Origin of the sequence: Streptomyces sp. NPDC090021 (assembly GCF_044748225.1) — a bacterium.
Classification (GTDB): Bacteria; Actinomycetota; Actinomycetes; order Streptomycetales; family Streptomycetaceae; genus Streptomyces.
Map to the genome: position 1 here is coordinate 165,825 of NZ_JBIVFO010000003.1, position 56,214 is coordinate 222,038.

Annotated in this window: 52 protein-coding genes and 3 pseudogenes (2 of these 55 running past the window's edge); 22 read left to right on the forward strand and 33 right to left on the reverse strand. The window is 71.3% G+C overall.

Annotated features, from left to right (window positions below; all coding sequences use genetic code 11):
* Positions 1–53 carry the beginning of a BlaI/MecI/CopY family transcriptional regulator gene (locus tag ACIPXC_RS03195; RefSeq protein WP_401612970.1) on the reverse strand. Its footprint begins 355 nt before the window's first position, so only the first 53 of its 408 coding nucleotides appear in the window; it begins with the start codon at positions 51–53; the stop codon falls past the left edge of the window.
* A 210-nt stretch (positions 54–263) separates the two neighbouring features.
* Here ACIPXC_RS03195 and ACIPXC_RS03200 point away from each other — a divergent pair, with 210 nt between their 5' ends.
* Both ACIPXC_RS03200 and ACIPXC_RS03205 read left to right on the forward strand, forming a co-directional pair.
* Complete coding sequence (locus ACIPXC_RS03200; RefSeq protein ID WP_401612972.1) at positions 264–491, forward strand: Sec-independent protein translocase TatA; 228 nt, start codon at positions 264–266, stop codon at positions 489–491.
* A 19-nt stretch (positions 492–510) separates the two neighbouring features.
* Positions 511–681, forward strand: coding sequence for a hypothetical protein (locus tag ACIPXC_RS03205; RefSeq protein ID WP_401612974.1), 171 nt, complete (start codon positions 511–513; stop codon positions 679–681).
* Positions 682–716: 35 nt separating this feature from the next.
* Here ACIPXC_RS03205 and ACIPXC_RS03210 read toward each other — a convergent pair whose 3' ends face one another.
* A complete protein-coding gene (locus tag ACIPXC_RS03210) occupies positions 717–1,610 on the reverse strand; it encodes a slipin family protein (protein WP_401613123.1) in 894 nt (297 codons plus the stop codon).
* Positions 1,611–2,016: 406 nt separating this feature from the next.
* On the opposite strand from ACIPXC_RS03210, the gene ACIPXC_RS03215 reads away from it, so the two are divergent.
* From ACIPXC_RS03215 to ACIPXC_RS03230, 4 genes are all read left to right on the forward strand, one after another.
* Positions 2,017–3,921, forward strand: coding sequence for a potassium channel family protein (locus tag ACIPXC_RS03215; RefSeq protein ID WP_401613125.1), 1,905 nt, complete (start codon positions 2,017–2,019; stop codon positions 3,919–3,921).
* A 170-nt stretch (positions 3,922–4,091) separates the two neighbouring features.
* Entirely contained in the window at positions 4,092–4,409 is a 318-nt protein-coding gene (locus ACIPXC_RS03220) for a hypothetical protein (RefSeq protein ID WP_401612976.1), read from the forward strand.
* Between the two features lie 417 nt (positions 4,410–4,826).
* Positions 4,827–6,077, forward strand: coding sequence for a molybdopterin-dependent oxidoreductase (locus tag ACIPXC_RS03225; RefSeq protein ID WP_401612978.1), 1,251 nt, complete (start codon positions 4,827–4,829; stop codon positions 6,075–6,077).
* Complete coding sequence (locus ACIPXC_RS03230; protein ID WP_401612980.1) at positions 6,074–6,607, forward strand: hypothetical protein; 534 nt, start codon at positions 6,074–6,076, stop codon at positions 6,605–6,607. The genes ACIPXC_RS03225 and ACIPXC_RS03230 overlap by 4 nt, the downstream gene beginning before the upstream one ends.
* On the opposite strand, the gene ACIPXC_RS03235 is transcribed toward ACIPXC_RS03230, so the two are convergent.
* Positions 6,577–7,233 (reverse strand): methyltransferase domain-containing protein, encoded by a 657-nt coding sequence (locus ACIPXC_RS03235; protein ID WP_401612982.1) that lies wholly within the window; start codon positions 7,231–7,233, stop codon positions 6,577–6,579. The genes ACIPXC_RS03230 and ACIPXC_RS03235 overlap by 31 nt on opposite strands.
* 295 nt (positions 7,234–7,528) lie before the next feature.
* Here ACIPXC_RS03235 and ACIPXC_RS03240 point away from each other — a divergent pair, with 295 nt between their 5' ends.
* Positions 7,529–8,530 carry a DUF389 domain-containing protein gene (locus tag ACIPXC_RS03240; RefSeq protein ID WP_401612984.1) on the forward strand — a complete coding sequence of 334 codons (1,002 nt, stop codon included), beginning with the start codon at positions 7,529–7,531 and terminating at the stop codon, positions 8,528–8,530.
* Between the two features lie 95 nt (positions 8,531–8,625).
* Here ACIPXC_RS03240 and ACIPXC_RS03245 read toward each other — a convergent pair whose 3' ends face one another.
* Positions 8,626–10,116, reverse strand: coding sequence for a SulP family inorganic anion transporter (locus tag ACIPXC_RS03245; protein WP_401613127.1), 1,491 nt, complete (start codon positions 10,114–10,116; stop codon positions 8,626–8,628).
* Between the two features lie 734 nt (positions 10,117–10,850).
* On the opposite strand from ACIPXC_RS03245, the gene ACIPXC_RS03250 reads away from it, so the two are divergent.
* Positions 10,851–11,414 (forward strand): DM13 domain-containing protein, encoded by a 564-nt coding sequence (locus ACIPXC_RS03250; protein WP_401612985.1) that lies wholly within the window; start codon positions 10,851–10,853, stop codon positions 11,412–11,414.
* A gap of 160 nt (positions 11,415–11,574) precedes the next feature.
* Positions 11,575–12,639, forward strand: coding sequence for a PucR family transcriptional regulator (locus ACIPXC_RS03255; protein ID WP_401612987.1), 1,065 nt, complete (start codon positions 11,575–11,577; stop codon positions 12,637–12,639).
* Between the two features lie 303 nt (positions 12,640–12,942).
* Here ACIPXC_RS03255 and ACIPXC_RS03260 read toward each other — a convergent pair whose 3' ends face one another.
* A complete protein-coding gene (locus tag ACIPXC_RS03260) occupies positions 12,943–13,539 on the reverse strand; it encodes a hypothetical protein (RefSeq protein WP_401612989.1) in 597 nt (198 codons plus the stop codon).
* Positions 13,526–14,800, reverse strand: a complete 1,275-nt coding sequence (locus ACIPXC_RS03265; RefSeq protein ID WP_401612991.1) for a cation:proton antiporter — start codon at positions 14,798–14,800, stop codon at positions 13,526–13,528. The genes ACIPXC_RS03260 and ACIPXC_RS03265 overlap by 14 nt, the downstream gene beginning before the upstream one ends.
* 325 nt (positions 14,801–15,125) lie before the next feature.
* On the opposite strand from ACIPXC_RS03265, the gene ACIPXC_RS03270 reads away from it, so the two are divergent.
* The gene (locus tag ACIPXC_RS03270) at positions 15,126–15,341 is read left to right on the forward strand and encodes a hypothetical protein (protein WP_401612993.1); all 216 of its coding nucleotides are present in this window, start codon (positions 15,126–15,128) and stop codon (positions 15,339–15,341) included.
* A 186-nt stretch (positions 15,342–15,527) separates the two neighbouring features.
* Here ACIPXC_RS03270 and ehuA read toward each other — a convergent pair whose 3' ends face one another.
* From ehuA to ectA, 8 genes are all read right to left on the reverse strand, one after another.
* Positions 15,528–16,289, reverse strand: coding sequence for an ectoine/hydroxyectoine ABC transporter ATP-binding protein EhuA (gene ehuA, locus ACIPXC_RS03275; RefSeq protein WP_401613129.1), 762 nt, complete (start codon positions 16,287–16,289; stop codon positions 15,528–15,530).
* 22 nt (positions 16,290–16,311) lie between these two features.
* Positions 16,312–16,947: an ectoine/hydroxyectoine ABC transporter permease subunit EhuD gene (gene ehuD, locus ACIPXC_RS03280; RefSeq protein WP_401613130.1), complete on the reverse strand. Its 636-nt coding sequence runs from the start codon at positions 16,945–16,947 to the stop codon at positions 16,312–16,314.
* Positions 16,947–17,630, reverse strand: a complete 684-nt coding sequence (gene ehuC, locus ACIPXC_RS03285) for an ectoine/hydroxyectoine ABC transporter permease subunit EhuC (RefSeq protein WP_401612995.1) — start codon at positions 17,628–17,630, stop codon at positions 16,947–16,949. The genes ehuD and ehuC overlap by 1 nt, the downstream gene beginning before the upstream one ends.
* Positions 17,631–17,640: 10 nt before the next feature.
* Positions 17,641–18,558, reverse strand: a complete 918-nt coding sequence (ehuB, locus tag ACIPXC_RS03290; RefSeq protein WP_401612997.1) for an ectoine/hydroxyectoine ABC transporter substrate-binding protein EhuB — start codon at positions 18,556–18,558, stop codon at positions 17,641–17,643.
* 99 nt (positions 18,559–18,657) lie between these two features.
* Positions 18,658–19,560 (reverse strand): ectoine hydroxylase, encoded by a 903-nt coding sequence (thpD, locus tag ACIPXC_RS03295; RefSeq protein WP_401612999.1) that lies wholly within the window; start codon positions 19,558–19,560, stop codon positions 18,658–18,660.
* A 106-nt stretch (positions 19,561–19,666) separates the two neighbouring features.
* Entirely contained in the window at positions 19,667–20,071 is a 405-nt protein-coding gene (locus tag ACIPXC_RS03300; protein ID WP_401613001.1) for an ectoine synthase, read from the reverse strand.
* Positions 20,072–20,117: 46 nt separating this feature from the next.
* Positions 20,118–21,386 (reverse strand): diaminobutyrate--2-oxoglutarate transaminase, encoded by a 1,269-nt coding sequence (ectB, locus tag ACIPXC_RS03305; RefSeq protein ID WP_401613003.1) that lies wholly within the window; start codon positions 21,384–21,386, stop codon positions 20,118–20,120.
* Positions 21,387–21,463: 77 nt separating this feature from the next.
* Positions 21,464–22,009 (reverse strand): diaminobutyrate acetyltransferase, encoded by a 546-nt coding sequence (ectA, locus tag ACIPXC_RS03310; protein ID WP_401613005.1) that lies wholly within the window; start codon positions 22,007–22,009, stop codon positions 21,464–21,466.
* Between the two features lie 346 nt (positions 22,010–22,355).
* Here ectA and ACIPXC_RS03315 point away from each other — a divergent pair, with 346 nt between their 5' ends.
* Positions 22,356–22,880, forward strand: coding sequence for a MarR family winged helix-turn-helix transcriptional regulator (locus ACIPXC_RS03315; RefSeq protein WP_401613007.1), 525 nt, complete (start codon positions 22,356–22,358; stop codon positions 22,878–22,880).
* 25 nt (positions 22,881–22,905) lie between these two features.
* On the opposite strand, the gene ACIPXC_RS03320 is transcribed toward ACIPXC_RS03315, so the two are convergent.
* Complete coding sequence (locus ACIPXC_RS03320) at positions 22,906–24,054, reverse strand: PP2C family protein-serine/threonine phosphatase (RefSeq protein ID WP_401613009.1); 1,149 nt, start codon at positions 24,052–24,054, stop codon at positions 22,906–22,908.
* Between the two features lie 245 nt (positions 24,055–24,299).
* Between ACIPXC_RS03320 and ACIPXC_RS03325 the strand changes: the two genes are divergently transcribed.
* Positions 24,300–24,719 (forward strand): nitroreductase family deazaflavin-dependent oxidoreductase, encoded by a 420-nt coding sequence (locus ACIPXC_RS03325; protein WP_401613011.1) that lies wholly within the window; start codon positions 24,300–24,302, stop codon positions 24,717–24,719.
* Between the two features lie 186 nt (positions 24,720–24,905).
* On the opposite strand, the gene nhaA is transcribed toward ACIPXC_RS03325, so the two are convergent.
* The 4 genes from nhaA to ACIPXC_RS03345 all read right to left on the reverse strand — a co-directional run bounded on the left by nhaA (position 24,906) and on the right by ACIPXC_RS03345 (position 35,707).
* On the reverse strand, positions 24,906–26,210 hold the full coding sequence (gene nhaA, locus ACIPXC_RS03330; RefSeq protein WP_401613013.1) for a Na+/H+ antiporter NhaA: 1,305 nt from the start codon (positions 26,208–26,210) through the stop codon (positions 24,906–24,908).
* Positions 26,211–26,463: 253 nt separating this feature from the next.
* Entirely contained in the window at positions 26,464–28,005 is a 1,542-nt protein-coding gene (locus ACIPXC_RS03335; protein ID WP_401613015.1) for an alanine/glycine:cation symporter family protein, read from the reverse strand.
* A gap of 600 nt (positions 28,006–28,605) precedes the next feature.
* Positions 28,606–33,525, reverse strand: coding sequence for a DNA repair ATPase (locus ACIPXC_RS03340; RefSeq protein WP_401613017.1), 4,920 nt, complete (start codon positions 33,523–33,525; stop codon positions 28,606–28,608).
* A 97-nt stretch (positions 33,526–33,622) separates the two neighbouring features.
* A complete protein-coding gene (locus ACIPXC_RS03345) occupies positions 33,623–35,707 on the reverse strand; it encodes an SPFH domain-containing protein (protein ID WP_401613019.1) in 2,085 nt (694 codons plus the stop codon).
* A 367-nt stretch (positions 35,708–36,074) separates the two neighbouring features.
* Here ACIPXC_RS03345 and ACIPXC_RS03350 point away from each other — a divergent pair, with 367 nt between their 5' ends.
* Positions 36,075–37,577, forward strand: coding sequence for an FAD-dependent monooxygenase (locus tag ACIPXC_RS03350; protein WP_401613021.1), 1,503 nt, complete (start codon positions 36,075–36,077; stop codon positions 37,575–37,577).
* Positions 37,578–37,611: 34 nt separating this feature from the next.
* Entirely contained in the window at positions 37,612–38,217 is a 606-nt protein-coding gene (locus ACIPXC_RS03355; protein WP_401613023.1) for a TetR family transcriptional regulator, read from the forward strand.
* A gap of 266 nt (positions 38,218–38,483) precedes the next feature.
* Here ACIPXC_RS03355 and ACIPXC_RS03360 read toward each other — a convergent pair whose 3' ends face one another.
* Entirely contained in the window at positions 38,484–39,143 is a 660-nt protein-coding gene (locus ACIPXC_RS03360; RefSeq protein WP_401613132.1) for an HSP18 transcriptional regulator, read from the reverse strand.
* 127 nt (positions 39,144–39,270) lie between these two features.
* Here ACIPXC_RS03360 and ACIPXC_RS03365 point away from each other — a divergent pair, with 127 nt between their 5' ends.
* Both ACIPXC_RS03365 and ACIPXC_RS03370 read left to right on the forward strand, forming a co-directional pair.
* Positions 39,271–39,705 (forward strand): Hsp20/alpha crystallin family protein, encoded by a 435-nt coding sequence (locus ACIPXC_RS03365; protein WP_401613024.1) that lies wholly within the window; start codon positions 39,271–39,273, stop codon positions 39,703–39,705.
* Between the two features lie 250 nt (positions 39,706–39,955).
* Positions 39,956–40,129: a hypothetical protein gene (locus ACIPXC_RS03370; RefSeq protein WP_401613026.1), complete on the forward strand. Its 174-nt coding sequence runs from the start codon at positions 39,956–39,958 to the stop codon at positions 40,127–40,129.
* A gap of 149 nt (positions 40,130–40,278) precedes the next feature.
* Here the strand turns inward: ACIPXC_RS03370 and ACIPXC_RS03375 are convergent, their stop codons facing one another.
* The 3 genes and pseudogenes from ACIPXC_RS03375 to aceA form a co-directional block, all read right to left on the reverse strand.
* Positions 40,279–41,190 carry a 3-hydroxybutyryl-CoA dehydrogenase gene (locus ACIPXC_RS03375; RefSeq protein WP_401613028.1) on the reverse strand — a complete coding sequence of 304 codons (912 nt, stop codon included), beginning with the start codon at positions 41,188–41,190 and terminating at the stop codon, positions 40,279–40,281.
* Between the two features lie 23 nt (positions 41,191–41,213).
* Positions 41,214–41,723: pseudogene (locus ACIPXC_RS03380) on the reverse strand (malate synthase A); the annotation flags it as partial.
* Positions 41,724–41,803: 80 nt separating this feature from the next.
* On the reverse strand, positions 41,804–43,102 hold the full coding sequence (aceA, locus tag ACIPXC_RS03385) for an isocitrate lyase (RefSeq protein WP_401613030.1): 1,299 nt from the start codon (positions 43,100–43,102) through the stop codon (positions 41,804–41,806).
* A 368-nt stretch (positions 43,103–43,470) separates the two neighbouring features.
* Here aceA and ACIPXC_RS03390 point away from each other — a divergent pair, with 368 nt between their 5' ends.
* Complete coding sequence (locus ACIPXC_RS03390) at positions 43,471–44,877, forward strand: short-chain fatty acyl-CoA regulator family protein (RefSeq protein ID WP_401613032.1); 1,407 nt, start codon at positions 43,471–43,473, stop codon at positions 44,875–44,877.
* Positions 44,878–45,019: 142 nt separating this feature from the next.
* Here ACIPXC_RS03390 and ACIPXC_RS03395 read toward each other — a convergent pair whose 3' ends face one another.
* Complete coding sequence (locus tag ACIPXC_RS03395) at positions 45,020–45,673, reverse strand: DUF1326 domain-containing protein (protein ID WP_401613034.1); 654 nt, start codon at positions 45,671–45,673, stop codon at positions 45,020–45,022.
* A gap of 216 nt (positions 45,674–45,889) precedes the next feature.
* Between ACIPXC_RS03395 and ACIPXC_RS03400 the strand changes: the two genes are divergently transcribed.
* Positions 45,890–46,720, forward strand: a complete 831-nt coding sequence (locus tag ACIPXC_RS03400; RefSeq protein WP_401613036.1) for a DUF2182 domain-containing protein — start codon at positions 45,890–45,892, stop codon at positions 46,718–46,720.
* A gap of 112 nt (positions 46,721–46,832) precedes the next feature.
* On the opposite strand, the gene ACIPXC_RS03405 is transcribed toward ACIPXC_RS03400, so the two are convergent.
* The 7 genes and pseudogenes from ACIPXC_RS03405 to ACIPXC_RS03435 all read right to left on the reverse strand — a co-directional run bounded on the left by ACIPXC_RS03405 (position 46,833) and on the right by ACIPXC_RS03435 (position 52,474).
* Entirely contained in the window at positions 46,833–47,813 is a 981-nt protein-coding gene (locus tag ACIPXC_RS03405) for a 1-phosphofructokinase family hexose kinase (RefSeq protein WP_401613038.1), read from the reverse strand.
* 81 nt (positions 47,814–47,894) lie between these two features.
* Complete coding sequence (locus ACIPXC_RS03410) at positions 47,895–48,359, reverse strand: Crp/Fnr family transcriptional regulator (protein WP_401613040.1); 465 nt, start codon at positions 48,357–48,359, stop codon at positions 47,895–47,897.
* 527 nt (positions 48,360–48,886) lie between these two features.
* The gene (locus ACIPXC_RS03415; protein ID WP_046775691.1) at positions 48,887–49,153 is read right to left on the reverse strand and encodes a metal-sensitive transcriptional regulator; all 267 of its coding nucleotides are present in this window, start codon (positions 49,151–49,153) and stop codon (positions 48,887–48,889) included.
* Between the two features lie 53 nt (positions 49,154–49,206).
* Positions 49,207–49,791 (reverse strand): rhodanese-like domain-containing protein, encoded by a 585-nt coding sequence (locus tag ACIPXC_RS03420; RefSeq protein ID WP_401613041.1) that lies wholly within the window; start codon positions 49,789–49,791, stop codon positions 49,207–49,209.
* Between the two features lie 134 nt (positions 49,792–49,925).
* Entirely contained in the window at positions 49,926–50,672 is a 747-nt protein-coding gene (locus tag ACIPXC_RS03425) for a sulfite exporter TauE/SafE family protein (RefSeq protein ID WP_401613043.1), read from the reverse strand.
* Positions 50,669–51,028 carry a rhodanese-like domain-containing protein gene (locus ACIPXC_RS03430; protein WP_401613045.1) on the reverse strand — a complete coding sequence of 120 codons (360 nt, stop codon included), beginning with the start codon at positions 51,026–51,028 and terminating at the stop codon, positions 50,669–50,671. The genes ACIPXC_RS03425 and ACIPXC_RS03430 overlap by 4 nt, the downstream gene beginning before the upstream one ends.
* Before the next feature lie 70 nt (positions 51,029–51,098).
* Positions 51,099–52,474: pseudogene (locus tag ACIPXC_RS03435) on the reverse strand (rhodanese-like domain-containing protein).
* A 526-nt stretch (positions 52,475–53,000) separates the two neighbouring features.
* Between ACIPXC_RS03435 and ACIPXC_RS03440 the strand changes: the two are divergent.
* Together ACIPXC_RS03440 and ACIPXC_RS03445 are read left to right on the forward strand one after the other, a co-directional pair.
* On the forward strand, positions 53,001–53,843 hold the full coding sequence (locus ACIPXC_RS03440; protein ID WP_401613047.1) for an SDR family oxidoreductase: 843 nt from the start codon (positions 53,001–53,003) through the stop codon (positions 53,841–53,843).
* A gap of 85 nt (positions 53,844–53,928) precedes the next feature.
* Positions 53,929–55,161 (forward strand): GNAT family N-acetyltransferase, encoded by a 1,233-nt coding sequence (locus ACIPXC_RS03445; RefSeq protein WP_401613134.1) that lies wholly within the window; start codon positions 53,929–53,931, stop codon positions 55,159–55,161.
* Positions 55,162–55,180: 19 nt separating this feature from the next.
* On the opposite strand, the pseudogene ACIPXC_RS03450 reads toward ACIPXC_RS03445, so the two are convergent.
* A pseudogene (locus ACIPXC_RS03450) lies at positions 55,181–55,672 on the reverse strand (transposase); the annotation flags it as partial.
* Between the two features lie 164 nt (positions 55,673–55,836).
* On the opposite strand from ACIPXC_RS03450, the gene ACIPXC_RS03455 reads away from it, so the two are divergent.
* Together ACIPXC_RS03455 and ACIPXC_RS03460 are read left to right on the forward strand one after the other, a co-directional pair.
* Positions 55,837–56,025, forward strand: a complete 189-nt coding sequence (locus ACIPXC_RS03455; RefSeq protein WP_401613049.1) for a Tn3 family transposase — start codon at positions 55,837–55,839, stop codon at positions 56,023–56,025.
* Entirely contained in the window at positions 56,022–56,153 is a 132-nt protein-coding gene (locus ACIPXC_RS03460) for a hypothetical protein (protein ID WP_401613051.1), read from the forward strand. The genes ACIPXC_RS03455 and ACIPXC_RS03460 overlap by 4 nt, the downstream gene beginning before the upstream one ends.
* A gap of 7 nt (positions 56,154–56,160) precedes the next feature.
* On the opposite strand, the gene ACIPXC_RS03465 is transcribed toward ACIPXC_RS03460, so the two are convergent.
* A protein-coding gene (locus ACIPXC_RS03465) for an ABC transporter permease (protein ID WP_401613053.1) crosses the window boundary here: on the reverse strand, positions 56,161–56,214 show its end. 810 nt of this gene lie beyond the right edge of the window; the window shows 54 of its 864 coding nt (coding positions 811–864); its start codon lies beyond the right edge, outside the window; it ends in the stop codon at positions 56,161–56,163.

Genomic DNA, 56,214 nt, shown 5'->3' on the forward strand with positions numbered 1-56,214 from the left:
CCGCGCCGGCGTGTGTGCCGCCCGTCGCCGCCTGTTCTGTGCTCGCCCGTCATGCCCGATGGCCTCCATCTGCCGCGCCCCGCCCGTGGTGCCGGAGCGGTTCATCGTACTGACCGACGGTGCTGACCCCGCGGCACGCTGCCGTTTCCCCGGTGCTTCGCCTGCGCTGGTGAACCTGACCCGAGCGGGCCCTGCATGTTTCTACATTGCTGTAGATTCACTGTGCAGCGGTGCGCGAGCACACAGGGAATCGAGGAGTCGCCGTGTCCGGCATCAGCGAGATAGCAGTCTTCCTGATTCTGCTGGTGCTGCTTCTCGGTGCGCGGAAACCGCCCGGACTCGCGCGGGCCATGGGCACGTCCGCCCGCATGCCCGAGAGGGAGGTGCGCGCGGCGGACGACGGGTCTGCCTCCGGACCGAAGCAGGTGATCGAGGCGACGCCCACCGACGTGATCGACCCCCGGCCGGACAGCGGCCCTTCCCGAAGCTGAACCCACTGAGGAGACGAGTGTGTCGGAGACCTGGTTCGCGATCGGTCTGGCCTCCGCAGGAGTGCTCCTCTCCATCGTCGGCGCCGCGCTCTACGTGCTCCCCGGCCCTGGAATCCCGGTGCTCGCCATTGGCGTGACCCTCCTCGTCGCGGGTGTCGGACTCCTCGGCGCGGACGCGGGACGAGGCTGAGGCCCGGCGGTCCCGCCCACGGTGCTGCCGGCCCCTCAGGTCAGCCGCACCGTCCCTGCCGCTTTCACGTGGGAGGGCTGGACCGGGAGCGGGGACTCACCCCCCGGTCCGTTGTCCGTCGTCCGTGCGGTCGTCCTTGCGGGCTGCGGTGCGTCCTGGTCCTGGTGATGGTCCCCGGCGCGTTCGAGGAAGCGCAGGAGTTCGACGGGGAAGGGCAGGACCAGGGTGGAGTTCTTCTCGGCGGCCACGGCCACGACGGTCTGCAGAAGCCGCAGCTGGAGCGCGGCCGGCTGTTCGGACATGACCGCCGCGGCCTGGGCGAGCTTCTTGGATGCCTGGAGCTCGGCGTCGGCGTTGATCAGCCGGGAGCGCCGCTCGCGGTCGGCCTCGGCCTGCCGGGCCATGGAACGCTTCATGCCCTCGGGCAGGGAAACGTCCTTGATCTCGACCCGGTCGATGGTGACGCCCCACTCGACGGCCGGACTGTCCATCATCAGTTCCAGGCCCTGGTTGAGCTTCTCCCGGTTGGACAGCAGTTCGTCGAGGTTGCTCTTGCCCAGGATCGAGCGCAACGAGGTCTGCGCCATCTGCGATACGGCGAATCGGTAGTCCTCCACGCGGATGATCGCGTCCACCGGGTCGACGACCTTGAAGTAGATCACCGCGTCCACCCGGACCGTCACGTTGTCCCGGGTGATCCCGTCCTGGGCCGGCACCGGCATCGTGACGATCTGCATGTTCACCTTGTGCATCCGGTCGACCACGGGAACGACCATGGTGAACCCCGGCCCGCGGACGGAACCCATCAAGCGGCCGAAGCGCAGTACGACCCCGCGCTCGTACTGCCTGATCACCCGGGCGGCGGCCGCCACGTACAGCACTGTGCCGACGCCCACCAGTGCCAGTACGGTCAGCAATGCCTCCAGCATGACAATCACCAACAATCACCAGATTTTATTTCTTTTTGGGATTGTGCCCACTGGGAGTGCGAGGTAGGCCCGTGATGCCGCCCGGGCCTCAGGAGGGGCAGTCGACGCAGGTGAGGGCGCTGGTGCTCGCAGCTGAGTCCGCATGTCCTGTCACGCTCTGTGCGGGTCGGGGAGCTGGCTGTACGTGCGGCGTTTGGTAGGCCGGTGGTCGCGCCGCCGTGGAACCGGAGACGACTTCCGACCGCACCGACCTGTCGACGGACGAGGGGACCGGCTCCCACGTCCCGTGCTGCCGTTCGTGGCCCGGTTCACAGGCGAACCCGCCGGGGCAACTGTCGTTCCGGCGGTGCATTCTTGATCGGTGTCGAATCTCTCGCGGTCCCAACTTCCCATGCCCGGTGGCTGGATGGTCGTATGCGGCGATGACGGTCTGGCCAGGCGACTGGCCGTCGAACTCCGGGACGTGTACCGGGAGCGTGTGACGCTCGTGGTGCCCGAGGCCCGCGCACCGCAGCCGGCGGTGGGGCGACGGTCCGGGTCGGCCCTCGGACTGCTCAGCCGCGTACCCATGGCCAGGCACGCCCGCGTCGCGGCGACCGAGCAGACGGACCCGCACCTGCGTGTCGTGGAAGGGGCCGAGCCGGACGAAGGGCTGCTGGCAGCGGCCGGAGTCGAGCGGGCCGCCGCACTGGCGCTGGTGTACGAGGACGACGAGACCAACGTGCGGGCGGCTCTGGTGGCCCGTCGGCTCAACCCCAGGCTCCGGCTCGTGATCAGGCTCTACAACCGGAAGCTGGGGCAGCACCTGGAGGAACTGCTCGACCAGGCGGCGATCATCGCCGAACCAGGACTCGATCTGCGGGAACTCGACTCGTCGACCACGGTCCTGTCCGACGCCGACACCGCTGCGCCCGCCCTGGCCGCCTCTGCTGTCGCGGGCACCAGCAAGATCGTGCAAGCGGACGGGCTGCTGCTCCGGGCGGTCGAGCGCACCCCGCCGGGCCGGGGCCAGGTCGCCGACCCGGGGTTGTGCACCCTCGCCCTGCTCTCGGCGACCACGGGCGACCCGGCCGGCACGGAGGGCTCGGAACACAGCGGTGACCGCGGGCCGCAACTGCTGCCGGACGACCGGGCGGTCGCCGCCGCTACGGGCCGCGGCATCGTGGCCCTGGAAGCCGTGTCACATGTCGGCCCCGTCGTGTCGGCGGGCCGTTTGGCGGGGGCGACGCTGCCCGTCGCCTCGCTGTTCTCCCGGCGCCTGCGGTGGTCCCTGGCAGGGATCGTCGCAGCCGTGGCCGCGCTGGCGGTGGCCTCCTGGATCACGACGGGGGACCACCCCCTGCACGCGGCCTACATCACGCTCCTCGACATCTTCGCGATCAACGACCCCGCGGTGGAGGAGCCGGCCGAGCGCAAGACACTGCAGATCCTGGCCGGGTTCGTGGGCCTGCTCCTGCTGCCGGTGCTGGTGGCGGCGGCCCTGGAGGGACTGGGGGCGTTCCGGACCGCGACCGCGCTGCGCCGGCCCGCCCGCCGGACGTCCGGGCATGTCGTGTTGCTGGGGCTCGGCAAGATCGGGGCACGGGTGCTGGCCCGGCTGCGGGAGCTCGAGATTCCGGTGGTGTGCGTGGAATCCGACCCGGAGGCCAGGGGCATCGAGCTCGCGCGCCGTCTGCGCGTACCGGTCGTCCTCGGTGACGTGACCGAGGAGGGCGTGCTCGAAACGGCACGGGTCGGCAAGGCGCACTGCCTGCTCGCCCTGACCAGCGCGGACATCACGAACCTGGAGGCAGCCCTGTACGCGAGGGCGGTCCGGCCCGATCTGCGGGTCGTGATGCGGCTCTACGAGGACGACTTCGCCACCGCCGTGTACCGCACCCTGCGCGCCACCCACCCCGACGCCCTCACCCGAAGCCGCAGCGTGACCCACCTGGCGGCACCCGCCTTTGCCGGCGCGATGATGGGCCGGCAGGTACTCGGGGCGATACCGGTCGAGCGCCGCGTGCTGCTGTTCGCCGCCCTGGTGGTGGCGGGTCATCCGCAGCTGGAGGGGCGGACCATCGCCGAGTCGTTCCGGCCCGGCGCCTGGCGCGTGATCGCCCTGGACACCAGCGCACCCGAGGACCGGCGCCCCGATCTGGCCGCTGCGCCCGGGGACGGCCGACTCCCCGAGGCGGGCCTGGTCTGGGATCTGCACCCCGGGTACGTCCTCAAGACCCAGGACCGGGTGGTGCTGGCGGCCACCCGTCGTGGTCTCGCAGAGCTGCTCGGGCGCGGCACCGTCTCCGCCTCCGGGACGCGAGAAGGCTGATGCCGGGAGCCGAGCGACCTCTCCGGCCGCAGGGCGTCGGGCTCTTGGGTTCGGGCGCACTGTTGACGCGTCGCCAACAGCAGTCAGGGGAGCGCAAGATTGCCGAATTCCGGCATGAGAGCGACGGGTAGTCGGCTCGTATCGTGGGCAGCCGCACCAGAGAGGTACCCATGAACGGAAATCCCATCATCCACGCCATCGTTCTTGCGGCGGCGACGCTCCTTCTGCTTCCGCTCCCGGTCGCACTCCTGCGAGGGTGGACTCCCGAAAGGCTGCGCAGCCGAGCCGTGGCCAGGTCGTACGCCTACGCCATGCTCGGTCTCTACGCGCAGGCCTGCCTGAACACCGTGCCGCGCATGCTGGATGCCCCCGCCGGTCTGACCACGGCGTGCACAGCCGCAGGGGTCGGGCTGGCCGTCGCCGCGGCGGTGTACTTCATGCAGGCGGCGCTGCGCGCCCGTCGCCCGGATCCAGCGGGCCGGCGATAGGGGCACGGAGGCTCACGTCCTCGTCCCGCGAGGCCCCGCGTCGCGGACTGCGCGCACCGGCGTGAGCGATGCCGCCCGGTAGCCGTCGGCCGCGGTCGCAGCGAGGACCGATCGAGCCTGGCGTGTCACGAGCGCACTCATGGTCCCGTGCGGCATGTTCTCCTCTGCGGGCGATGTCCCGGAAGTCCCGATTCGAGGAGTCTGCGGAGGTGTGCCTTGGGTGCGAGCGGAAGCGGGCAGAGCGGTTCCGAAGACACCCCGCGGCCCGTTCCGCACAATGCGGTACCCGCACGTCCCGGGCCGCGGGAGGACCCTGTGCCGGCCGCTGCGGGTCGCGCCTCGGATACGGAACCGGAAGCGGATGAAACCGGGTCGAAGCGGTCGACGAGAGGTCGGCCGGCCCGGGGCACCGCACGGATGGCCGGTCCGCCGCCCGGGCCCTCGCGCCCGGATTTCTGGCGCAGCCCCTTGCGGGGCCCCTGGCTGACCTCGGTGCTCGGCCTGGTCCTGCTGGCGGGCATCACCGTCCTGTTCGTGACGGGTCTGCTGTCGTACGCGGCGTACAACCCGGACCTGTCGGCGGTGAACGACCAGACGCCCGACAAGGGATGGCTCGGCTTCTACCTGTTCTCCTGGCCGACGTCCCCGTACTGGCTCTACCGCGTCACCCAGGGCGTGCACGTCACCCTCGGGATCGTGCTCGTACCGGTGCTCCTGGCGAAACTGTGGTCGGTCATCCCGAAGCTGTTCGCCTGGCCCCCGGTACGATCGGTCGCCCACGGCATCGAGCGGCTGTCGCTGCTCCTCCTGGTGGGCGGCGCGGGTTTCGAGTTCGTCACCGGCATCCTCAACGTGCAGCTGCACTACATCTTCCCGGGCTCCTTCTACAGGCTGCACTTCTACGGAGCCTGGGTCTTCATCGGTGCCTTCGTGGTCCACGTGGCCTTCCGGCTGCCGAAGGCCCTGCGCGCGGTACGGTCCGGGCCGGGGGAGCCGGCGCCCGGTACGGAGGACGCGGCCGGACTGGTCTCCCCGCGCCCGGCGGCACCGACCATCTCCCGCCGGGGCGCACTCGGCATGGTCGGGCTGGGGTCGCTGGCACTGCTGGTCGTGACCGCCGGGCAGAGCGTGGGCGGCTGGTTCCGGCGGACGGCGCTGCTCGCCCCGCACGGGCAGGACCCCGGCTCCGGGCCCAACGGCTTCCAGATCAACAAGACCGCCGCGTCCGTCGGGATCCGGCCCAGCGACATCGGCCCCGCCTGGCGGCTGACCGTACGCGGTGCCGGCCGGCAGGTCGACCTGACGTACGACCAGCTGCTGGCCCTGCCCCAGCGCGAGTCGTCCCTGCCCATCGCCTGCGTGGAGGGCTGGTCCACCCTTGACCAGCAGTGGAGCGGGGTCCGCCTCACCGAGCTGGCCGCGCTCGTCGGGCTCGGCACGGACACCCCGCAGGTGTTCGTGGAGTCGGTGCAGCGCGGCGGGTCGTTCCGCGCCGTGGTCCTGCGCGACAACCAGGCCCGGGACCCCCGCTCGCTCCTCGCCGTGCGCGTCAACGGGGCCGTCCTTTCCCGCGATCACGGCTACCCCGCCCGGGTGATCGTGCCCGGGGCCCCAGGTGTCCACAACACCAAGTGGGTCACCCGCCTCACCTTCGGGGAGCAGCCGTGAAGTTCCACCTCCCGCGCGCGGGCAGGGTCGCCTTCCGACGCCGTTACGGTGCCTCCCCGCTCCACCTGCTCCTCGTCCTCGCCTCCTTCGCCCTCGCCGTCTACGCGGGCGTGCGGCTCCTGGCGGGAGACGCCTTCGGCGTGGCCCTCTGGTTCGTGGGAGCGGCCCTGGTCCACGACCTGGTACTGCTGCCCCTGTACGCGGTGACGGACCGGGCGGCGCAGGCCGTCTGCGGGACTTCCGGTGCCGGGGATCCCGTGGCGCGCGTGAGCGTCAACTACGTTCGCGTGCCGGCCTTCGTCGCCGGTGTCCTGCTGCTCGTCTGGTGGCCCCTCGTCTTCCGCCGGGTGGATCACTTCACGGCGTACACGGGTCTTCCCGCGGACGGGTTCCTGACGCGCTGGCTGCTGATCACCGCCGTTCTGTTCGCGGCCTCGGCGGTCGTCCTCCTCGTACGGATGTGGCACGGGACCAGGGCGAGCAGGCGTGCCGCGCGGGCTCAGGCGAAGGCGCGCAAGGCCAGGAAGTGACGGCCCTCGGCGGAGGACCACCGCTCGGTGGCGGTCCACCCCGACGCCCGGGCATGACGGTCCAGCGCCGCGGCGCCGACGGCGGCCCAGGGGAAGACCGCTCCCACGGGGCGGCGACCCACGTGGATGCGGACCCGGCGGCGCTCGTCCACGTCCTCCGCCGCGGTCTCCACCAGGAGCACCCCCCGCCCGTGCACGAGAGCCCTGATCCGCAGCAGCAGTCTGCGGGGATCGCCACCGATGCCGATGTTCCCGTCGATCAGCAGCGCCGTTCCCCACCCGCCCTCGTCGGGCAGCGGATCGAACACCGACCGGTGCAGGGCCGCGCATCCTCGGCTCACCGTGGCGCCGACCGCCGAAGGACACACGTCGATGCCGAGCGCGGTGTGTCCCCGACGGGTCAGCGCCTCCACGAGCCGGCCGGCCCCGCAGCCGATGTCCAGCACACGGCCCCTGCACCGCCGCAGTACGGCCCGGTCGCCGGCGTCCGCCGCCGCAGTCCATCGTTCGAGGTCCAGTGGCAGGTACCAGCCCTCGGCGTCGCGCAGCGAAAGATCACCCCGCTGCGTGCGGATCGCCGCCGCGTACGGGCCGGTGCTCCATCCTTCTCGGTCGTGGGCGGTCACGTTTCATGTGTCGCCACACGATCTGCCGGACTCGTTCCGGCCGAGGCGGATTCACCCGATCGGATCGCGCTCCGGTACCGCGTGCCCGGGGCACGTCTCCCGCCGGGGACCGAAGCCGTTCCCCCCGGTCGGACGGCGACTCGCGGGCAACCCCGGGCGGCGGACCTGGGCGGGGGAGGTGGGCGGCGGACATGGGCGGGGCAGCTACCGATCCCGTACCCGCCGTCGGGTGTCCGTCCGTGTCCCGGCCGTGTTCCTGCCCTGCGCGAGGCATTCCGTTCCGGATACTGGGCACATGCCCGGCCAACTCCGCGACAGAGTCCTGCCGGACCGTCAGCGTCGCTCGCTGGAGGACCTTCAGGAGGATCTCGATCTTTCCTCAGGGGACACCCGGTCGAAGCAGTCGGCCTTCTGGACCATGCTCACGCTCTCGTCCGTCATCGCCGCGGGCGGGATCCTGACGGACTCCACGGCCACCGTCATCGGTGCGATGATCATTGCGCCGCTCTCCACCCCGATCATGGGCATCGCCCTCGGAGCCGTACAGCGTCGCCGCACCACCGCCGTCACCTTCGTCGCCGCGGGGTGTCTGGTGGTGGTCGTCATCGGTGCGGTGGCCTCACTGGCCCTGCCCCAGTCCTACGACCTGCTCTCGAACAGCCAGATCTCGGGCCGGACCTCCCCGGGGCTGATGGACCTGATCGCCGCGCTGGCCACCGGTTTCGCGGGCGCCGTGGCACTGGCCCGCAAGGACGTCGCCGCCGTCCTGCCCGGGGTGGCCATCGCGATCTCCCTCGTACCGCCCCTCGTGGTCTCGGGTGTCTGCGCCGGCCAGACATCCTGGTGGCTCGCCCTGGGGGCGCTGGTGCTCTTCCTCTCCAACCTCCTCGCCCTCGTCTTCGCGGGCATGGTCGTCTTCGCCGCCCTCGGATACACCCGCACCTCCGGCCGGCGCACCGGGCGGGCCCCACGTCGCGCCTACGTCATGGTGGCGCTGCTCTTCACAGCCGTCCTGCTCCCCCTGGCGGCCAACACGGTGACCACCGTGCTGCTCAACCTCTGGACGTTTCGGGCCACGAACGCCGCGCAGCGATGGCTCGCGGACACCCCCGGCGCGGCGGTCACCAGCGTCGACGCACAGTCCAGAACCCTGTACATCCATGTCCGCGCCCCCGGCGACCTCCCCCCGATCCAGGACCTGCTCGGCGACCTCGAAGGACAACTTCCCGCGGGAATCCTCGTCGTGGTCGACTCCACCCGGGGCCAGCAGATCACCGCGGGAAAGATCGCGGGATGACGTTCCGGCGCCGACACGGCCTCGGCCTCGGCGGGCCGTGACGGCACTGGGAGGACACGTTGCCGAACGTGCCCCCTCGCCCTCGCGGGGCCGCGTCAGTGGCTGCCGGTGAGTTCGCCGGTGAGCTTGCCGTGGAGGTCGGCGCTGGGGTTGTTCAGGCCGGTGATCTCGACGGAGTTGCCGCGCTGGGCGTACTTGGTCTCGATCGCGTCCAGGGCGGCGACGGACGAGGCGTCCCAGATGTGTGCCGCACTCAGGTCGATGACGACCTTGCCGGGGTCGGAGGCGTAGTCGAACCGGCCGACGAGATCGTTGGACGAGGCGAAGAACAGCTCCCCGGTGACCCGGTAGACGACGGTGCTGCCGTCGGGGTCGACCACGGCGGTGACCTCGGCGAGGTGAGCGACGCGCTTGGCGAAGACGACCATGGCGGTCACCGAGCCGACGACGACACCGATGGCGAGGTTGTGGGTGGCCACCACGCAGGCAACGGTGATCACCATGACGGCGATCTCACCCGCGGGCATCCGCTTGAGCGTCTTGGGCGCGATGGAGTGCCAGTCGAAGGTGGCGAACGAGACCATGATCATGACGGCGACCAGGGCGGCCATGGGGATGTCGGACACGATCGGGCCGAAGACGATGCACAGCACCATCAGGAACACGCCCGCGAGGAAGGTCGACACGCGGGTGCGGGCGCCGGAGACCTTCACGTTGATCATCGTCTGACCGATCATGGCGCAGCCACCCATGCCGCCGAAGAACCCGGTGACGATGTTGGCGATGCCCTGGCCGATGGACTCGCGGGTCTTGTTGGAGCGGGTGTCGGTGATGTCGTCGACCAGCTTCGCGGTCATCAGGGACTCCATCAGGCCGACCAGCGCCATGGCGAAGGCGTACGGGGCGATCGTCGTCAGCGTGTCCAGGGTGAACGGCACGTCCGGCAGGCCCGGCACGGGGAGGGACGAGGGCAGCTCACCCTTGTCGCCGACGGTCGGCACCGCGATGGCCGCACCGACGGTGATCGCGGTCAGGATGACGATCGAGACCAGCGGGGCCGGGATCACGGTGGTGACCTTCGGGAAGAACACCATGAGCCCCAGGCCGGCGGCGATCAGCGGATAGACGGCCCACGGAACGTCACGCATCTCGGGGACCTGGGCCATGAAGATCAGGATGGCGAGCGAGTTGACGAAGCCGACCATGACGGAGCGGGGGATGAACCGCATCAGGCGCGCGACGCCCAGCGCGCCCAGGGCGATCTGGAAGACGCCGGCCAGGATGACGGCCGCGATGAGGTAGCCCAGGCCGTGCTCGCGGTTCAGCGGGGCTATGACGAGCGCGATGGCGCCGGTGGCGGCGGAGATCATTGCCCGTCGGCCGCCGACGATGGAGATGACGACGGCCATGGTGAAGGAGGCGAACAGGCCGATCGCCGGGTCGACACCGGCGATGATCGAGAACGAGATGGCCTCGGGGATGAGGGCCAGGGCGACGACCAGCCCGCCGAGCACCTCGGTACGCCAGACCTTCGGGTCCGAGATCCAGTCGGGCTTCAGGCCACGCAGGCGCGCGGCCGGGGACACAGCAGTGGCGGCAGAAGACAAGGGAGACAAAACCTGTCGTGTTCGGGCGCACCCCGCTCGGCGGGCCGGGCTGGGGCGGGCGGGAGGACGCGGCGGTGCGGGGTCGGCACCCCGCAGAGGGCTCCGACGGGCTCGGAACCGGAATGCCGGGAACAGGGGACGACCCCTGCGGTGAGGGGGTGCGAGGGTGTTACGTCCCGGCGCGAGGCGTCACGGTGGGCAGGCGGCGGCGTCGAACGTGATGGGCTCGCGCACGCTTCTCTCCTGCAGCAATCGGAATCGGCCGGGGGCGCCGTAGGCCCCGGCACGGCACATGGCGCGACAGCCCTCGGGCCGCCATCGCTACGAGCCACCATACCGGCACGCCGGGGCGGGGACCGGTGCAGCCCAGGTCTGCCGGGGGTCGTGGAGGTGCCCCGGGCTCATCCCGACCTGCGGTGCCGTGCTCCGGACGATCACTCGCGGCCGAACCGCTCGGGCCCGTGCGCCCGCCGACCGATCCGCTCCAGTTCCGCAGTGGCGGCGTGATCACGCGGATAGGTCCGTACCAGCGGTAGCCCTCTGGGAGCCCCATCGGGCGCAATGACCGACCCCGGTCCGGCGCATGGCCAAAAAGCCGTGGGCGGCGGGTCCGCCCGTCCGTAATGCGGGCGTAATGGTTTACCGCCCCGGCATCCAGTTGAATGCGGTCGGAAGACACATCGCCCGTCGGGCGCGGAGCAGGGAGTCGTGGGATGAAGCTGGGTCGTGGGCGGCGTGGGCCGCTGGTAGTGGCCGTGGCCGTTGTGGTGACGGCCGCCCTGGTGGTGGGGCTCTACCTGTTCCAGCCGTGGAAGCTGTGGCAGGACGAGACGGTCAGCGAAGCCCTGCCCGCAGCCTTGCCGGCTGCGCCGAGTGCGAGCCCTTCGGGCACCGTCTCCGCCGCCCCGGCGCCGCCGGCCGTGCCGCAGACCCTGACCCAGGGCTCGTTCATCAGCCACGAGCACGACACCACGGGCACGGCCAAGGTCGTCCGGCTGGCCGACGGCTCCCACGTGCTCCGGCTGGAGGGGCTGGACACGAGCAACGGGCCGGACCTGCGGGTGTGGCTGACCGACGCCCCGGTGAAGGAGGGTGTGGCGGGCTGGCGCGTCTTCGACGACGGCAAGTACGTCAGCCTGGGCAAGCTCAAGGGGAACAAGGGCGACCAGAACTACGAGATCCCCGCGGACGTGAACCTCGCCGACTACTCCAGTGTCGCGATCTGGTGCGACCGTTTCGACGTCTCCTTCGGGGCGGCGGAACTCGCCAAGGCGTAGCCGCTCTCGACGGGCCCGCCCCGAGACCCTCCCTTCGGCCGTCCCGAGGCTCTCCCTTCGGCCGAGCCGTGGCTGCGACCTGACCTGCGGCGCCTCGCGTGCTCGGGACGTGGCAGGCTGGCCCTCGGCCAGTGACGTGCACGAAGGGGCGGGGCGAAGGGTGAGCGACGAACAGCCGAAGACGGACGAGTACCTGGAGGGCAGTGCAAGCCTCCTGCGCGAGGCCTGCGTCACCGGCCGCCGCTTCACCCGCGACGAACTGGAGGCCCGCCGCGACGCGGGCGAACGGGCAGCCGAGGCCGGCATCGGTCTGCGGGCGCTCGTCCGCGCCCACCTGGCCCTGGCCCGTGACATCCAGCCGGAGCTCCCCGTACGGGAGCTTCCCTACCTGCTCGCTGCGCTGGAGCAGGCGGTCGACGCCTTCGCGGAGGGGTACGAGAGGGCTCAGCAGCAGGCGGTGCGACAGCAGGAGGCCGCGCGGCGGGAGTTCATCGACGACCTGCTGTACGGCGGCAGTGACCTGGGCCGGCTCGCGGAGCGCGCCGAGCGGTTCGGCCTGCGCCTGTCGCAGGCCCACGCGGTGGCGGTGGCCCAGGGCCCGGAACCGTACGGGGACGGCTACAGCATCGTCCGGGGCATAGAGGCGGCCGTCCTGGCCCGGTTCGGCAACCGCAGCATCCTGCTGACCACCAAGGACGGCCGCCTGATCTGCGTCGCCCCCGGTGACCAGCCCGAGGTCCTCACCTACTTCGCCAAACGGGCGTACGCGGCCACCAACGGCGGCCTGGTCGCCATCGGCCGGACTCACGCGGGCGCCGGGGGAGTGGTCCACTCGTACGAGGAGGCCCTCAACGCCCTTGACCTCGCGTGGCGCATCGATCTGGAAGGGCCGGTCCTGTACGCGGCGGACCTGCTGGTCTACCCGGTCCTCGGGCGCGACCGGCAGGCCATGGCCGATCTGGTCAGCACCGTCCTCGGGCCCCTGCAGGAGGCTCGGGGCGGCGCCAGGCCGCTCATCGACACGCTCCACGCCTATTTCGACGCGGGCTGCGTGGCCACCGACGCCGCCCGCCTGCTGTCGCTCAGTGTCCGCGCCTTCACGTACCGGCTGGAGCGCATCCACAAGCTCACCGGGGCCGATCCCGGGGATCCGCGCCACCGGTACACCCTGCAGACGGCTGTCATCGGTGCGCGGCTTCTGGACTGGCCGAAGAAGGAGCAGTGACGGCCGGGGACGTGTGCCGGGAAACGCCGAGGCCGTGTGCGGCCCGCCCTCGTTCCACCGGGCACTGTTCAGGAGCCGGATCAGCACGCCGATCGCGACGACCGGCGTGCTGACGGTGCCTTCTCCAGGCCCTTCGGACACGGTCCCCGATTTCTCCGATCACGATGACCGAGAGGGCGCCGAGAGCACATCCGGACACAGGAGCCGGCTGGCCCAGGAGGCGGCCGCCCAGCCAGAGCGCGGCTGTCACCGTGGCCCACCAGGCGGCAGCCCCGGCCAGTATCCGCATGACTCGGGTCGGCGTCATGCGCGTGCGCCTCTCACCCGGAGGGCAACGGTGGTGACGACGGTGCCCGGTATCCCCGTCAGCAGCCAGAGCAGCGGATGCAGCCAGTAGGGACCGTCCAGCCAGACCAGCAGCCAGAGGATCAGGAACGAGTCGGCGATCAGCGCCAGGGCCGCCCATGCCGCCACCACCAGGCACTTCGACCGCCCCAGGGACAACCGCCCCCAGGACGCCCACCCCACTGGGCTCAGCAGGCGCCAACAGACGAACATGCCCAGTGTGCCGATGATCAGCGTGACCAGGGTCAAGGCCATGGAGTAGAGCGGACCTTCGGTGGCCAGGGGGGCGACGGCCTGCGCCATCTCACCGGAGCCGCCACCCGCGATGTCCACGTGGCGCACCCGCGCGTTCAACTCGTCACCAGCGGGCAGTGACGCCGCATAGGTCTGTTCGTCGGGCTCGTCCGGTACTCCCGCGCGCACAGCGGCGAACGCGACGGTCGACGAGGTGAGGGAGGCCAGCGCGCCGAGACCGGCCAGGGTTCCCTGGACCGGGCGCCGGCCTTCCCTTCGCGCCTTCCGGCACGTCGGGTGTTCTGCCTCAGATCCGAACACGACCCTCCTGCCGCGGTCCCTCGCTCGTCGGGTCATGCGCATCCGCGGCCGGTGCCGCCACGGCGAGAAGCGTGCTGTCGGGAGCGCCGGCGTCACCCTTGACGTGGAACAGGCGGGCCACCGGAACGTCCGTGCTGCTGTGGGCGACGATGGAGAATGCGATGCAGACCGCGATCAGGGTGTACGCGGCCTCGCCCTGAGGGATGCCGGCCTGGAGAACCAGCAGACCGTAGACCACCGACGCGAACCCCTTGGGCCCGAACCACGCGGCGACCAGCTTCTCCCGCATCTCGAACTTCGTGCCGAGCAGCGACACCAGCAGGGACGCGGGCCGGATGAGCACGATGGCCAGCACCACGGCCGCGTAGCCGCCCCAGGAAAGGTCACCGAAGAGCGCCGGTGTGAGCAGTGCGCCGAAGACGAGCAGTGCCGCGAACTTGGCGAGCTCCGCCACGGCCTCGCCCAGCGGCTCGAAGACCCCCTTGATCTCCGGCGAAACGCTCGCCATGACGGCGCCGGCGGAGAAGGCCGCCAGGTAGGGGTTGGCGTGTGTGAGGTGGCACAGCCCGTAGAGGATGATGCCGGTGGCCAGCGGCAGCAGCGGCTGGAGTCGGGGCTCGGCGCCCAGGTTCCGAACCCGCACGAGGCCCGCCAGCAGCAGCGGCAGTACGACACCGAAACCGAGGCCCAGCAGCAGCTCCAGCCCGATCTTGCCCAGTGAGGCCTCCGCGTGGGCCGAGGTGGGGCCGGCAGCCGCGATCAGGATGAGCACGACGGGCAGGGCGAGACCGTCGTTGATCCCGCTCTCGACGTTCAGCAGCTGCCGGAGCTTCGCCGGCACTTCCTTGCGGCCCACGATGGCGGAGGCGAACACCGGGTCCGTCGGTGCGAGGACGGCTCCCACCAGGAACGAGGTCGTCCAGTCGAGCCCCACCAGGTAGTGGGTGACGAGCGCCATCCCGACGAGAGCCAGGGGCATGCCCAGGCCCAGCGCCCGCGCGGGGTTCCGCCAGTTCCGGCGGAGCGCGGGAAAGGAGACGTGCATACCGTCGGTGAACAGCACGGCGAACAGGGCGAGATCCGCGGTCACCGCCACGATCTCGCTGTCCGGTGTGATGTGGATCAGGCCCAGGAAGCCGTCGCTGACCAGCGCGCCGCCCAGGAGGAAGAGAAGTGATGTGGACAGCACGGTCCGGGCCGCGAGCCCGGACAGGAGCACGGCAATGAGCAGCACGACTCCGAAGACAGCGACGAGCACCATGGAAAACGAGCCCCCGATCGGCGAGTGAGAGGTGTCCTGTTGACCGCCGACCAGGCTTCCCGGCACACCGCCACGGATTTTACATATCCCATACATGAGCCTGACGGGTTCCTGACGGCAGTGCTCGGGGCCCTTCATTGCCGGGCACCGGCATGAACGCGCGACGTATGGTCCAGGTAAGGTGAGCGCCTCATTCCGGAACGGCGCCGACGAACGGAAGCTCCATGACCCACGCGACTGCGCTGGCCATCGCGACGATTCTGCGATCGGCCCCGGCAGGCCCGGGCGCTCCGTGCGGCAGGAGCCCCATGGGGAGCGTGGGCTGATGCGGTTCCGTAGCTACCGCGCCACCCTCTACCGCTGGGTGACGGCCGAAAGGCGCCTCGGGATCGTGCTGGCGGCCGTCGGCCTGCCGATCGCCTGCCTGGGCGCGGCCATGTACGTCCTGCCGGGTCCGGGCTTTCCCCTCCTGGTCATCGGCCTGAGCCTCTTCCTGACAGGAATGGCGATGGCTCTGGCCGCACACGACGGAGAGCGATAGGGGCCGGCCGGGATGCCGAGGCCGCCGTACCGTCAGCGAGGATACCGAGCCGGGTGTCCATGGCTCCTCCTGAGGCATGCGGTGGCCGGTCCGCTGTCGCCCCCTCACCCACGCGCCTACCCGGGAACCGACGGCGTCGGCGTGGACCGGCGGACGCCCGCCGGCCAGGGGAAGCACGGCCGCCGATCACAGCACGGCGCGCAGGAAGGACCTCGTGCGTTCGTGATCCGGTGACTCGAGAACCTGCTCGGGCGGGCCGGACTCCAGGACGCGACCGTGGTCGAACATGAGGACCCGGTCCGAGACCTCACGGGCGAAGCCCATCTCGTGCGTGACGCACAGCAGGGTGATGTCCGTCGTCCGGGCGATGTCGCGCAGCACGTCCAGCACGCCCGCCGCGAGCTCCGGATCGAGAGCCGAGGTGACCTCGTCGAGCAGGAGGACCTCGGGGCGCATCGCGAGGGCGCGGGCGATGGCCACCCGCTGTTGTTCGCCGCCGGAGAGCCGGGTCGGATGGGCCTCCCGGCGGGCCGTCAGACCGACGAGGTCGAGCAGCTTCCCGGCATGGTCCTCCGCCTCCTCCCGGTCCACGCCGAGCACGTGCACCGGGGCCTCCACGACGTTCTCCAGCACGTTCATGTGCGGGAAGAGGTTGAACTGCTGGAACACCATGCCGACGCGCCGCCGGACGAGGCGCAGGTAGCGCTCGTCGGCCGGTACGAGCCTGCCCGCAGGCCCCTGGGGCATGTGGGAGTACGGGCGCCCGGCCAGGTGGATGGTGCCCTCCGTGACCCTCTCCAGGGTCATCAGCAGCCGCAGGATGGTGGTCTTCCCCGAACCGCTGGGCCCGATCAGCGTCACCCGCTCGCCGGGCGCGACGCTCAGGTCGAGGCCGTCCAGGACCGTGCGCGCGCCGAACCGCTTCACCACCCCCTCGAAGCGGATCATCTCCGGACCGTGCGTCTTCACGTCAGTGGGCAAGTCGCTTCTCCAGACGTCGGATGAGCAGGGAAGTGGGGCAGCTCGCCAGCAGGAAGATCACCGCCGCTGTGGTGTACGACTCCAGGTAGGCGAAGTGGGTGCTGCCGTACTCGTTCGCCCGGTGGACCATCTCCGGTACGGCGATCACCGCCAGGTAGGGCGTTTCCTTGAACATCGAGACGACGTAGTTGCCGAGGGACGGCAGCACGTTGCGGATCGCCTGCGGCAGTACCACCGCCCGCCACACGCGTCGGCGCGGCAGCGACAACGCGACGCAGGCTTCCCACTGACCTGCCGGCACCGCGTCGATGCCGGCCCGGTAGACCTGCGCCGTGTACGCCGCGTAGTGGACGCCCAGCACGACGATCCCCAGGGTGAGGGCGCCGACGCCGGGGACGAGCACCCAGGCGGCGAACAACTGGACCAGCAGCGGGGTGGAGCGGATGAACTGGGCCGATCCCGCGAGGGGCAGGGTGATCCACCGGGTGCGCGCACGCAGCAGTACGGCGACCACCAGACCGAGGGACAGGGCGAGCACAGAGCCCAGCGCGGTGGCGGCCAGTGTGATCCCGAAGCCCTGGAGCACCGCGGGCAGGCCCTCCCACGCAGTCTCCCACGACCACATCACGCCTCGCCCCCGTTCGTCCTGCGGCCGAGCCGGTTCGCCGCAACCGATTCCAGGGCCTTCATTCCGGAGGAGAGGAGGGCCGCGAGCGCGAAGTACATCAGCAGCAGGGTCAGATACGCGGTTGTGGTGTCTCCGGTCGCGGACCGGAGCTGGTCCAGCTGGAAGGTCAGGTCGGAGATGGTGATCAGTGACAGCAGCGGGGTGGCCTTCAGCAACTGGATGAGGAGGTTCCCGAAGGGCGGGATCATCAGTACGAGAGCCTGCGGCAGCACGACCCGCCGCATGCGCAGCCAGGGACCCATCCCGAGCGCGAGGGCGGCCTCCCGCTGGGAGCGCGGAACAGCACCGACCGCGCCGCGGACGACCTCCGCACCGTACGCACCGTGGTTCAGGCCCAGGGCGAGCACACCGCAGGCCAGCGGCTCCAGACGGAAGCCGAGCACGGGCAGTGCGAAGAAGAGCCAGAAGAGCTGGACGTACAGGGAGGTGCCCCGCAGGAACTCGACCGCCAGACGGACCGGAGCACGCACCGACCGCCTCGGCGAACACGAGGGAAGGCCGAGCGCGAACGCCACCACCAGGGCCGCGGCGGAGCCCAGCACGGTGGCCAGGACGGTGATCCACAGCCCTTCACCGACCCGCGGCGCCGCCCGGACGAACTCCTCGAAGAAGTCGTTCATACCTGCCCCGTCACGCCCGACAGAGGTCGGAGGTCCGCAGCGAAGCCGGAGGCACCTCGCGCTCGGTGAACCCGTAGGCGCCTATCAGGCGTACGTACCGGGCCGGGTCCCCCGTGATGCCGGCCAGTTCGCGGTTGAAGGCGTCCCTGAGCCGCCCGGCGCCCGGGCGGAAGACGGCACCGCCCGGACTGTACTGCGGTTTACCGTCCAGCTCGGGCACGAAGGGTTCCAGTACCTCCGCCTTCGCCCCCTGGTTGACCTTGGCGAGCCAGCGCAGCGAGATCCCGGTCAGGGCGAAGGCGTCGATGCGCCCGGCGACCAGGGCGTCGAGACCGTCCTGCTGCTTGGCGAGTGCCTTCACCGCCGATGGAGCGACGCCCGCGGCCTTCGCGTACGCGGCTTCCACCGCGGCGGTGAGGACGCCGACCGTCACACCCCGGTCGGCGCAGGACTTCAGGTCGGACAGCCCGTGGGGGTTGCCCTTGCGGACCATCAGGGCGGTGGGGGAGACGAACTCCGGCTCCGAGAAGATCACTTTGGCGCACCGCTCGGGCGTGATGGCCATGCCGGCGCTCACCACGTCGAACCGGCCGGCGAGCAGTCCGGGGATCAGCGCGCCGAAGTCGGTCAGCGTCGGGCGCAGTTCGGGTACCCCCAGCGAGGTGAAGATCTCTCGGTGCAGCGTCGGAGCCTCTCCGGCCAGGACGCCGCCGTTCTGGAAGCCGAAGGGCGCCTCCCCGGCGAAACCGACGCGGACGAACCCCTGCTCGCGCAGTCCGTCCAACAGCGAGTCGTCCCCCTTCGGGGCTCCGCTTCCCGGTTCTGTCGTGCTGCACGCGGTGGTCAGGGGCGGGATCAGTGCGGCACCCGTGAGCAGGGTCGCACGGGAGAGAAAGCTTCTGCGGCTGGGGCGGGCGGGCCGGGGCATCCGGCATTCCTTTCTCCGGGGTGAGGCGGACGCGGGTCCGGGCCGCGGGCGGAGGAGCCACCGGCCCGGACCTGTGTGCGCCCGTGGACGTGACGGGGTTCAGCCGATGGGCGTGAAGTCCCGTGACGCGATGTACGAGGGGCGTCGTACGGGGGCGGCGAAGGGAGCGACCGGACGGTTCTCCACGCTGTTGAACACCAGGAAGACGTTGCTGCGCGGGTACGGGGTGATGTTGTCGCCGGAGCCGTGCATCGCGTTGCAGTCGAACCAGGTGGCCGAGCCGGCCTCGCCCGTGAAGAGCCGGATGCCGCACGCGGAGGCGAACTTGGTGAGTGCCTCGTCCGAGGGCGTACCGGCCACCTGCATCTGGAGCGACCTCTTGTAGTTGTCCTCGGGGGTCTCACCGGCGCAGCCGAGGAAGGTCCGGTGCGATCCCGGCATGATCATGAGTCCGCCGTTGGTCGCGTAGTTCGGTGTCAGCGCGATGGACACCGAGACGGTGCGCATGTGCGGCAGCCCGTCCTCGGCGTGCCAGGTCTCGAAGTCGGAGTGCCAGTAGAAGCCCGTCGCACCGAAGCCGGGCTTGAGGTTGATGCGGGACTGGTGCACGTACACGTCGGAGCCGAGGATCTGCCGGGCCCGGTCGGCGATCCGCGGGTCGGCGGCCAGCTCGGCGAAGACCTCACTGATCCGGTGGACTTCGAACACCGACCGGACGGAGCCGGACTTGCGCTCCACGATCGAACGGTCGTCGGCGCGCACGGCGGGGTCGGCGAGGAGACGGTCCATCTCGGTCCGGTACGTCTCCACCTCGGCGGGGGTGATGAGCTGTTCGACGGGCAGGAAGCCGTCGCGGTCGAACTGCTCCAGTTCCCGGGCCCAGAACGGGCCTGGAGTTCCGGGCTCGGACCAGACGACGGGGTCCTTGCGCCCGATGAAGGCCTCCTCGGCTCCCCGGGTGGGGTAGAGGTCGGTGACGGTGCGGTCGGAAGCAATGCTCATGGTGCTGCTGTCCTCGTTCCTTTCGGCTTCGGCTTCGGCTTCGATGTGGACTTCGGCTTCGACTTCGGTTGGCTCGCCGGCGGTCAGGTCGGACGCTTCCGCCACGTCAGACGGGGTCCGGTTCCGTGAGGAGCGGGTACACGCCGTTCTCGTCGTGGTCCTCCCGTCCGGTGACCGGCGGGTTGAAGACGCACAGGCAGCGGAACTCCCGCTGCACGCGCAGGGTGTGGCGCTCGTGGCCGTCGAGCAGGTACATGGTCCCGGGGCCGATCCGGTGGGTTTCCCCGGTCTCCTCGTTGGTGAGTTCGGCCTCGCCCTCCAGGCAGACGACGGCCTCGACGTGGTTCGCGTACCACATGGAGGTCTCGGTGCCGGCGTAGAGCACGGTCTCGTGGAGGGAGAAACCGACCCGTTCCCCGGCCAGGACGATCCGTTTGCTCTCCCAGGTCCCGGAGGCGGACTTCACATGGCGGTCGGTTCCCTCAAGGTCCCGGAACGATCGGACGATCACGGTGGAGTTGCCTTTCGTGGCTCGGTGCGGGGCTGACGGGTGGTGCTCAGGCGGTTTCGCGCACGGCCCGGGCGAGGATCCCCAGGCCCTCGTCGAGCTCGGTGTCCGACACGGTGAGGGGCGGGAGCAGTTTGACCACCTCGTCCTGAGGCCCCGACGTCTCGATGAGCAGGCCGTACTCGAACGCCTTGCGGCAGACGGCCGCCGCGCGTTCCTTGTGCGTGAACTCCAGGCCCCAGACCAGGCCGCGCCCCCGATAGGTGGCGCCGAGCCGTCCGTGTTCCGCGCACAGCTCGCGCAGGGTCCCTTCGATCCGCCCACCGTTGACCAGGGTGCGCTCGCGCAGGGTCCCGTCACGCCAGTAGGTGTCCAGGGCGGCCGTCGCGGTCACGAAGGCGGGATTGTGGCCGCGGAAGGTGCCGTTGTGCTCGCCGGGCTCCCACAGGTCCAGCTCGGGCCTGAACAGGCACAGGGCCATGGGCAGTCCGTAACCGCTGATGGACTTGGACACCGTGACGATGTCGGGGGTGATTCCCGCCTCCTCGAAGGAGAAGAACTCGCCGGTCCGGCCGCAGCCCATCTGCACGTCGTCGACGATCAGCAGCATGTCGCGTCGTCGGCACAGGTCGGCGAGGCCGCGCAGCCACTCGGCCCGCGCCACGTTGATCCCGCCCTCGCCCTGGACGGTCTCCACGATCACGGCCGCGGGGTGGTTGAGACCGGACCCCTGATCTTCCAGAAGCCGCTCGAACCACAGGAAGTCCGGGACCCGACCGTTGAGGTAGTTGTCGAACGGCATGGGCGTGGTGTGGACCAGGGGGATGCCGGCCCCCGCGCGCTTGAAGGCGTTGCCGGTCACCGCCAGCGATCCGAGGGACATGCCGTGGAACGCGTTGGTGAAGGACACCACGGCCTCGCGTCCCTTGGCCTTGCGAGCCAGCTTCAGGGCCGCCTCCACGGCGTTCGTGCCCGTCGGGCCGGGGAACATCACCTTGTACGGGAGCCCACGGGGTTCGAGGATCGTGGAGCGGAAGGTCTCCAGGAAGGCGCGCTTCGCCGTGGTCGACATGTCCAGTCCGTGGGTGATGCCGTCGCGCTCGATGTAGTCGAGCAGGGCACGCTTCAGGACGGGATTGTTGTGGCCGTAGTTCAGCGAGCCGGCTCCCGCGAAGAAGTCGAGGTAGGAGCGGCCCTGTTCGTCGTGGAGGCGGCTTCCTTCCGCGCGGTCGAAGACGACCGGCCAGGCACGGCAGTAGCTGCGCACCTCCGACTCCACGGTCTCGAAGACGGTCCGGCTCGGTACTGTGGTGGTCAAGGTCTTTCTCCAGTGGGTTCGGTTTCCGGCCGCCTCGTGCGTGGGCGCCGGTCGATGCCTGTGACGGGCGGTTGCGTTCAGAGGGACAGGGGCGCGACGCGATGCAGTACCTCGGGCTCATGCCCGTAGCCGGGGAACTGCTCCGCCGGGAACAGGACCTCCCGTTCGACCTGGGCGCCGTGCCGTTCCGCGTACGAGGCGAACAGCCGCTCGGACGCCACGTTCCCGGGAGTGATGGTGGTCTCCAGGCAGTCGATGTCGTGCTGGGTGGCGACACGCAGGGAGAGGGCGTCGAGCAGCGCGCCGGCGACACCCAGGCCACGCACCGATTCGGCGACGGCGATCTGCCAGATCAGCAGAGTGGACGGGGCGTCGGGACGGACATAGCCGGTCACGAAGCCCACGGCCTGTCCGGTGCGGTCGCGGACGACAGCGGAGGTGCCGGCGAAGTCACGGCACCAGAGCAGGTAGCTGTAGACGGAATTCACGTCCAGGGTCTTCGCCTCGCGCGCCAGCTGCCACAGAGCGGGGCCGTCGTGGGGGCCGGGGCTGTCGATGCGCAGGCCGGAAGGCGGGCGAGGAGGTGTGCGGAGTTGGGCCGGGTCTGCATGAGCAGTGGTCATGGGGGCCGAAGCTACCCAGCAGCGGACGAAATGACATGCCGTGCAGGGGTTCCGCTGTGGCCGTCGAGCGTGATATTTGCGCGTACCTCTTTGGCATCCGGAAGGAAGCCTGATGGCTGACTCGTGGGGCCATATGTCGGGATATTGACTCCCTGGGTGGGGGTCTGTAACGAGCGCGTAACGCATTTGCCCTGTGCCAAATTTGCGACATGAAAGTTATCCCATTGTCGGGAACCGGCAGGTTTTGGCCGCTGTGGGCTGGACAAGGGCGCAGGTCATGACGGTCGTTGTGGAACTCGGACCGGGGCGCTCCGGGGTGAGACAGGCGGGGGCGGTACAAAGAGGTATGACCGAAGACCTTGAGACGGACGAGCCCCACGACGACGTGGACGACGTCACCCGTGCCGTTCTGACCGCCTCCCGCCTGCTTGTAGCGATCTCGGCACGTTCGCTGGCCGCGGCGGAGGAGAGGGTCACGCTGGCCCAGTTCAGGATGCTCGTGGTTCTGGCCGCTCGAGGATCCGCGAAGCTGGTCGTCCTGGCGGAGCTGCTGGGGGTCAACCCGTCCACGGCCATGCGCATGGTGGACCGGCTGATCGTGGCGGGGCTCGCCGAGCGTCGGCCCAACGCCGAGAACCGGCGGGAAACCGTTCTGACCGCGACGGACCCCGGTCGGCGTCTGGTGGAGGAAGTGACGGCCCGGCGCCGTGCCGAGGTGGCTGCCATCGTCGCGCGACTCGGCGCTGCCGAACGTACCGCCCTGATCGGCGCCCTCGACGCGTTCAATGCCGCCGGGGGTGAGCCCCCGGTGGCCGATCCCGCGGACTCCTCCTATCCGCTCGGCTGGACCGAGTCGACTTCCCGGGGGTGAACGGGTCGAGGCGACGGAGCGTCGTTCACCGCACCGGGGGTTCGGACGCGACCTTGACAGCGCCGAGGGCGCCCCGGGGAGTCATGCCGAGGTCGTCCCGGCACCGCAGGAGAAGCATCGCCGCGTCATCGTGCAACGGGCCTCCGGCATAGGCGACGACATCCGCCTGGAGCGTGTCCAACGCGCGTTGCGGATCCCCTGCCGCGAGGAGACCGGCACGTTTCGCCAAGGGGTAGAAGGCTCCGCCCGCGTCGCGGGCCTCCGAAACGCCGTCGGTGTAGAGGAGCAGCTGACACCCCGGCCCGAAGGGCACGAAGTACGGCTCCGGAGCGTCGGACGCATCCCACACCAGGCCGAGCGGCGGCGTGTGGCGGCGCGGACCGGGGAACGAGACATGGCCGTCGCCTCCCATGACCATGGCCGCAGGATGCCCGTAGTTCAGGAAGGTGATGCCCTTCGGCTCCGTGATCTCGGCGAGCAGCGCCGTCACGAACTTCTCGCTCCCGGGGTCCAGGCCGAGCTGTCGCTGGACGGCGCGGTCGACCCGGGAGCCCACATCGGCCAGCTCGCGTTCGTCGTGGGCCGCCTCCCGGAAGGCGCCGAGCACGGATGCCGCGGTTTCCACGGCGTCCAGCCCCTTCCCCTGGACATCGCCGATGATCACCCTGACTCCGCCCGGGACGGGCACCACCTCGTAGAGGTCCCCGCCGATCCGCGCGTCGGCTTCCGCCGAGGTGTACGAGACCGCTGCGCGCAGATGGCCGGCCTGGCGGGGAACGGGCCTGAGCAGGACCCGCTGGGCGACCTCCGCGATGGAGCGGGCGCTGGCCAGTTCCCTCTGCTGTCGCTCGCGGGACACGGCGGCGGCGATTCCGGCCGCCGTGACACCTGCGACGGCCAGGAGCGCTGTGTAGCCGCGCCGGGTCCCGAACAGGCCGTCGTAGACGCCCAGCGCACAGCACAGGGCGAGCGCCAGACCGCCGATCGCCACGGTCCGGCGCCACCCGCCCGAAAGGCCGGCGAAGGCGGGACCCAGCGACACGAGGGGAAGGAGACCGACGCCGGGGCCTGCGGCGACGTCGGCCGCGGCCACGATGCCCATCACGAGGTACGGCAGAGCGATCAGAGCCGGCCGGGTCGACATCGACGCCGACCGGGTGCGGGCGAACTCCATGTCGTATTCCTGCTTTCCGCGTCCCGTTCCGCCGGGCGATTGCTCTCAGTCACCGTGACGGGGTTTAGACTATGCAAAGGTTCATGCATCGAAAGACCAGGCGGTGCGATTGTTACCTACCCCTGGAGAACGGATGCTGCGCGCGGAATCCGGAGGTCGTGATGAACCGCAGCTCGCCTCGCAGGCCCGGGCCGCCAGTCGGCCGGCGTCGCTTCCTCGCGCGGCTGCCCCTCCTCCTGTACCGAGTGGGACTCGGACCGCTACTGGGCCGGCGATTCCTGGTGCTCCATCACGAGGGGCGCTACTCGGGCCGTCGGCGCACGGTGTGCCTTGAGGTGGTCGACCATGATCCGCTGCACGGAACCTGGACCGTGGCCTCGGGATTCGGTAACCGTGCGCAGTGGTACCGCAACCTGCGACACGCCCCGCAGGTCACCATCCAAGTGGGTCGTCGACGCCATGCGGTGACCGCGTACTTCCTGTCCCCGGAGGAGTCCGCCGAGGTCATGGTGCGCTACGCGGGGAGCCACCCTCACGCCGTCCGGGTGGTGTGCCGGTTGCTCTCGCTCGACCTGGGACGGGGGACACCGGATGACCTCAGGGAGGCGGGCCGCCGTATCCCCTTCGTACGCCTGGACGAGACCCCGCCCCGGCGCTGGCGCTGAAGGGGACGCGGCCCTCGAACGCGTCCCCCTCCCCGCCCACCGATACGCACCCGAGCGGGGAGAGCGAGGAACGCCCACCGGGCGGTGCCCTGCCCGGGTGCCCGGGTTCCGTCACCGCGGTCCTGATGATTCAGGCTGCCACGGTGACGGCAGCGGTGAGCCGGGCCCGGGCCGTGGGCGCTCCGATCAGCGTTCCGCGGCGGCTGCGCGCTGCTGGTAGATGTCGGGGATGCCGTCGGCGTCGGCGTCGACGGTCTCTTCCTCGTAGAGACGCTTGTACACCTTGTTGCGGCGGCGCAGGAGGAGGGCGGCGAGGCCGGCGGCGACGACGGAGCCGATGAGGACGGCGGCCTTGATCTGTTCGGTGAGCGCCTGTCCGGGGAAGGCGAGCTCGCCGATGAGGAGGGCGACGGTGAAGCCGATTCCGGCGAGGGCGGCCAGACCGAAGACGTCGGCCCAGGCCAGGTCGGGGTTGAGACGGGCGCGGGTGTAGCGGGCGGCCAGGTAGGTGCCGCCGAACACGCCGAGGATCTTGCCGGCCACGAGGCCGACCACGACACCGAGCGGCTCGGGCCGGGTGAACACGTCCGCCATGGCGGAGCCGGAGACGGTGACCCCGGCGGCGAAGAGCGCGAAGAGGGGGACCGCCACACCAGCCGAGAGCGGGTGGATCAGGTGGGAGACGCGAGCCCCGGGAGAGGCTTCCTCGCCCTTGTCCAGGGTGCTGCGCAGGATCAGGCCCATGGCGACGCCGGCGACGGTGGCGTGGACGCCGCTGTTGTACATCAGCGCCCAGATCGCGACGCCCAGGGGGACGTACCACCACCAGCCGCGGACGCGGAACCGCTGCAGGGCGTAGAAGACGGCGAGGCCGGCGAAGGCGCCGCCGAGGGCCCAGAAGTTCAGGTCGCTGGTGAAGAAGATCGCGATGATGAGGATGGCGCCGAGGTCGTCGACGACGGCGAGGGTGAGGAGGAAGGCGCGGAGCGCGGACGGCAGGTGCGTGGAGATGACGGCCAGCACCGCCAGGGCGAAGGCGATGTCGGTGGCCATGGGCACGGCCCAGCCGTCGAGGCTTCCGCCGCCCAGACCGGCGGTCAGCGCGTACAGGGCGGCGGGAACGGCCATGCCGCACAGTGCGGCCACGACGGGGAGGGCGGCCGTGGCCGGAGTGCGCAGTTCACCCACGACGAGCTCGCGCTTGAGCTCGATGCCCGCGACGAGGAAGAAGACGGCGAGGAGGCCGTCGGCGGTCCAGTGGCCCACGGACAGATCGAGGCCGAGGGCGGGTATGCCGAAGTGGAAGTCGCGTATCTGCTGGTACAGGTCGCCGAGCGGGCTGTTGGCCCAGATCAGGGCGATCACCGCGGCGCCGAGGAGCACCAGGCCGCCGATGGTCTCGGTCCGCAGGGCCGAGGCGATGGCGCGACGTTCGGGCCAGGGCAGGAGGCCGAGGAACGGGGAGCGCTGTGGGGGCGGGGCAGCGGTCATGAGGGGGGTACCTCCGGGGCGTCGGCTGACAGCGGGCACACGGCCCCTGGGACGCCGACCAGACTTCCCGGCACACCCCGCGCCTGCTCCTCGATGTGATGAGCGCATTGACGCGTTCTTCACACCCTATAGGGAGGGCGGGGATGTTGCCAGGGGGGCTTTGACGTGCGGGAACAAGGGCAGCGGGCCCGTGAGCACCAAGGCGCGAGGTGCTCACGGGCCCGCTGCGAGGAGCCGGGCCGCCGGGGGGCGGTCAGACGGTGGTCTTCACCGGCTCCTGGTCGTCGTCCTCGTCGGCTTCGGTGTCCTGGCCGGCGTCGCGGCGGCGGGCGAAGTCGAGGAAGTGGCTGAGTTCCCGCTTGACGACGGGGGCCAGCAGGTACAGGCCGATGATGTTGATGACGGCGAGCATGAAGAGCACCGCGTCGGCCATGTCGATGAGGGTCTGCAGGGTCAGCAGGGAGCCGCCGACCGCGAAGAGGGTGTACATGACCTTGAAGGTGAGCTCGCTGGCCTTGCTGCGGCCGAACAGGTGCGTCCAGGCCTTCATGCAGTAGTAGCCCCAGGTCAGCACCGTGGAGATGGCGAACAGCATCACCGCGATGGTGAGGATGTACGGGAACCAGGGCAGGACGGTGGCGAAGGCGTCGGAGGTGATGGTCACGCCGCCGATGGACTCGCCGTTGCGGGCCTCGCCCCAGCTGGCCGGGTTGGCGATGACGATCGTCAGCGCGGTCATGGTGCAGATGAGGACCGTGTCGATGAACGGCTCCAGCAGGGCGACCAGGCCCTCGCTGGCGGGGTGCTTGGTCTTGACCGCGGAGTGCGCGATCGGGGCGGAGCCGAGGCCGGCCTCGTTGGAGAAGGCGGCCCGCTTGAAGCCGATGATCAGCGCGCCGAGGACACCGCCGGCGACGCCCTGGGGGTTGAAGGCGCCCTCGATGATCGTGGAGATCGCGGCCGGGACGGCGGTGACGTTCACGAGGATGACGACGAGGCAGGCGACGATGTAGATGCCGGCCATGGAGGGCACGAGCCTGCTGGTGACGTTGGCGATGGAGCGGATGCCGCCGAGCAGCACGATGCCGACCAGGGCGGCGATCAGGATGCCGAAGAGCAGCGCGCCGGCCGAGGAGCCCATCAGGCCGTCCTCGCCGCCGGTGACGGAGACCAGCTGGGCGTAGGACTGGTTGACCTGGAAGAGGTTGCCGCCGAACAGGCCGAAGAACAGGATGAACGCGGAGGCCAGGACGGCGAGGACCTTGCCGAGGGTCTTGCCGCGGGCGCCGAAGCGCTCGGCGAGGCCCTTGGGCAGGTAGTGCATGGGGCCGCCGGAGACGGTGCCGTCGGCGTGCACCTCGCGGTACTTCACACCGAGGGTGACCTCGACGAACTTCGTCGCCATGCCCAGCAGGCCACAGAGGATCATCCAGAACGTCGCCCCGGGGCCACCGATGGAGACGGCGACGGCGACACCGGCGATGTTGCCGAGGCCGACGGTTCCGGAGACGGCGGCGGTCAGCGCCTGGAAGTGGTTGACCTCACCCGTCGAGCCCTTCTCGTCGTACTTGCCGCGCACCACGCGCAGGGCGAGCGGGAACTTGCGTATCTGGATCAGGCCGAACCAGGCCGAGAAGACCAGACCGGCGACGACCAGCCACGCGACGATCAGCGGGAGCTGGGTGCCGTTGACCGGCACGGAGTAGAAGACGACGTCACCGAGCCATTTGGCGATGGGCTCGAAGAATCCGCTGACGGCCTCGTCGACGGAGTTGGTGAAGGAATCGAGTGACATGTGGCAAAACCTCGATGGCGCAGACCGGTCCTGTGCGGAGGGCCGGTGTGTGAAGGCGGGCTTTGAGCGAACGCCGTTGTCCGATCGGCGACCCGTGACGCCACCGGTCCGCGGACACGGATCGGAGAAGGGCGCCTTGGTCGTGCAGGTGGAACAGGTACCGCAGGTGGTGCCGCGACCTGGTGCGGCCGCCACTCCGGACATTCCGGCGAGGGGTGGGCCGGAGCGGAGTTGCGTATTCCTAGCACGCTCTTTATGGCTTCTTTAGTGACGCCCGTCACATCGGCTGATTCTTTGCGGTGTTTGCCCAGGTCTGGTGACCGGATCGTTATTCGGATCTGAGGTTCTCCTGAGCGAACGGCGCCCTGGCGCTTGTCGTTTTCCGGGTGTTTCGCACCGGCCGCCCGCCACCTCCCCGGCACCCCGATGTTGCGGAGGCCGGCGGCTTTCGTTCGTGCCGCTCCGGACGATCCGGCGGCCGTCCCCGGCACCCGTTTCCCGCACACCCGGGGGTTGGCGCGTGAGGTCTTCGAGGCGTACGCCCGCGACCACGGCCACCCGGGCGGGGCCTGACCCCGGACGATCCCCCTGCCTCGGGGCTCATCGGTGAGCGGGCTCGTCGGCTGCGTGCTCGCCCCGTTCCCCGCTCGGCCCGGTCTCCGCCTTCCTGAGGGCGCCTTCGAGGGCGGCGAGGCGGTCGGCGATGAGGTCGAGTGCGGTCACGGCCAGGACGAGCGGATCCCCGCCCGTGCCGCCCGCCTGCCGCCCGCGGACGTACGACGTGGTGATCTCCTCCCAGCGGGCCGCCTGCCGGGGGGAGAGGGACCCGCGGAGGGCGGCAAGCTTGAGGAGGTTGGCCTCGGCCCCCGTGGTCAGGGTCTGTGCCTCGGCGGTGTAGTGGTCGTCGATCACCGCGTTCAGTTCGGCGTCGTTCATGGCGGCGGAGATCCGGGCCGCGATCCTGTTCATGCTGCGGTAGGAACCCTGGAGCAGGAACGGGGGCTCGGTGCGGTCGGCGTCGTTCTGGGCGGCCGAGGCGATGTAGGCGGCGTTGACCGCGAGGACGGTGGTCCGGGCGGCCACCAGCCTCCGGAGCACGTCGAGGACCTCGGCGAGTTCCATCGGGGCGTAGGGGTGGGTCAGGCGGTCGGCGCGGGCGGTCGGGTCGCCTTCGGCGAGGCGGACGAGGAGGCCGAGGTCGGCGCGGTCGCGTCCGGCGAGCGGGGCGAGGACCGGATGCGAGGTCAGGGCGTTCTCGACGAAGCTGAAGGCGAAGGCGTCCTCCTTTCCGGTGAGGACGTCGCCGAGGTTCCACACGTCGGCCCGGTTGGCGAGCATGTCGGGTACCTGGAAGCGCTGCCCGGACTGGGTGTACGGGTTGCCCGCCATGCAGACGGCGAACCTCTTCCCCCGCAGGTCGCGGCCGCCCAGGGTGCGGGTGGTGTCGCACAGCGGGATGAACTTCTGGAGCAGTTCGGGGGAGGTGTGCTGGATGTCGTCGAGGTGGAGCAGGACGTTGTTGCCGGCCTCCAGGGCGAACGCGATCTTCTCCAGTTCGCGGCGGGCCGCCTCGTCGGGGGCGGCGTCCGGATCGAGGGAGGTGGTGGCGGGACCGAGAGCGGGACCGTCGACCTTGACCAGGAGCAGCCCGAGGCGCTGGGCCACGTACTCCATGAGCGTCGTCTTGCCGTACCCGGGCGGGGAGAGCAGCAGGAGCAGTCCGTGGGTGTCGGTGCGCTTGGCGTCGCCGGCGGCCCCCAGCTGCTTGGCCAGGCTGTCGCCGACAAGGGGGAGGTAGACCTCGTCGATCAGCCGATTGCGGACGAAGGACGACATGACGCGCGGTCGGTGGGCGTCCAGTCGCAGCCGCTGGTGTTCGGCCGTGACCAGAGCGGTGCGCTGACGCTGGTAGGAGCGGAAGCCCGGCTCGTCGGTCCGCGCGAACTCCGAGGTCCGGGAGAGGAATTCGTCCAGACGCAGCTCCAGCGCGCCGTCGACGACGCGGGAATGGGTGCCGAGGAGCCCGTTGACGATCTCCGTGGTGGCGCCGTCGGCTGTGTAGCGGGTCAGGGACGGGCACAGCTCCACGGCGGTCGCCTCGGCGAGGTCTCCTTCGTCGACCTCCTCGCCGGTCGAGGCCGCGTACGCGCCGAGCCAGGCCTCCACGAGTTGCCGGCGTTCGACCGGATCGGCCAGGGCCGTCAGGTCCTCCGCATAGGAAGCACCGTGCGTCTGGACACCGTGCCTGAACCCGTCGAGGAGTGATCCGGCGGCGGCCGACACCGCGAAGCCCGCCGGGCCTGAGGTGAGTTCTTCGAAGAGGTAGGCGGCGCTGCGGTCGGGGTGTACCGGGCCGGTGGCGAAGGCGGCGACGGCGCGGGCCAGCTCGGCCTGGAACTGGCCGAGTGCCGGGCTGGCTCCGAAGACGGCGCGGGCGCGGGCCAGTGAACCCGCCCGCCGGCCGAGGGCCGCGCGTTCGGCGTCGGTCAGAGCGTGGGCCCAGAAGAGCACGGCGGCGGCACGGTCTGGTGCCGGATGGCGGAGGGAGCCGGCGGATGCGTGCAGCCGGAGGACCGCGCGCAGGATGGCGGTGGCGTCGTGGTCGTGGACGCCGCGTTCGAGGCCTTCGTCGTACGCGGCCTCGGCGGCCCGCCGTACCAGCCGGTCGAGTCCGTCTCCGGCATCGGCCAGCACTCCGGGCCCGTGGTCCGCCAGCAGCCGGGCGGCCAGGTGCTCGGCCCGGTAGACCTTGCTCGACTCGCTCGGCAGTACGCGGTCCCAGTACGGTCGGGTGGCGGCGAACGCGGGGTCGGTGACCGGGCGCCGGTAGTCGGTGCCGGCCAGGGCGAACGCCATGCCGTCCTGGTGCGGTACGAGCGTGAGGTCGGCGGGCTGCCGGGTGACGGCGAACAGGTGCCGGCCCAGCCGGATCGTCCCGCCGTCCGTCGAGTAGAGGTCGGCGCGGTCGCGCAGGGCGCGTCCCGCCTCCTGCCGGGCGGCCGCGAGCCGGCCGGTCAGCTCCTCCGCCCGTACCGCGTCGCCGAGTTCCCGGAGCCGGCCGATGCTGCGGTGCAGACCGGTCACCAGGGGGTCGGAAGCGAAGAAGGTGTTGACCTCGTCCTCGTCGGTGAGGTCCGACGCCCGGCGGGCCACGGTCTCCAGTACGCGGTGGGCGGAGTGCGAGAGGGCCTCGGCGCGTCGGGCCCTGGCGTCCTGGAGGCCCTGGCGGCGGGAGGAGAACGCGTCGTGCACCTCGGCACGCTTCTCGGCGATCTCGGTGAGGAAGTCCTCCTGCTCGGCGAAGCGCGCTTCCAGGTTCTCCAGCCGGAGCAGGAGGCGGGCGAGCTGGGCGTCGCACTGCTCAGGGGTGTCGGCGGCGGCCAGGGCGCCGGTGACGGTCTGGCCCAGGAGCGCGAACTCGGCGGTGAACTCGGCGACCCCCTCCTGGCGCAGGAGTTGCAGCCTGCGGGTGTCGACCGTCGACCGGGCCCGGTTCAGGTCCGCCAGGGCGTCGGCCACCCGCTCCAGGACGGTGATGCGTACGGTGGCGTCGCCGACGTCCAGGCCGGACACGACCTCGGTGAGCTGTTGCAGCCCGAGGACGTGGCCCTCCAGCCGGCGACGCAGCGGTTCGGCCTCGGCGACCGTGGTGACCGTCCCGGCCTCGGTGACGAGCCGGTCGGCCTCTGTCCCGTACGCGGCGAAGGCGTCCTCGCGCTGGAGCTGGGTCATGGCCCGGTGAGCGGTGGATTCGATGGCGGCGGACACGTCCACCGCCAGGGCTTCGATGCCGGTCGTGTCGGCGTACCGCATGTCCCGGAGGGTGACCAGGTGCCCCTGGGCGCGGCGCAGTTCGGTGATGCGGTCGATCCACTCCTCGGCGGCTGCCGGGGCCTCGCCGCGGATGCGGCGGATCAGGGCGGTGGCGGTCCGGTGTGCTTCCGCGAGCGCGTCGGCCGCCCGCCCGGTCAGGCTCCGGACGGTCTCGAACTCCTCCAGGATGCCCGTGGTGGTCGTGCGGACGGCCGCCAGCGGACCGCTCAGGTCGGGGCCGCCGGGGTCCGCTTCCGTGAGCTCCGCGAGCCAGGGGAAGCGGTCCGCGGTGCGGGTGCAGGAGGCGAGCAGCGACTCGTACATCGCGGCGGCGGTCGCGGTGGAGGCGTCCCGGGTGTCGGCGGCCTGCCGGGCGATGGCCAGGGTGTCGGCGACGGCGCGGACGAGTTCGGGGTTGCCGATGCGGGCGAGCGGCCCGTCGGCGGGAGCGGCCGCGGGATGCAGGTCGGACGTGAAGGGGGTGGACCAGGTCTGCACGGCGTGCGCCCGTGTCGATCGGGCCGGGTCCGGGCGCAGGATCAGCACGGTGCCGTCGTCGAAGCGGGCGTGGCCGTGGCAGGGGAGCGGGGCGGTGACCTCCTTGCGGATCAGGTTGTAGGGGAGCAGCAGGCTGCGCCCGCCGTGCCGGGCCCGGAAGACGAAGAGCAGGTCCTCGCCGTTCGGGGCCGCGACGGACTGCTCGAACTCCAGGTCGGTGGTGTCGGTGTCGAACGTCCTGACGTTGCCGGAGGCCAGGCAGTACCCGCCGGGGAATACGATGCCCTCGTCGTCCGGGAGGCGTCGGCAGGACCCGCCGATGCCGTCCAGGCGGGCCACGGTGCTCGTGAGGGCGTTGTAGACCAGGTGGCGCCGGACCTGCTCCTTGTAGGGCAGGACACGCAGGAGCACCAGCGGGCCTACGACGGCGTACGCGATCTCCGCGTCCGCGAGGGACTGGAGGGCTTCGTCCACGGGCTCGCGGTGGAGGGCCGCCTCCGACCCGGTGTCGTTCTCGTTCTTGACGGTGAGGGAACCGCCGACCGTCGACACGAAGACGCGACCGTCGACGCAGACGTGCGGGTGGCGGCCGGTGACGTGGTCCTCCCGGGTGGTCGCCTGCCACTGGATGTCGTGCGGGGGAGGCAGGACGTGGTCGCGCTCGCCCTGGGCGTCCAGGAAGCGGGCTTCGCCGGAGGTCGTGACGGACCAGCGCAGGACGCGGATGTCCTCGGTCCGTTCGCCGGTGCGGAAGACGGCGAGCAGCCTGCCGTCCACGTGCCGCAGCCGCTGCAGTCGGGCGTCGTGGTAGTAGCGGTGCAGGGTCTGGAACTCGTGGCGGAAGGCCGGGTCGTCCAGGAGGCCGGGCACGGCGTCCTCGGGGAGCGGGTTCAGGTCGCGGTCGTACAGGGCGAGAACGTCGTGCACCTCCGCCTCGCCACTGCCGCCGCCACCGCCGCGGCCGGCGGACCGGTCGTAGCCGAAGAGGAGGTGGTCGCCCACAGCGATCAGGTCCACGGCGGTGCGGCTGTCGTCCGTACGCAGCTGCCCGGACCCGGTCAGTGTGAGTCCCGACGAGCCGAACACCGCGACCCGGGCCTCGTTGAGGGCTTCCGCGCCCCGCGCCAGGTCCCGGGCCTGGGTCGCGAGCCGGTCCCGCAGTACCTCGTACGTCCCCGTGTCCGTGCCCGTGTCCGTGCCCGTGGTCATCCGTTCTGCTCCTTCGCGTACAAGATCGTGATGTGGCCGGGAGGCCGCCGAGCCACGCTCGGCTGCCTCCCGGCCGGTGACCGCACCCCCGTGGCGGTCAGCTTCTGGCGGCGGCGCCGTTCACCGAGGCCGGCCGGGCCGAGTCGGCCGTCGCCGCCGCACCGGCGAGTTCGCTCACCGGCAGGTCGGCCAGGCCCAGATCACGTACCTTGGCCATCAGTTCGTCCAGCTGCCCCGAGCCCGCGGGCATGAGCTTCATCAGCAGGGCGGAGACGCTGAGATTGCGTACGTCGGAGGTGGAGACGGCGCCCAGGGCGCGGGTGAGGTCCTCGGTGAAGGAACCGCTGCCGTCCAGCCAGCCGGCCGTCAAGGTGCGTGCCGTCTGCGAGCTGTCCATGAACCCGTCGACGGCGCGACCCATCGACATCGCGCCCACGATGCGGTCGAAGAACGCGGTCTCCCCTCCGACGATGCTGATGTCGGCGCTCTCCAGCCCGGTCGCGAGCACCGTGGCCTGGGCCTCGGCCACCTGCCGCTGGGCGTCGAGGCCGGCCAGCCGGATCTCCTTCTCGGCCTCCAGCCGCAGCCGGTACTCCTCGTGCGTCCGCGAGGCTTCGTCCAGGGCGGCCATCGCCGCAGCCTTCTCGGTCAGGCCGGACGCCTCCGCCTTCAGCTTTTCGCCGATGCCCACCGCCTCGGCCAGCGCCAGCTCCCGGGCACCGTCCGCCTCGGCCCTCAGGCGCGCCGCCGTGGCCTCGGCCTCGGCCCGGCCGGCCTTCTCGATGACGCCGGCTTCCTTCTCCCGTACGGCGACGGCGGCCAGACCCTGGGCGGCGGCCTCCGCCTGGATGCCCTCGGCGAGGCGGATCTTGGCGCGGGCGTCGAGGTCGGCGGCCTTGTTGCGGGCCTCGGCCAGGGTCAGTTCCTCCGCTGCCCGGTGCACGGCCGCCTGCTCGGACGCCTCGGCGGCCTTGATGTCCTTGACCAGTCGCTCCTGGGCCTCGGCCTCGGCGGCGATGACGACCGCCTGCCGGGTGCGTTCGGCCTCCTCCACCGCCCGGAGCCGCTTGATGGACTCCTCCTGCTCGGCGACCGTCCGGTCCACCGCCACCCGCTCGCGCACGACCTCGGCGATCTCCCGCCGCTCGGTCTCCACTTCCTTGGCGGCCGAGATCCGCGTCAGTTCGGTCTCCCGGTCCCGCGCGATGACCTCCAGCAGCCGGTCCTTCTCGATGCGCTCGTTCTCGATCGCGATGACCCGTTCGCGGTTCTTCGCCGCGACGGCGACCTCCCGGGCCTGGTTCTCCCGCTGGACGCCGAGGTGCTCCTCCGTCTTCAGGAAGGCGGTCTGGGAGCGCAGCCGCTCCTCCTCCACCACCCGGGCGATCTCGGCCTCCTCGCGGGCCCGTGAGGTCTCGATCTCGCGCCGCTGCTTGATCTCGGCGTCCGCCTGCCGGCGCTCCAGTTCGAGGATGGCCTCGCGGGCGTCGACGTTCTGGCGGGTGATCTCCTTCTGTTCGTTCTGCCGGGACTCGTTGGTGCGCACGTTCTCGATGGCCGTCAGCTCGGTGATCTTGCGGATGCCCTGGGCGTCGAGGATGTTGCCCGCGTCGAGCTGGGCGAGCGGGGTCTGCTCCAGGTAGTCGATCGCCGCGTCCTCCAGGCTGTAGCCGTTGAGGTCGATGCCGATGATCTCGATGATCTTGAACCGCAGTTCGTCGCGCTTGGTGTAGAGGTCGGTGAAGTCCATCTGCTTGCCGACGGTCTTCAGCGCCTCGGAGAACTTGGCGTTGAACAGCTCCTGCAGTGTGGCCTTGTCGCTGGCCCGGGCCGTTCCGATGGCCTGCGCGACCCTGATGACGTCCTGCGCGGTCTTGTTCACCCGGACGAAGAACGAGATCCGGATGTCCGCGCGGATGTTGTCCCGGCAGATCAGTCCGTCGCGGCCGGTGCGGGAGATCTCGATGGCCTTCACCGAGATGTCCATGACCTCGGCCTTGTGCAGGACGGGCAGGACGACCTGACCGGTGAAGGTGACGTCCACCCTCCGCATCCGCGACACGATCAGGGCCTTGCCCTGCTCGACCTTTCGGAACAACCGGGTCAGGACGACCACCACGACGAGCGCGACGACCAGGAGACTGAGGATGAGCAGGCCGAGACCCGACGTGATGGCATCCATGAGGAATCCCCCCTTGAGAGTGATTGCCGGCGTGGCGCGGACGACCCGCCGCAGGCGGGCGGACGCCGTGGGCTGTAGGCGGACGGTCGACCGAAGGCACCGGGCGAACGGAACACGCACGCTTCCAGCCCCCCCGTCCGGCATCCACCGCGCATGGCCACGCGATTCCAGCGCCCGGCAGGTTGAACCTGGGGGCGCCCTGGAATCCCCATACTGTCTTGGACTTTGAGATTCCGTCATTGCCGGTGTCCGGCAATCTTTACGTCTCTTTGATGCGAGCCCGAATCTGTCAGGCGGCGCAGCTGGTGACGCACAGGCTGATAGTCGCTAACATTTGTTAGTGAATACCTCACGAGAGGAGTCGGTCATGCGGTCGAGCACGGTCGTCGTGGTCGGGGCGGGGCCCACCGGCCTGACATTGGCGTGTGCACTGCGGGCGGCCGGGGTGGACGTCCGGGTCCTGGACGGGGCGTCCGGTCCCGCGCACACGTCGCGTGCACTGGGCGTCCAGCCGCGGGGAGCCGAGGTGCTCGACAGGGTCGGGGCGCTCGGTGACCTGCCCGAGCGATCGGTCTCGATCGGCCAGGTGGCCACCTACGTCGACGGCAGGCTCCTGGCCCGGCTCCCGGTCGGGCGGCGCACCGACCTGGTGACCCGTCCCGGCCTGCTCGTCTCCCAGGCCGAGGTGGAGGCGCGCCTCCGGTCCCGCCTGGCCGAGCTCGGGACCGCCGTCGAGTGGCGAAGCGAGGTCACGGACCTGCGTCAACAGACCGAAGGGGTCGTGTTGAACTGCGGGGACCGAGAGATCCGGGCCGCCTGGCTGGTGGGGTGCGACGGGGCGCACAGCCGCGTACGCAAGGCCGCCGGGATCGGATTTCCCGGCGTCCCCCTGGTCGAGCGCTTCCTGCTGGCCGACGTGACCGTCCGCCTGCCCCAGCCCAGGGACGCCGTCGCGGTCTGGCTGCGCGGTGACGGCATGCTCGGGGCGTTCCCCCTCCCGGGGCGGGACGTCTGGAGGCTGATGGCACCCGTGCCGGCCGGCGCGGCGGACGCCGAGGCGGCCCGTCCCGCCGATCTGCTCGCCGAACTGCTGGCAACGGAGGCGGGCGTCCCGCGAACCCTGATCCAGGAGGTCCACTGGGAATCGGTCTTCCGTATCCACCGGCGCCTGGCCCCGGCCTACCGGCACGGCCGCGTCCTGCTGGCCGGGGACGCCGCGCACATCCACAGCCCGTTCGGCGGGCAGGGCATGAACACCGGTCTCGGCGACGCCGAGAACCTCGCCTGGAAGCTCGCCCTGGTCGCGACCGGTCGCGCGGGCAGCGGCCTGCTCGACACCTACGAGGCCGAACGCCGGCCCGTGGCCAGGGAGGTCCTGTCCTCCACCAGCGCCATGACCGGGCTCGTCGTCGGGGCGACGCCATGGGCCCGCTTCCTGCGCGACCGCGTCTTCGTGCCCCTGCTGAACCAGCCCGCGGTCCAGCGCCGGATCTGGGAGAAGTCCTCCCAGCTGACCCTCACCTACCGACGGGGACCGCTCGGCTCCGGCCGGCGCGCACCCGCGCGGGGCCCGCGCCCCGGGGACCGGATCCCCGACCGTCAGTGCACCCGCCCCGACGGCGTCACGACCCGCCTGTACGAGGAACTGCGCGGCCGATGGGCGCTCCTCGTACCCGCAAGCGTGACATCGGCCTGGGACGAAGTCGCGCGCAGACACCTGGGAACCGGCCTCGTCTCCCGACTCGCCACGGGGGAAGGCGACCGGCGGGAGGTCCTGCTCGTACGCCCGGACGGACATCTCCTCTGGCGCGGTACGTCACCCCCGGCCATGGACGAGGCGCTGTCGCGGATACTCATGACCGACACGTGACGGGAAAGCAGAACCGGCGGAGGCGGCAGTTCCCATGACGGCATCACCCACCCCGGTCCCCGGACTCCGCGAGCGGAAGAAGGCCCGGACCCGCCGGACCATCCAGGAACACGCCCTGCGTCTCTTCCTGTCCCAGGGCTTCCAGAACACCACCGTCGAGCAGATCGCCGCCGCGGCCGGGGTGTCGCACATGACCTTCTTCAGGTACTTCCCGACCAAGGAATCCGTCGTCGAATCCGACGACTACGACCCGCTGATCGCTCGACTCATCCAGGAACGCCCGGCGCACGAGTCCGACCTCGTCGCCCTCCGCGAAGCTCTGCTGCACGGGCTGCGCGAGGTGTACGGGGCGGGGCGGGAGGCGCTGCTCGCCCGGACCCGGCTCATCCTGACGACGCCGGCCCTGCGCGCGCGTACCTGGGACAACCAGTACGCGACACAGCTCCTGTTCGCGCGGGCACTGCAGGCCCGCGATCCGGAAGGGGACGAACTGGCCCGGCGGGTCGCCGCCGCGGCCGCTCTCGCCACCGTGACCACGGCCCTGGCGGCGTGGGTCGAAGGCGATGGTGCGCGGGCGCTGCCCGACCTGGTGGACGAGGCGTTCCGGGCACTGTGCCGGGAAGCCGACGGGCACGGGTGATCCCGGCACACGGTGACCGGCCGCCGCGGTGGCTCGCCCGGGGTGTGCGCCAGTCTTCCCGGGGGCTGTGCCCGCGTCGCGGATTCACTGCTGCCGGCCCTGAACGTGACCGTCCGGCGGTGGGTGCGGGTCCACGGGGAACAGGGCCCCGGCGCCGGTGATCCCCAACAGGCGCTGGAGCTGCCGGCGGGTGTTCGTCCATGGCGATCACTCCTCGGATCGCAGCCCTCCGGCCTGTCCGCGGGCCGGTCGAGGGGCATGACGGATCACGCGTTGCGCTGGTCGTGGGTGTCCTGGCGGAGCCGGTCGGTGTGGCGGGTGAGGGCATCGATGCGTTCGGCGAGCTCGGCGTCCTCGGGCCGCAGGTGGGCGCGGGTGTCGGTCAGGGGGCGGACGAGGCGGGCGGCGTCGTTGTCGGCGAGCGCCTGGTTCAGGTCGCCGATGGCGCCCTCTGCGCTGGTGGGGAGGTCGGTGAGGGCGGTGACCTGGCCGGCGAGGCGGCGTAGGTCGGCCGCGTTGCCGCGGGCCCAGGCGGTCACCGTCCGGTCGGCGGCCCGTGTGTCACGGGTGGCCTGGACGCGTTCCTCGCCGGTGCTCCCGGCCTTGCCGGGGCGCATGCGGAGGTAGCGGCGTTCTGCGGCCTGCCGGCTGGCGACTCCGAGAGGGCCCGCGAGGTCGGCCCAGCTGGCGCCCCGGCCGCGGGCGGCTTCGATCAGGCCGGTTTCCCAGCCGGCGAGCTGCTCGCGGACCTCGCGCAGCATCAGCAGTGCGGCCAGGGCCGGGTGCGGGCCCGCGTCCTGGGCGGACGCCGCCGGGCTGCTCGTGGGCGCCTGCCGCGCGCGCTGGACGGCCTCGTTGATGGTCTCCAGCGCCGCCGCGGCGGCGAGGAGGGGGACGGGTGCGGTCGGGTCCGCGGCCTCGGTCATGGCGGTCTCCGGATCTGTCATCCTCCAGATGACGTCTTGCTTGTCATCGTTTCGATGACATGTTACAACGGTGGCACGTTGAAGCGCATTGGCAGTTTCTGCCTGAACCGACTGGAGGTGTTTCGCGATGTTGATGCGCACTGACCCGTTCCGCGAGATGGACCGGATCATTCAGCAGCTCTCGGGTGCGTCGGGGACGTGGTCGAAGCCGTCCGTGATGCCCATGGACGCCTACCGCGACGGTGACGCGTACGTGATCGCCTTCGACCTCCCCGGTGTGAGCACCGAGGCGATCGACATCGACGTGGAGCGGAACATGCTGACCGTGAAGGCCGAGCGCCGGCCCACGGGCAAGTCCGACGGCGTCCAGATGGAGCTGTCCGAGCGGCCCCTCGGCGTCTTCTCCCGCCAGGTCATGCTGGCCGACACCCTCGACACCGAGCACATCGCGGCCGACTACGAGGCGGGTGTCCTGACCCTGCGGATTCCGATCGCCGAGCGCGCCAAGCCGCGGAAGATCGCCATCGGCGGCGACTCCGGCCGCAAGCAGATCTCCGGCTGACCAGGCCGCCACCAGCGGCGGAGGACGGGGAACCCGCCCCCTCCGGCACCCCGTCCTCCGCACCCCCGTCCCCTTCGCCCCTCCCCGGGAGGTGACGTGACCCCGGTCACCCGCGAGGTCGTCCGGAAGCCGGACCGGACCGGGTCCGCCGCCCCCGCGTCCACGCGGGCCGACCCGTTCGCATCAGGATCCCGACAGGAATCCCGCCGGACCCTCGCCACGGCGACGGCCCGGCGGGATCCTCACTACCGTGACCACTCGCTCGCGCCCCGACCGTGGCATCCGCCGGACCGTAGTGGCTCTCGGGGCGGCCGGACTGACCGTCATCACCGCCGGTGCCGTGCTCGACGCCCTGTGGCTGCTCGGCATCGGCGTCTGGGGCCTCATCGCCGCGATGCTGATCGAGCTGGTCTACAGGCCGTAGACCAGCACCCCACAGCGTGCTCCGCCGGATCGACGAGACCGGCGCCGGCGGGAACAGCGGGGGGCGGGGCGTGACGACACCACTCGTCACGCCCCGCCCCTTCCTCAGCTGCCGGGGCACCCTCAGAGCCCGGGCGGCGCACCGGGACCTCAGTCCCGGGCGTACGTATGGAACCCCCGGCCGGTCTTGCGGCCGAGCAGCCCCGCCTGGACCATGCGCTGGAGCAGCGGGGGCGGGGCGTAGAGGGGTTCCTTGAACTCGTCGTAGAGGGATTCCGCGATCGCGGCGACCGTGTCCAGGCCGATGAGGTCGGCGAGTGCGAGCGGGCCCATGGGGTGGGCGCATCCCAGCACCATGCCGGTGTCGATGTCGGCGGCACCGGCGTACCCGGACTCGGCCATGCGGATCGCCGAGAGGAGGTAGGGGACCAGCAGGGCGTTGACGACGAATCCGGCCCGGTCCTGGGAGCGGATCGCGGTCTTGCCGAGGGTGTCGCGGACGAGGACCTCGACGGTACGGGTGACCGCCGGGGTGGTGTGCAGGGAGGAGACGATCTCCACGAGCGGCAGGACGGGGACGGGGTTGAAGAAGTGGAGGCCGAGTACGTGGTCGGCGCGGCGGGTGGCCATGCCGAGCCGCATGACCGGGATGGCGGAGGTGTTGGTGGCCAGGATCGCCTCCGGGTCCTCCACTATCTTGTCGAGTGCCGAGAAGATCTCGATCTTGGCATCCGCGTTTTCGGTCACCGCCTCGATGACGAGCTGCCGGTCGGCGAGATCGTCGAGGTCGCCGGTGAACAGCAGGCGGGCCAGGGCGTCCTCGGCGCTGAGGCGGTCGAGCTTTCCGCGTTGGACGGCACGTTCCAGTGAAACGGCCACCCGCTCCCGGGCCGTGCGGGCGGCCGTCGCGTCGGCTTCGGCGACGACGGTGTCGAGACCGGCACGGGCGCAGACCTCGGCTATGCCGGCACCCATCTGCCCGCCGCCGACGATCCCCACGCGCTGTGTGGAGAGCGCCGGGGCCGGGTGCGAAGGGGCGTTCACGCGGTTCACGCGGTTCACGCGGTCACCGACCCGGTGGCGAGGCCGCGCGGGCGGACCATGATCGCGGCGAGGTCCGTGCCGAGGCGGTACTCCCTGCCCTCCGGGGTGGTGAAGTCGATGCGCCGCTCGACGGCGTCGAGCAGAGTCAGCTGGCCGCGGATGATGTTGTCCCAGGTGGGTGCGGTGGCGTCCTCGAAGTCGGCCATCCACAACCTTGGCGCCGGAGTTCAGGGCGTTGACGGCCATCCGGCGGTCGGGAGGTTCCGGTGATCTCGACGCGCCGGTCGACGAGTCCGGGCGCGGGCGGAGCCACCCGCCCAGTCGGGGTCGGCGCGCACCCCCGAGGTGGCGCGGGAGAAGTCCAGGGGCGTGCCCGAGGCGAGGTTGCCGGCCCGGCGGCGGCGCTCCTTGAGGATGTCCGGGCGGCGGTCCGCGAACGCGGCGTCGAGGCGGGCGACGAAGTCGAGCGCCTCCGGGGTGAGGATCTCCTCGTGGCGCTCGGCCGGTGCGCCGAGGATCCGGACACCGGCGGTCAGGTACGTGGACGACATGCGGTTCTGCTCCTCGGCGTGGGGTGGTCGGCGCCCGGAAGTGGCCCCCGGGCGCCGTCGGTCGCGGGGGAGTGGCGTTCCTAGTGGAACTGCTCTTCCTCGGTGGAGCCGGCGAGGGCGGTGGTGGAGGAGGCCGGGTTGACGGCGGTGGAGACGAGGTCGAAGTAGCCGGTGCCGACCTCCCGCTGGTGCTTCACGGCGGTGAATCCCAGGGCCTGCGCGGCGAACTCGCGCTCCTGGAGGTCGACGTAGGCCGTCATACCGTGTTCGGCGTAGCCGCGGGCGAGGTCGAACATGCCGTGGTTGAGGGAGTGGAAGCCGGCCAGCGTGATGAACTGGAACTTGTAGCCCATGGCGCCGAGTTCGCGCTGGAACTTCGCGATCCGGTCGTCGTCCAGCGCGGCCTTCCAGTTGAAGGACGGTGAGCAGTTGTACGCGAGCATCTTCCCGGGGTGCTCCGCGTGCAGGGCCTCGGCGAACTCGCGGGCCTGGGCGAGGTCCGGAGTGCCGGTCTCCACCCAGATGAGGTCGGCGTACGGGGCGTAGGCGAGACCGCGGGCGATGACGGGAGCCATGCCGTTCTGCACCCGGTAGAAGCCCTCGGAGGTGCGCTCGCCGGTGGTGAACCTGGCGTCCCGCTCATCGACGTCGCTGGTCAGCAGGTTGGCGGCCAGGGCGTCCGTACGGGCGATGATCAGGGTCGGGGTGTCGGCGATGTCGGCGGCGAGGCGGGCCGCGTTCAGGGTGCGGACGTGCTGCGAGGTCGGGACGAGGACTTTCCCGCCGAGGTGGCCGCACTTCTTCTCGGAGGCGAGCTGGTCCTCGTAGTGGATGCCGGCCGCACCGGCCGCGATCATCGCCCGGGTCAGCTCGAAGGCGTTGAGCGGGCCGCCGAAGCCCGCCTCGGCGTCGGCGACGATCGGCGCCAGCCAGTCCGTCGTGTCACCGCCGCCCTCGGCGGTGGCGATCTGGTCGGCGCGCAGCAGGGCGTTGTTGATCCGACGGACCACCTGGGGCACGGAGTTGACGGGGTACAGGGACTGGTCGGGGTAGGTGTGGCCCGCCTGGTTGGCGTCGGCGGCGACCTGCCAGCCCGACAGGTAGATCGCCTGCAGGCCCGCACGGACCTGCTGCACGGCCTGTCCACCGGTGAGCGCACCGAGGGCGTGGACGTAGTCGAGCTCGTGGAGCTGACGCCACAGCCGCTCGGCGCCGCGCCGGGCCAGGGTGTGCTCCTCCCGGACGCTTCCCGACAGCCGGACGACATCCTCGGGGCTGTAGGTGCGCTCGATGCCCGCCCACCGCGGGTCCGTGGCCCACCGCTGCGCCAACTGCTCGGCCGTCGCCGTCGCCGTCGCCGTCGTGTTCGTGTCTGTCATGACCGTCACCGTCTCCATCAGTGGTTACTGCCAATGTCCGTCCATGGAGACGGAGAGTTGGCACTGTGTGCCCTGATCTTGGGTCGCGGCCGCCGAAACGCCGGGGAGGAGCTGAGCAACGGTGCAGGTCAGCCCAGTTGAAACTGCCGGGATCTCCGACGTCAGGGCGTGAGTCGTGCCCGAACTGTCCCCTGGGCCGCCGGGGTCCGGCGGGCCGCACGACAGACTCTGACAGCGGCACGCAGTGCCATCAATGAGGTACGGGTGCCAAGTTCTGCGAATCTTCCCGGACGGAATTGCCAAGGTTGCAAAGGCCGGCCGCGGGAGAATCGCGCGTAGCCTGAAGCGGGACGAGCCGAAGGAGCCGGGTGAGCAAGACGTATGCGGGAGCGCGGCTGCGCAGACTCCGTGAGGAGCGCCGCATGACCCAGGCCGATCTGGCCAGGGTGCTGGGCATCTCGCCGAGCTACCTCAACCAGATGGAGCACGATTCCCGCCCGCTCACCGTGCCCGTCCTGCTGCGGCTCACCGAGGCGTTCGGGGTCGACCCCGGGTTCTTCTCGGAGCGCGACACCAGCCGCCTCGTCGCCGATCTCCGCGAGGCGCTGGCCACCGAGGTCGCCGAAGCCCGTGTCTCCCCCTCCGACCTGGCCGAACTGGCCACGCGGATGCCTGCCGTCGCATCCGTGCTGCTGGACCTGGGCCGGCGGAGCCAACTGCTGGCAGAGCGGCTGGCCGACACCGCGGACGGCCGGGACGTGGCGGGCGGCACCGCACCGCGCTCACCGCACGAGGAGATCCGGGAGTTCTTCTACCGCCGCCGGAACTACCTCCACGACACCGACCTCGCCGCCGAGGCCCTGGCCCGGCAGATAGGCCTCCGTCCCGGGGAGGTCGTCCGGGCGCTGTCGGACCGCCTCACCGGCCACCACGGGATCCGGCTGGCGACCGGTTCCGACCGCCTCCACCACTTCGACGCGCAGGCGCGGGTCCTGCACCTGTCCGGCCGGCTGCGCCCGGGCCAGCAGGCGTTCCGGATGGCCACCCAGCTCGCCCTGCTGGAGTACGGGACGGAGCTGGACCGGCTGGCCGCCGAGGACTTCCCGGCCGGCTCCCCGGCGCACCGGCTGGCCCGGATCGGCATCGCGAACTACTGCGCGGCCGCGCTGATCCTCCCGTACGGCGCCTTCCACACGGCCGCCGAGGAGTTCCGGTACGACATCGAGCGGCTCACCGACCACTTCGGCGTCGGCTACGAGACCGTCTGCCACCGTCTCAGCACCCTGCAGCGCCCCAGGCTGCGCGGGGTGCCCTTCTCCTTCGTCCGGGTCGACCGGGCCGGGAACATGTCCAAGCGGCAGTCCGCCACCGGATTCCACTTCTCCCGCGCGGGCGGCACCTGCCCGCTGTGGAACGTCTACGAGGCCTTCGCCGCGCCCGGCCGCATCCACGTCCAGGTCGCCGCAATGCCCGACGGGCAGCGGTACCTGTGGACCGCGCGCGCCGTGACCCGCCACCGCGGCGGCTGGGGCGAGCCCGGCAAGACCTTCGCGATCGGGCTCGGCTGCGAGATCCGGCACGCCTCCCGGCTGGTCTACTCCGACGGCCTCGACCTCGACAACACGGGGGCCGCCACCCCCATCGGCATGGGCTGCCGGCTCTGCGAACGCCTCGACTGCCCCCAGCGGGCCGTGCCGCCCCTCGGCCGGCCCCTGGCCGTCGACGAGAACAGCAGCACCTTCATTCCCTACCCCGTGGCCCCCGACCGGGCGTGAGCATCATGGCCGGGCCCGGCCGCCGGGCCTCCGCCCCGGTCACCGGATCCCCGGCCCGTACGCCGTGCAGGACGTGTGCCGACACCCCGCACCCCGCACCCCGGAGCGCTGGTGCACGCTGAACGCCGTCGTCGCCGTGTGCTCAGCCGGGGCCGGACCAGTCGAAGGTGATGGTCTTGCTGGACCGGCCGGTACGGTTCCAGGTGAAGCCGAAGGCGTCGGCCCGGTCGGTGGTGGCGCGGCCCCAGGTGGCGAGCTGGCCGGGGCCGGTCTCGGAGCCCGGGAGATTGGTCGACTGCACGCGGGCGCCGTCCGGGGTGGTCGGACCGGTGAGCGCTTCGGCGCGGGCCTCCACCCGCCCGGGGACGCTCGCCCGCCAGGCGGCCAGGTCGTCGTCGATCTCCACTTCTATGGGGGCGAAGTCCATGCCCCTCACCTCGAAGGCTCCCATGGTCACCAACTGCTGGGGCCAGCTGCCGGCCCGCCCGCTGAAGATCATCTCCAGGGCTCGGCGCTGACCGTCGTCGGCCCGCTCGTCGAAGATGAACGCGGCGTACGAGTCCGAGTGCTCGGCCCAGACGTTGCCGACGAAGGAGCCGAGCATCACCATGTTCAGGCCGTCCAGCCGGACATCGCCGTAGCTGCCCTCGCGGATGTGCCACACCAGGATGCCTTCGCAGTCGCCCGTGGTCGGCGGCTGGGCGAACGAGCACGGACACGGAATGCTGCACTTGCAGACGTCGAACCAGTCGCCCGCCAGGCGCCAGGTCGGCACGGTCTCTGTCGCCTGGGTCATCGCTCTCACTCCTCACACGGCCATGGGGGCCGGGCCCGGGAGCGGAGCGTCGGACCGGGGGCGATCCGCGTTCCTCCGACCGCGCCCGGGGGCCGGAACGGGTCGATTCTCTTCCCCACCTCCATGGTGCGCCCATGCAGCCGGGGCAGCCAGGGGCCGCAGTGTTGCCGTCGCCGGAATCCGTGATGTGCTGGAAGGGTCCGATGGGAGTGGGTCATGCACACCGGTCATCGGCCGAACGCGAAGGGGCCCCCTCTGCGGCCCGGAGTCCTGCCGCCGTTCCGCGACCTGGCGCTCGCCTGGTCGCTGATCGTCCTGATCGCGGCCCTGGCCTGGTTGCTCACCGTGGACCAGGCCCGGGGCATGGGGGTCGGTCCCGGCACGATGGGGATGGCGCTGCCGCTGTTCCTCGTGCTGTGGCCGGCGATGATGGCGGCGATGATGCTGCCCTCCGTCGCCCCGGTCGCCGTGACCTGGGCCAGGGGGATCGCACGCACGTCCGGCGGTGCCGTACGGGCGCTGCGCACGACCGCCTTCCTCTCCGGCTACCTGGTCGCGTGGACGGCGTTCGGTCTCGTCGCCTACGGCGGGCTGGCGCTCACCGGTGGCCTGGTCGACCGGGACCCGGATGCCGGGAAGTGGATCGGCGTGGCGGCGTTCGCGCTGGCCGGGCTGTACCAGCTGGGGCCGCTCAAGGACATCTGCCTGCGGCACTGCCGCAGCCCGATGGCCCAGCTGATGCGGTACGCCTCCTACCGGCCGCGGCTGCGCGACCTGAGGGTGGGGCTGCATCACGGCGCGTACTGCGTCGGCTGCTGCTGGGCCCTGATGGTCCTCCTGATCCCGCTCGGCGTCATGAACCTGGCCGCCATGGCGGGAGTGGCGGTGCTGATCTTCCTGGAGAAGCTCTGGTCCCGGGGGCCGCAGCTCGCCCGGGTGGCCGGCCTGGTGTTCCTGGTACTGGCCGTGCTGGCGCCCTTCCAGGACTGGCTGCTGCCAGGACTGCAGGACTCGATGACACCGACGACGCCGATGACGCCGATGTGAGCACCGTGCCGGCCCGGGGGCGGGTGGTGCGGCCGGGTCCGCGGGCCGAGTGCGGGCGAGGCGGCTTCGCCTCCCGCGCCGGACGGAGTGCGACCGGGCGGTGGTTCACCGATCAGCCACGGGTGGCGGTGCGCACCTGTGGGCGCAGGGACCGGGCCACCTCCACGTCGAAGGGTTCGGTGCTGGGGGTGAGCATCGCCGCGGCGGCCGTGGCCACTCCCAGCGCGCAGGCGCTGACGGGATCCTCGCCGGCGGCCAGTCGCGTGGTGAGGGCGGCGACCATGCTGTCTCCCGCCCCGGCATCGCTCAGGGGCTCGCCGGGCAGCGGCGGTGCGTGGAGCTCGGTGTGGCCGTGCTCGGTCGAGCACAGCGCGCCCAGCGCTCCGAGGGTGGTGACGGCGATCTCGGCGGCCCCCGTGGTGAGCAGGCGCTCGTTGAGGGCTCGGGCGTCGTCGAAGCCGCTGACGGGATGGCCGGTCAGGCTCTCGGCCTCGGTCCGGTTGCACCGGAACAGGAACACGCCCTCGGCGAGCGCTGCCGGGAGCGCCGGCCCGGAGGTGTCGAGGACCAGCCGGGATCCGGCTTCCCCGACCCGGCGGGCGACGGCCGCGTAGTAGTCGTCCGGCAGCCCGGCGGGCAGGCTGCCGCTGGCGACGACGTACGAGGGACTGCCGGTCACCAACCGCTGCAGCACGTCCAGGCACCGCTCGCCCTCACGCCGGTGCAGGCGCGGGCCGGGCGGCACGACGTGGAAACTGCGACGCGATTGCGTCTCGAAGAGCACGAGCGCTTCGCGGGTGTCGTCGACGATGTCGACGGCGACGTGGTCGATGCCCTCTTCGTCCAGCAGCCGGTTGACACGCAGGCCGACCTCTCCTCCCGCGGTGTGGACGGCGGTCGCCCGTCCGCCGAACCGCGCGACATGACGGGCGACATTGATCCCTCCGCCCCCGACGGCCACCGACCTGACCCGGGCACGGTTCTTCCCGACGCCCTCCAGGCGGCCGACCTCCCAGCAGAGATCGATTGCGGGATTCATCGTCAGGGTGACGACCGGCTGACCGGCGGTACGCGACGGGGTGGAGGAGGTCATGGCGGAGTCCTCAGCGTGCGTTGCGGCGTTGCGTGCGTGAGTGACCCGCGTGCGTGTGCGGGTGGTGCCAGGTGCGGGTGGTCACAGGAAGCTTCCACTGCCGTACGGTGCGTACAGGTCGAGCAGGCGGGTCCGGGTGGCCTGCAGCCGCTGGGCGAGGACCTGACCCACCCAGTGGCCGACGGCGGAACCGAAGACGGGATCGGATTCCATGAGCATCCGGACGCTCCCGGCGTCGAACTCGTAGGCGCGCACAGGAGTCATCGCCTCCGCCCCCAGCCGCCAGGCGTACGGCCTGAACAGCCATGAACAGCCGACGAGTGCGCCGGGACCGAGGCTTTCGACGACCGCGGCGCGCCGACCGGGGACGTGGACGTCCAGAGTGACGGTGCCGGACCGGACGATCCAGAACCTGTCGGCGTGGCCGCCTTCGCGGAACAGGCGCGTTCCCTGGTCGAAGGTGACCTCCTGGGCCATCTCCATCAGGCGGGTGCGGCAGTCCGCGGGCAGTGCCACGGCGATGCGGGTGGGTGACGGGGTGCTCATCGACGACCTCCGATGCGATTCCCTCTCCAGTCTCTCCGCCCGGCCGTCTCCGCGCATGGGCCCTGTGGTCCCCGCCGGGGCCGAACGTCCCGGGTCCGGGAGCCGGGCCGCCGGGGACGTTCGGCCCCGGTGGGGTCCATGCCGCGGCCGGGACGGTTCCCGAGTTCGAGCCGCGCCGGCTCCTCGTCGGGCCGGAGGAAGGCCTTCAGCGGGTCGCTGCGGCTGACGACGCCCTCCAGCATGCCCGGCCGGTTCACGACGGGCAGGCGACGATCTCCTTGTCGGACGCCTCGCGGCCGATGCCGACGGCCGTGTGTGTCATGACGTCACTGATGGTGTACCGAGATACGCCGAGATGCGCCGGGGTGCGCTCACGGGCAGGTACCGGCGGGCCACGGCGAGGGCCCGGCCGGCCCTGGGCCGGACCCGGCCCCACGGGTGTCGGGCGCCGACGGATACCGGGTCGGGCCGGGGTCGGGCCGGGGTCGGGCCGGGGTCGGGGCCGGGGTCGGGGCCGGGGTCGGACGTCAGGCGAGGGCGAGGAAGAGCTTTTCGAGTTCTTCCTCGGTCATGGGCGCCTGGGTCTCGTCGGCGTTGTTCATGCACTGGCGCATGCCGCTCGCGACAATCTTGAAGCCGGCGCGGTCCAGTGCCTTGGAGACGGCCGCGAGCTGGGTGACGACGTCCTTGCAGTCCCGGCCGGCCTCGATCATCGCGATGACGCCGGCGAGCTGCCCCTGGGCGCGGCGGAGCCGGTTGAGGACCGAGCTGACCGCGTCGTCGTCGACCTTCACCGGATTCCTCCTTCTGGGTGTGCTGTCCGCCCCCATGGTACCCCAGGGGGTATTCACCTCCGGTGCTGCCGATCGAGGAGGGCCGCGAGGGCGGCATCGATGTCGGCGCGCCGCGGACGGTTGTGGGGAAGCCTGGCGAGTACGGCGGCCATACCGCAGCTGTCGGTGACGGCGGAGAAGGCCAGGCCGCCGGCGACGGCGGCGGAGACCAGCCGGAGGGCGGGGTGGATCGGGCCGAGTCCGAGGCCCGCGAGGACGAGCGTGCCGGCGGTCAGGCGGACCTGGCGTTCCATGCCCCACGGCAGGCGCGAGGCCTGCTCGGGACGGTGGAGGTCGTGTCCCGCGGCGGCCCAGGCGCCGGTGCCCCCGGTGAGGGTGGCGGTGTCGACGCCGTGCTCGGCGAGCGTGGTGCGGGCGGTGTCGGAGCGTGCGCCGGAGGCGCAGACGACCAGGATGTCGCCGTGGCCGGCGGCGTGGCGGATGGCGGGGAGGGCGCGGGAGAGGTGATCGAGGGGGATGTTCAGAGCGCCGGGCAGGTGACCTGTGGCGTACTCGCCGGGAGTGCGGACGTCGAGCACGATGAGGTCCTGCAGGCGGGGGAGGGCCTGTGCGGGGCTGAGGGCGTGGGGGGCGGTCATGACGGACTGTCTCCTGGTGGGGTGTCGGGGGTGTCGGGGGTGTCGGGGGTGGCGGTGGTGTCGGGGTGTCGGTGGTGTCCGCGTGCGGATACCGGATACCGGATACCGGGCGGCGGTGCGGGGACCCGTCGCCGTCAGCGGATCGTGTCGGCGAGCATGAAGGCCGCGACGCACAGCAGTACGACGGCGAAGGTCCGTTGCAGGACCCGGCCGGTGACGGCGGCGGCAAGGCGCCTGCCGTCCCAGGCGCCGAGCACCGCCGCCCCGGTGAAGGGCGCGACGACCGCCCAGTCCAGGGGCGTGGCGCCGCCGGTGCGGACGGTGAGCGCGGCGAGCGAGTTGACGGTGATGACGAGCAGGCTCGTCCCGATGGCCGCCCGCATCCTCAGGCCCAGCACCCCTACGAGGGCGGGGACGGCGAGGAATCCGCCGCCGACGCCCAGGAACCCGGTGACCGCGCCCAGGCCCGCGCCGGCTCCGGCGGCCCGTACGGGGCGCACCGGGCGGGACCCGTCCTCGTACGCGGGCGACGTGAGCATGCGCACGGCGGCGAGAGCGGCGACGGCCGCGAAGGCGGCGGTGAGCAGCTGCGGGGGCAGTCGTGCGGCGAGGACGGCCGCTGTCAGGGCTGCGGGGATGCCGGCGGCCGCGAAGAGCAGGCCCGTTCTCCAGCGGACGTTGCCGGAGACGGCATGGGAGTACAGGGAGGTGGCGGAGGTGATGGTGACGATGATCAGCGACGCGGTGGTGGCCGCTGCCGGGGTGAAACCGAGCAGATAGATCAGTGCCGGGACCGTGAGCACGCTGCCGCCGCCCCCGAGCGCGCCGAGTGCAAGACCGACGACGGCTCCCGAGATCAGGGCGAGGACGAGCGTGCTCACGCTATCGAGCCGCTGTTCCCGTGGCCGTCGACGACGGGCAGCCCTGCTGCGGCCCAGGCGTTCATGCCGCCCCGGACGTCGACGGCCGCGGCTCCCCGTCCGGTCAGGAGCTTCGCGGCCCGCTGCGACCGCTGCCCGGAGCGGCAGATCACGATCAGCGGCCGTCCCTGTGCCGCCGGGGGCAGGGCGGCTCCCGCCTGCAGGGCGGAGAGCGGTGCGTGCACGGCGCCCGGTGCGTGGCCGGCCGCCCATTCCGCGGGTTCGCGTACGTCGAGGAGGACGGCGCCCTCGCCCCGGGTACGCAGGTGGGCATCGGTCGGAGTCACGCGGGCGGGGCCGCGTCGGAAGAGGAACATGGTCGGGGTCCTTCTCTCGTCAGGACGGGGGCGGGGGGGGTGAGGGGTGGGGAGGGGCGTCGGACGGTCGTCAGCGCCGCGACCCGGGTCCGGCGACGATGGGGAGGCCCGCGCTGCGGGCCGCGTCGAAGGAGTCGTCGACGGCCACGACGTCGCGTCCGGCGGCGTCGAGCAGGGAGGCGGCGATGCCCGCGCGCATCCCGCCCGCGCAGTGGACCCAGACGACTCCGGCCGGGACTTCGCCCTGGCGCCGGTGGAGCTGGTGGATGGGGATGTGCACCGAGTCCTTGATCCAGCCCGTCGCGCGCTCGGAGTCCCGTCGTACGTCCAGCACGATCCGGTGGTCGCCGGGGTCCGGGGCCGCGAGGTCGGTGAACGTGGCCCGTGGGAAACTCCGCAGCTCCTCGTCCGCTGAGATCCATCCGGCGGGGTCGCCGGTGGCAGCGGCGGCGGGACGGTCGATTCCGACCCGGGAGAGCTCCCGCTGGGCCTTCGCCAGCTGCTCGGGGGATTCCGCGAGGAGCGTGACGGGCTTGCCCCAGGGGATCAGCCACGCCAGGTAGGTCCCCAGCTTCCCGTCGGCCTCGAAGTTGAACGACCCTGCGACGTGCCCCTGGGCGAACGCGATGCGGTTGCGCAGATCGACCACCCACTCCCCGGCGGCCAGGCGGGTGGCGATGTCGGCGGCGTCCGCCACCGGGGGTGCGGTGAGGTCGACCGGAGCCGGACCAGCGGCGTTCATCGGGCCCATGTGGGCGTAGTAGGCGGGCACGTCGTCGAGTCCGGCCAGCAGGGCGGCGACGAAGTCGTCGACGTCCTGGACGAGGGCGTCGTTGCCCGACTTCTCCTTGCCGATGGTGGTGGCGCTGCCGTCGGCCTGGGCGGAGGAGCAGAAGCTGCCGAACCCGTGGGTGGGCAGCACCTCGGTGTCGTCCGGCAGTTCGGCGGCCAGCCGGTGTGCGGAGGCGTGCTGGGCGCGGGCCAGTTCCTCGGTGAGGCGGGGCTCGACCAGGTCCGGCCGTCCCACCGTTCCGATCAACAGGGAACCCCCGGTGAAAACGGCAGCGGCGGCTCCCTCTTCCTCCAGCACGTAGGAGGTGTGGTGGGGAGTGTGGCCGGGAGTGGCCAGGGCCCGCAGCGTGATCCCCCCGTCCACGGTGAAGGTGTCGCCGTCATGGACGGGGTTGCGGGTGAAGGACACCCTGGCCGCGGCGGGCACGTGGTGGACCGCGCCGGTGAGGCGTGCCAGGTCCGGCCGCCGGACACGTAGTCGTTGTGGATGTGGGTCTCCACGACGTGCGAGATCCGCACTCCGCGCCGAGCGGCGGCGGCGAGTACCTGGTCGATGTCGCGCGGCGGATCCACCGCCACGGCCGTGCCGGTGCCGCCCGCCAGGTAGCTGCGGTTGCCGAGCCCTTCCAGTTCAAGGGTGTCGATGAAGAACACGCTGTCGCTCCTTCTCGTGGGAATTACCCCCGGGGGTATATCTCGAGCGTAGCACTAATACCCCTGGGGGTATTTTCGACGGTGTGGGCGAGGAGGGGCGACGGTGTGGGCAACGGGGGGGCGACGAGGGCCGACGGTCCGGCCGGTCCGGCTGGGGCGGCTGTGCGCGCGGTTGTTCAGGAGGCTTCGAAGGAGCCCCGCACGCAGCCCCGATCCGGGCGTCGGCCCGGTGGCGCGGGGCGGCTTCGACCGGCTGCGGAACGGTCGCAGGGGGCTCGGCGACCGCTCGGGGCGGCACGGCCGGCGGGCAGGTCAGGGGCCGCCGGTACTTGGCCCGTGCGATACCGATGCGCTGCCACTGGCCGCCCGAGATCTGGTGGCCGCCCCGGCAGTACCGTGCGCGCCCGTACGTGCGCCCGCGCGCCTCCGCGCGCCCCAGCGGGAGGTGGTGACGGCGGGCTCCCGCGCCCCGACCATGACCGTCACCACCACAGTCCGAAGGCGGCTCAACGGTCACGGGGGAACGATGGGACGACGACGCTGGCTGGTCACCGGGTGCTCCTCCGGGCTCGGGCACGCGCTTGCCACGGCCGCGGCGCGGGCCGGGCACGAGGTGGCGGTCACCGCGCGCAAGACCGCCGACCTGGAGGACCTCGCCGCCGCCTGGCCGGGCCGCGTCGTGCCGATCCCGCTCGAACTGCGGGACGCAGCCTCCTGCGAAGAGGCCGTGCGGCGTGCCGCCGACCGTCTGGGCGGCATCGACGTCCTCGTCAACAACGCCGGTGTCGGACTGTTCGGCGCGGTCGAGGAGGTCTCGGACGCCGAGTTGCGCGACCAGTTGGAAACCCTGGTGGTGGGCCCGTGGCGGCTCGCCCGGCTCGTCCTGCCGCTGATGCGGCCCCAGGGTCACGGCCACATCGTCAACGTCTCCTCCGTGGCCGGCCGTACGGCGTTCCCGGGCCTGGCCGCGTACGTCGCCGGCAAGCATGCCCTGGAGGGCATGAGCCAGGCCCTGGCCGTCGAGGGTGCCCCGCACGGCGTCCGCGTGACGGTGATCGAGCCGGGCATGTTCGCCACCCGCTACGGCACGTCCATGACGCAGGCGCACCGGCGGATCCCGGCCTACGACGTGACCAACCGCGAGATGCTCGACGGAGCGCGGGGCCTGGCGGACAACCCCGAGACCGGTCGCCCCGAGGACTTCGCCGCGCGGGTCCTGGGCGTCGTCGAGGCCGAGGGCCCCACCCCGCTGCGGATCCCGGTCGGCGAGGACGCGTACGGCTACCTGGAAGTGGCCGACGAGGCCTGGCACGAGGAGTTCGCCGCGGCCCGGATCCTCACCCGGCGACCTCCCCCGTCGTCGGCCTGAGCACGGCGGCCCGTCGGCGTGAGGCACGGGCTGCGAAAACCGGTTGGACGGGACGGAGGAGTAATGCCACTGTCTGGCTGTGACCATGATCAAAAACGATTCCGCGGCTGTTCCGTTGGCCGACGGCCTTGTCCTGCGCCAGGCGCGGCCCGCAGACCTCGACCGGATCGGCGCACTCCTGTCCGAGCGCGGGGAGCCGGACGACGCCGTCGACCACCGGCTGGTCGTCACCGACCCCGACGCCGGTCTGTCCGCCTGCGCCGTGGTGGTCGACGGCGACCGGGTGGTGTCCACCGCGACGCTCCTCGACGAGGAGGTGTGCGTCGGGGGAGTACGCCTGCCCGCCGGTCAGGTGGAACTGGTCGCCACCGACACCGAGTACGAGGGACGCGGGCTCGTCAGGGCGCTGATGCACTGGGCCCACGAGCGTTCCGCCGCCCGGGGCCACCTCGTTCAGGCGATGATCGGAATCCCCTACTTCTACCGGCTGTTCGGCTATGAGTACGCCATCGACATACCGCAGGCGCTGAACGTGAACGCCCTGCCGCTGCCCGGTGAGGGAGACACCACGCTGCGGGCCGCCCGGCCCTCCGACATCCCGGCCATGGCTGCCCTGCAGGCCTCGGCCCAGAGCGGGTTCGACGTCACCATGCCGCACTCGGCGGCCTGCTGGCGTTGGCTCCTGGACCACGAGTCGAGCAACCTCGTGGTTCTCGAGCAGGCCGGCACGGTCATCGCCACCGCCCGCACCACCCCTCCGGGTGAGGAGATGCTCGTGGCCGAGGCGGCGGCACGCGACGAGGCGGCGGCACGGGACCTGCTGAGCCGTGTCGGCGCCCTGGCCGCAGGGCAGGCGCTGCAGGTCGTCCATCGGTCCGGCACCGTGACCGGCAACGCGTGGCAGGAGTTCCTCGACCACGAACCGCGCCGGAACGCGGAGCAGTACTACATCCGCGTCCCGGACGCCGCGGCGCTGCTCGACCGGCTGCGCCCGCTGTTCCGGCAGCGCCTGGCCTCGGCCGGACTCGACCGAACCGGCCGGGACATCGTCATCTCCACCTTCGGCGCCCACCACCGGATTCCCGTTCTCGCCGACGGGCTCGGTGAGGTCGTCACCGGCGGTGCGATGCAGTCGCCGGGGGCCGTGGGAGGCGCAGGGGTGGCCCCCGACCAGCTGGCCGCGCTGCTGTTCGGCCCGCACGGATTCGAGGGGCTGACCCGGATCCGCCCCGACGTCTACGCCGCGGACGAGGAACTGTTCCAGGCGCTCTTCCCCCGGCTCACGGCCGACGTACTCAGCTACTACCTTCCGTACTAGATCACTGATGCCAAGGGATTCAGTGGTCATACGCGGTGAGGGAACGCATGACGGGTTGTCCCATCTGGTCGTTGTGCCAGACCGCGGTGGTCAGCGCGAGAATCCGCTGGAGGACACGGACCATGACACCACCAGGTGTACGGCCCCTGGTGCCGTTCGAGATCGAGCTGGCCCTCGAACGGGTCGTTCACGGACTCGATGATCTGCCGCAACGGCTTGAACGGCTGCGATCCGGCCCGCTCGGGCTCGCCCTTGCGAGCCGGCCGCGGGAGCCGGAACTCCAGCGCGGCGAGCTCACGCTCGAACGCCGCGCCGTAGTAGTTCTTGTCCCCGATCAAGGTCTGACCGGGGCGGGAGGCCACGAGATCGGTCTCGGTGTCCAGGATGTCCAGCAGGGTGGTGCGCTCGTCGGCCTGGCACCGGTCAGCGCGAACGCGACGGGCAGGCCGTGCAGGGTGCACACCAAGGGCAGCCGCAAGGCCCAGAAGAACCGCGAGTGGCTGGCGCAGTAGGGGTCCAGCCAAGGTGAGCCCCAAAGGGGCAGTGGAATGATCTTGGAGGTCTGAGCTGCGGCTCTTGCGGATCTACCACCGGGAGCCGGACCGTGTTGCGTATTCCGCGGTCCTGATCTTCCTTCCCTGGCTCGTTTCCGGGGATGATCCGGCACGTGGGCGCGTGAGGCGCGTCCGTCCCCGCGAGGTCGGCCGGGTGATCCGCACTGTCCAGCTGCTGCGCTACCTTTCCGATGCCCCGCTGCGCGGCCGGGTGACGGCCGCGACCAGCAAGGTCGAGGCGTTCAACGGCTGCCGGCTGAGGGCGAGGTCATCGACCCGCTCGACCTGGCTCAGATCTCCCCGTACGTGACCGAGCACATCATGCGTTTCGGGGAGTACTCCACCCACGAGCTCGGCATCACCCCGGACGACTACGACGCCTACCTCGACGTCGACTTCAGTGCGCTCGGCAAAGACGTGGCGGAGGCCGCCCGCTGAGTTGGCCTCAGACATCCCGTCGGCTCACGACCGTCACAGCAACGGCCACCGAGACGAGCGC

Coding starts and splice junctions, on each gene's coding strand:
- ACIPXC_RS03225 (WP_401612978.1), top strand. CDS start 4,827: ATGGCCGGTCCGCCGCCCGGGCCCTCGCGCCCGGATTTCTGGCGCAGC.
- ACIPXC_RS03345 (WP_401613019.1), bottom strand. CDS start 35,707: ATGGATGCCATCACGTCGGGTCTCGGCCTGCTCATCCTCAGTCTCCTG.
- ACIPXC_RS03365 (WP_401613024.1), top strand. CDS start 39,271: ATGTTGATGCGCACTGACCCGTTCCGCGAGATGGACCGGATCATTCAG.
- ACIPXC_RS03410 (WP_401613040.1), bottom strand. CDS start 48,359: ATGAGCACCCCGTCACCCACCCGCATCGCCGTGGCACTGCCCGCGGAC.
- aceA (WP_401613030.1), bottom strand. CDS start 43,102: ATGACAGACACGAACACGACGGCGACGGCGACGGCGACGGCCGAGCAG.
- ACIPXC_RS03400 (WP_401613036.1), top strand. CDS start 45,890: ATGCACACCGGTCATCGGCCGAACGCGAAGGGGCCCCCTCTGCGGCCC.
- nhaA (WP_401613013.1), bottom strand. CDS start 26,210: ATGACCGCTGCCCCGCCCCCACAGCGCTCCCCGTTCCTCGGCCTCCTG.
- ACIPXC_RS03215 (WP_401613125.1), top strand. CDS start 2,017: ATGGTCGTATGCGGCGATGACGGTCTGGCCAGGCGACTGGCCGTCGAA.
- ACIPXC_RS03395 (WP_401613034.1), bottom strand. CDS start 45,673: ATGACCCAGGCGACAGAGACCGTGCCGACCTGGCGCCTGGCGGGCGAC.
- ACIPXC_RS03220 (WP_401612976.1), top strand. CDS start 4,092: ATGAACGGAAATCCCATCATCCACGCCATCGTTCTTGCGGCGGCGACG.
- ACIPXC_RS03335 (WP_401613015.1), bottom strand. CDS start 28,005: ATGTCACTCGATTCCTTCACCAACTCCGTCGACGAGGCCGTCAGCGGA.
- ACIPXC_RS03240 (WP_401612984.1), top strand. CDS start 7,529: ATGCCCGGCCAACTCCGCGACAGAGTCCTGCCGGACCGTCAGCGTCGC.
- ACIPXC_RS03315 (WP_401613007.1), top strand. CDS start 22,356: ATGACCGAAGACCTTGAGACGGACGAGCCCCACGACGACGTGGACGAC.
- ACIPXC_RS03405 (WP_401613038.1), bottom strand. CDS start 47,813: ATGACCTCCTCCACCCCGTCGCGTACCGCCGGTCAGCCGGTCGTCACC.
- ACIPXC_RS03270 (WP_401612993.1), top strand. CDS start 15,126: ATGCGGTTCCGTAGCTACCGCGCCACCCTCTACCGCTGGGTGACGGCC.
- ACIPXC_RS03250 (WP_401612985.1), top strand. CDS start 10,851: ATGAAGCTGGGTCGTGGGCGGCGTGGGCCGCTGGTAGTGGCCGTGGCC.
- ACIPXC_RS03445 (WP_401613134.1), top strand. CDS start 53,929: ATGATCAAAAACGATTCCGCGGCTGTTCCGTTGGCCGACGGCCTTGTC.
- ACIPXC_RS03210 (WP_401613123.1), bottom strand. CDS start 1,610: ATGCTGGAGGCATTGCTGACCGTACTGGCACTGGTGGGCGTCGGCACA.
- ACIPXC_RS03350 (WP_401613021.1), top strand. CDS start 36,075: ATGCGGTCGAGCACGGTCGTCGTGGTCGGGGCGGGGCCCACCGGCCTG.
- ehuA (WP_401613129.1), bottom strand. CDS start 16,289: ATGATCCGCTTCGAGGGGGTGGTGAAGCGGTTCGGCGCGCGCACGGTC.
- ACIPXC_RS03440 (WP_401613047.1), top strand. CDS start 53,001: ATGGGACGACGACGCTGGCTGGTCACCGGGTGCTCCTCCGGGCTCGGG.
- ehuB (WP_401612997.1), bottom strand. CDS start 18,558: ATGCCCCGGCCCGCCCGCCCCAGCCGCAGAAGCTTTCTCTCCCGTGCG.
- ectA (WP_401613005.1), bottom strand. CDS start 22,009: ATGACCACTGCTCATGCAGACCCGGCCCAACTCCGCACACCTCCTCGC.
- ehuD (WP_401613130.1), bottom strand. CDS start 16,947: ATGTGGTCGTGGGAGACTGCGTGGGAGGGCCTGCCCGCGGTGCTCCAG.
- ACIPXC_RS03355 (WP_401613023.1), top strand. CDS start 37,612: ATGACGGCATCACCCACCCCGGTCCCCGGACTCCGCGAGCGGAAGAAG.
- thpD (WP_401612999.1), bottom strand. CDS start 19,560: ATGAGCATTGCTTCCGACCGCACCGTCACCGACCTCTACCCCACCCGG.
- ACIPXC_RS03430 (WP_401613045.1), bottom strand. CDS start 51,028: ATGTTCCTCTTCCGACGCGGCCCCGCCCGCGTGACTCCGACCGATGCC.
- ACIPXC_RS03420 (WP_401613041.1), bottom strand. CDS start 49,791: ATGACCGCCCCCCACGCCCTCAGCCCCGCACAGGCCCTCCCCCGCCTG.
- ACIPXC_RS03265 (WP_401612991.1), bottom strand. CDS start 14,800: ATGGTGCTCGTCGCTGTCTTCGGAGTCGTGCTGCTCATTGCCGTGCTC.
- ACIPXC_RS03360 (WP_401613132.1), bottom strand. CDS start 39,143: ATGACCGAGGCCGCGGACCCGACCGCACCCGTCCCCCTCCTCGCCGCC.
- ehuC (WP_401612995.1), bottom strand. CDS start 17,630: ATGAACGACTTCTTCGAGGAGTTCGTCCGGGCGGCGCCGCGGGTCGGT.
- ACIPXC_RS03340 (WP_401613017.1), bottom strand. CDS start 33,525: ATGACCACGGGCACGGACACGGGCACGGACACGGGGACGTACGAGGTA.
- ACIPXC_RS03320 (WP_401613009.1), bottom strand. CDS start 24,054: ATGGAGTTCGCCCGCACCCGGTCGGCGTCGATGTCGACCCGGCCGGCT.